At 63.6% G+C, this 41,778-nt stretch carries 35 protein-coding genes and 3 pseudogenes; 8 read left to right on the top strand and 30 right to left on the bottom strand.

The genetic code is table 11. From position 1 onward, the window contains the following. A partial coding sequence (locus D3872_RS06670; RefSeq protein WP_119810050.1) for an MFS transporter occupies positions 1-416 on the bottom strand: 416 nt, incomplete at its 3' end. A 204-nt stretch (positions 417-620) separates the two neighbouring features. On the opposite strand from D3872_RS06670, the gene D3872_RS06665 reads away from it, so the two are divergent. Beyond that, complete coding sequence (locus D3872_RS06665) at positions 621-1,733, top strand: TIGR03118 family protein (RefSeq protein ID WP_119810046.1); 1,113 nt, start codon at positions 621-623, stop codon at positions 1,731-1,733. Here D3872_RS06665 and lepB read toward each other — a convergent pair whose 3' ends face one another. From lepB to ppsA, 4 genes and pseudogenes are all read right to left on the bottom strand, one after another. Continuing rightward, positions 1,734-2,405, bottom strand: a complete 672-nt coding sequence (gene lepB, locus D3872_RS06660) for a signal peptidase I (RefSeq protein ID WP_119810045.1) — start codon at positions 2,403-2,405, stop codon at positions 1,734-1,736. It abuts the gene before it with no gap. Positions 2,406-2,530: 125 nt separating this feature from the next. Continuing rightward, positions 2,531-3,448, bottom strand: coding sequence for an SPFH domain-containing protein (locus D3872_RS06655; RefSeq protein WP_119810044.1), 918 nt, complete (start codon positions 3,446-3,448; stop codon positions 2,531-2,533). 24 nt (positions 3,449-3,472) lie between these two features. After that, positions 3,473-3,895, bottom strand: coding sequence for an NfeD family protein (locus D3872_RS06650; protein ID WP_119810043.1), 423 nt, complete (start codon positions 3,893-3,895; stop codon positions 3,473-3,475). A gap of 174 nt (positions 3,896-4,069) precedes the next feature. Beyond that, positions 4,070-6,571: pseudogene (gene ppsA, locus D3872_RS06645) on the bottom strand (phosphoenolpyruvate synthase). A 179-nt stretch (positions 6,572-6,750) separates the two neighbouring features. On the opposite strand from ppsA, the gene ppsR reads away from it, so the two are divergent. Then, positions 6,751-7,596, top strand: a complete 846-nt coding sequence (gene ppsR / locus D3872_RS06640) for a posphoenolpyruvate synthetase regulatory kinase/phosphorylase PpsR (protein WP_119810042.1) — start codon at positions 6,751-6,753, stop codon at positions 7,594-7,596. 51 nt (positions 7,597-7,647) lie between these two features. Here the strand turns inward: ppsR and D3872_RS06635 are convergent, their stop codons facing one another. The 17 genes and pseudogenes from D3872_RS06635 to rpsB all read right to left on the bottom strand — a co-directional run bounded on the left by D3872_RS06635 (position 7,648) and on the right by rpsB (position 24,314). Then, positions 7,648-8,844 (bottom strand): EAL domain-containing response regulator, encoded by a 1,197-nt coding sequence (locus D3872_RS06635; RefSeq protein ID WP_119810041.1) that lies wholly within the window; start codon positions 8,842-8,844, stop codon positions 7,648-7,650. A 55-nt stretch (positions 8,845-8,899) separates the two neighbouring features. Then, positions 8,900-9,685, bottom strand: a complete 786-nt coding sequence (locus tag D3872_RS06630) for a TrmH family RNA methyltransferase (RefSeq protein ID WP_119810040.1) — start codon at positions 9,683-9,685, stop codon at positions 8,900-8,902. Between the two features lie 132 nt (positions 9,686-9,817). Next, positions 9,818-10,237 (bottom strand): annotated as a pseudogene (locus tag D3872_RS27420) (ribonuclease HII); the annotation flags it as partial. Between the two features lie 156 nt (positions 10,238-10,393). Further along, positions 10,394-11,560, bottom strand: a complete 1,167-nt coding sequence (gene lpxB / locus D3872_RS06620; RefSeq protein WP_274381696.1) for a lipid-A-disaccharide synthase — start codon at positions 11,558-11,560, stop codon at positions 10,394-10,396. Then, the gene (lpxA, locus tag D3872_RS06615) at positions 11,544-12,332 is read right to left on the bottom strand and encodes an acyl-ACP--UDP-N-acetylglucosamine O-acyltransferase (RefSeq protein ID WP_119810038.1); all 789 of its coding nucleotides are present in this window, start codon (positions 12,330-12,332) and stop codon (positions 11,544-11,546) included. The genes lpxB and lpxA overlap by 17 nt, the downstream gene beginning before the upstream one ends. After that, positions 12,332-12,817 carry a 3-hydroxyacyl-ACP dehydratase FabZ gene (fabZ, locus tag D3872_RS06610; RefSeq protein ID WP_119810037.1) on the bottom strand — a complete coding sequence of 162 codons (486 nt, stop codon included), beginning with the start codon at positions 12,815-12,817 and terminating at the stop codon, positions 12,332-12,334. The genes lpxA and fabZ overlap by 1 nt, the downstream gene beginning before the upstream one ends. Continuing rightward, positions 12,804-13,862 carry a UDP-3-O-(3-hydroxymyristoyl)glucosamine N-acyltransferase gene (gene lpxD, locus D3872_RS06605; RefSeq protein ID WP_119810036.1) on the bottom strand — a complete coding sequence of 353 codons (1,059 nt, stop codon included), beginning with the start codon at positions 13,860-13,862 and terminating at the stop codon, positions 12,804-12,806. Before lpxD ends, fabZ begins: the two co-directional genes overlap by 14 nt. Before the next feature lie 18 nt (positions 13,863-13,880). Further along, positions 13,881-14,402, bottom strand: a complete 522-nt coding sequence (locus D3872_RS06600; protein ID WP_229459199.1) for an OmpH/Skp family outer membrane protein — start codon at positions 14,400-14,402, stop codon at positions 13,881-13,883. A gap of 31 nt (positions 14,403-14,433) precedes the next feature. Next, the gene (gene bamA / locus D3872_RS06595) at positions 14,434-16,770 is read right to left on the bottom strand and encodes an outer membrane protein assembly factor BamA (RefSeq protein ID WP_119810034.1); all 2,337 of its coding nucleotides are present in this window, start codon (positions 16,768-16,770) and stop codon (positions 14,434-14,436) included. A gap of 63 nt (positions 16,771-16,833) precedes the next feature. Next, entirely contained in the window at positions 16,834-18,174 is a 1,341-nt protein-coding gene (gene rseP, locus D3872_RS06590; RefSeq protein WP_119810033.1) for an RIP metalloprotease RseP, read from the bottom strand. Beyond that, positions 18,171-19,352, bottom strand: a complete 1,182-nt coding sequence (ispC, locus tag D3872_RS06585; protein WP_119810032.1) for a 1-deoxy-D-xylulose-5-phosphate reductoisomerase — start codon at positions 19,350-19,352, stop codon at positions 18,171-18,173. The genes rseP and ispC overlap by 4 nt, the downstream gene beginning before the upstream one ends. A gap of 10 nt (positions 19,353-19,362) precedes the next feature. Beyond that, entirely contained in the window at positions 19,363-20,193 is an 831-nt protein-coding gene (locus D3872_RS06580; RefSeq protein ID WP_119810031.1) for a phosphatidate cytidylyltransferase, read from the bottom strand. Then, positions 20,187-20,945, bottom strand: coding sequence for a polyprenyl diphosphate synthase (uppS, locus tag D3872_RS06575; RefSeq protein WP_119810030.1), 759 nt, complete (start codon positions 20,943-20,945; stop codon positions 20,187-20,189). Before uppS ends, D3872_RS06580 begins: the two co-directional genes overlap by 7 nt. A 159-nt stretch (positions 20,946-21,104) precedes the next feature. Beyond that, positions 21,105-21,665, bottom strand: a complete 561-nt coding sequence (gene frr / locus D3872_RS06570; protein ID WP_119810029.1) for a ribosome recycling factor — start codon at positions 21,663-21,665, stop codon at positions 21,105-21,107. A gap of 40 nt (positions 21,666-21,705) precedes the next feature. Beyond that, entirely contained in the window at positions 21,706-22,422 is a 717-nt protein-coding gene (gene pyrH, locus D3872_RS06565; RefSeq protein WP_119810028.1) for a UMP kinase, read from the bottom strand. Between the two features lie 129 nt (positions 22,423-22,551). Then, the gene (tsf, locus tag D3872_RS06560; RefSeq protein WP_119810027.1) at positions 22,552-23,460 is read right to left on the bottom strand and encodes a translation elongation factor Ts; all 909 of its coding nucleotides are present in this window, start codon (positions 23,458-23,460) and stop codon (positions 22,552-22,554) included. Positions 23,461-23,561: 101 nt separating this feature from the next. Next, the gene (gene rpsB / locus D3872_RS06555) at positions 23,562-24,314 is read right to left on the bottom strand and encodes a 30S ribosomal protein S2 (protein ID WP_119810026.1); all 753 of its coding nucleotides are present in this window, start codon (positions 24,312-24,314) and stop codon (positions 23,562-23,564) included. Positions 24,315-24,768: 454 nt separating this feature from the next. Between rpsB and map the strand changes: the two genes are divergently transcribed. From map to D3872_RS06535, 4 genes are read left to right on the top strand one after another with little or no spacing between them, the layout of a single operon-like run. Then, complete coding sequence (map, locus tag D3872_RS06550; protein ID WP_119810025.1) at positions 24,769-25,599, top strand: type I methionyl aminopeptidase; 831 nt, start codon at positions 24,769-24,771, stop codon at positions 25,597-25,599. A gap of 4 nt (positions 25,600-25,603) precedes the next feature. Continuing rightward, positions 25,604-28,186 carry a [protein-PII] uridylyltransferase gene (locus D3872_RS06545; protein WP_119810024.1) on the top strand — a complete coding sequence of 861 codons (2,583 nt, stop codon included), beginning with the start codon at positions 25,604-25,606 and terminating at the stop codon, positions 28,184-28,186. 27 nt (positions 28,187-28,213) lie between these two features. Then, positions 28,214-28,960, top strand: a complete 747-nt coding sequence (locus D3872_RS06540) for a pseudouridine synthase (RefSeq protein ID WP_119810023.1) — start codon at positions 28,214-28,216, stop codon at positions 28,958-28,960. Between the two features lie 28 nt (positions 28,961-28,988). After that, positions 28,989-30,605 (top strand): M28 family peptidase, encoded by a 1,617-nt coding sequence (locus D3872_RS06535; protein WP_119810049.1) that lies wholly within the window; start codon positions 28,989-28,991, stop codon positions 30,603-30,605. Between the two features lie 13 nt (positions 30,606-30,618). On the opposite strand, the gene D3872_RS06530 is transcribed toward D3872_RS06535, so the two are convergent. After that, positions 30,619-31,215: a Tar ligand binding domain-containing protein gene (locus D3872_RS06530; RefSeq protein WP_119810022.1), complete on the bottom strand. Its 597-nt coding sequence runs from the start codon at positions 31,213-31,215 to the stop codon at positions 30,619-30,621. Between the two features lie 245 nt (positions 31,216-31,460). On the opposite strand from D3872_RS06530, the gene D3872_RS06525 reads away from it, so the two are divergent. Next, the gene (locus D3872_RS06525; protein ID WP_119810021.1) at positions 31,461-32,162 is read left to right on the top strand and encodes a TVP38/TMEM64 family protein; all 702 of its coding nucleotides are present in this window, start codon (positions 31,461-31,463) and stop codon (positions 32,160-32,162) included. A gap of 70 nt (positions 32,163-32,232) precedes the next feature. Continuing rightward, positions 32,233-32,928, top strand: coding sequence for a dienelactone hydrolase family protein (locus D3872_RS06520; RefSeq protein WP_119810020.1), 696 nt, complete (start codon positions 32,233-32,235; stop codon positions 32,926-32,928). Positions 32,929-33,184: 256 nt separating this feature from the next. Here the strand turns inward: D3872_RS06520 and D3872_RS06515 are convergent, their stop codons facing one another. The 7 genes and pseudogenes from D3872_RS06515 to D3872_RS06480 form a co-directional block, all read right to left on the bottom strand. Beyond that, entirely contained in the window at positions 33,185-34,816 is a 1,632-nt protein-coding gene (locus D3872_RS06515) for a S8 family serine peptidase (protein WP_229459198.1), read from the bottom strand. Positions 34,817-35,272: 456 nt separating this feature from the next. Next, entirely contained in the window at positions 35,273-35,743 is a 471-nt protein-coding gene (locus D3872_RS06505; protein ID WP_229459197.1) for a hypothetical protein, read from the bottom strand. 3 nt (positions 35,744-35,746) lie between these two features. Beyond that, the gene (gene def / locus D3872_RS06500; protein ID WP_119810018.1) at positions 35,747-36,283 is read right to left on the bottom strand and encodes a peptide deformylase; all 537 of its coding nucleotides are present in this window, start codon (positions 36,281-36,283) and stop codon (positions 35,747-35,749) included. Further along, positions 36,280-37,173, bottom strand: coding sequence for a UTP--glucose-1-phosphate uridylyltransferase GalU (gene galU, locus D3872_RS06495; protein ID WP_119810017.1), 894 nt, complete (start codon positions 37,171-37,173; stop codon positions 36,280-36,282). The genes def and galU overlap by 4 nt, the downstream gene beginning before the upstream one ends. Positions 37,174-37,199: 26 nt before the next feature. Then, entirely contained in the window at positions 37,200-39,224 is a 2,025-nt protein-coding gene (ligA, locus tag D3872_RS06490; protein WP_119810016.1) for an NAD-dependent DNA ligase LigA, read from the bottom strand. Between the two features lie 50 nt (positions 39,225-39,274). Further along, positions 39,275-40,381: a cell division protein ZipA C-terminal FtsZ-binding domain-containing protein gene (locus D3872_RS06485; RefSeq protein ID WP_119810015.1), complete on the bottom strand. Its 1,107-nt coding sequence runs from the start codon at positions 40,379-40,381 to the stop codon at positions 39,275-39,277. Between the two features lie 221 nt (positions 40,382-40,602). Beyond that, positions 40,603-41,778, bottom strand: a pseudogene (locus D3872_RS06480) (chromosome segregation protein SMC); the annotation flags it as partial.

Here is a 41,778-nt window from a genome sequence, read left to right as displayed (position 1 = left end):
AACACCATCATGATGTGCGACATGATGCGCTGCGCATGCGACTGGTCATGCGAGAAGCGGTCCTGCACGATGGCCTGTCCGATCACCGAACCCGCGCCGGCCGCAAGGCCCTGCAGCGCGCGGAAGACCAGGAGCCAGCCAAAGGAAGGCGCAAGCGCCGCGCCCAGCGACGCCACCGTGTAGATCGACAGCGCCACCAGGATCACCGGCCGCCGCCCGAACGAATCCGACAGCGTCCCGTAGAACAGCATCATGAACGCAAACGTAAACAGGAACACGCTGAGGGTCTGCTGCACGGCCAGCGGGCCGACCGCGAACTCGCGCCCGATTGCGGGGATCGATGGAAGGTAGGTGTCGATCGCAAGCGCGCCCACCATGCCAAGTAAAGCCAGGATAACCGTCAACAGTCGCTGCATGCTGCAATGCCTTCTAAATAAGTACGGCACCGCACCTGCGCGCCAAGGGCGAGATTTTACCGCCAATCCGGAAACGTTACCGGCGACCCAACTTTACTACCGCTAAGGTCGCCGCCATTCTTTATCCGATGTCAACGCAGGCTGCCGCCACGCGCCGATTATGACTGTTGTGTCCGTCTGATCTGATCCAGCAGGAGAGTGAAAATGAACGATTTCCTCCGCCATCTGACCGGCAGCCGGCCCTTGCCGGCGCGGCCCGAACCGCCTGTCGCCCACGTGCCCTATTACTATGAAGTGCGCAAGCTGGTGGCCGATGTGGCCTCGGTTGGCGCCGAAAACCTCGCCCCCAACCTCGTCAACGCCTGGGGCGTGGCCTTCAACCCGCTCGGATTCGCGTGGGTCGCGGCGGACGGCACCGGCCGCTCAACACTGTACGATGGCGACGGCCACCCGCAGGCGCTGGTGGTCTCCATCCCCGCGCCGGCCGGATCGACGGCGCCGGGCGAACCGGCCGGCATCGTGTTCTACGGCGGCGGCGGTTTCGTCGTCAGCAACGGCAGTTCATCGGGCCCGAGCCGCTTCATCTTCGCGGGCGAAGATGGCGTCATTTCGGGCTGGGCACCGAATGTAGACTTCACCAACGCCATCCGCGTGGTCGACAACTCGGCCAAAGGCACGGTGTACAAGGGCCTGGCCATCGGCGCCGGCGGTTCGGGCGCGCTGCTGTATGCCACCGATTTCCGCAACGCCCGCGTCGACGTGTTCGACGCCACCTTCCAGCCGGCCGCCCTGCCCGGCCGCCCCTTTCACGACCCGCACCTGCCGCACGGCTACGCGCCCTTCGGCATCCAGGCCATCAACGGCGACATCTACGTCACCTACGCCAGGCAGGACCGCGACAAGGACGAGGAAGTGTCCGGCCGCGGGCTCGGGCTGGTGTCGGTGTTCAGCCCCACCGGCGCCTGCATCCGCCGCCTGATCACGCGCGGCGCGCTGAACGCACCGTGGGGACTGGCACTGGCGCCGGCCAGCTTCGGCAAGTTCGGCAACCGCCTCCTCGTGGCAAACTTCGGCGAAGGCGCCATCAACGCCTACGACATCGCCAATGGCCGCTTTGCCGGACGCCTGCGCGGCACAGACCGCGAGCCGCTGCGCATCGATGGGCTGCGGGGCCTCGCCTTCGGCAACGGCGTCAACAACCAGCCGCTGAATACCCTGTTCTTCACGGCCGGGCCGAACGGCGGGGAGCACGGCCTGTATGGCCGCATCGACGTCGCGCACAACGACCTGCAGGCCGACGTGCCGGACGCGGAGTAGTTATTCCAGGGGCTTCAGGAAACGCGAGCCGCGCGGCATCCAATTGCCCTTGATGTCTGCCGAGACCAGGATGCGCTCGGCCCGTCCCACCAGCAGGGCGCGCGGCACGAAGCCGATGTAGCGCGAGTCGGCGCTGTTGTCGCGGTTATCCCCCAACATCATGAACTGCCCTTGCGGCACCGTCACCGGCCCGAAGTTGCGGGCCGCTTCGACCTGCGGCATCACCAGGATCGGGTGCTGCCCGCTGGCGGTGGTCTCGCGCAGTTGCAGCGCAGTGGTGGTCTTTCCGGACGATCCAATCTCTTCGGACACCGCGCCAATCAGGTCGTAACCCGACTCGCGCCCGTTGATGACCAGCCGCTCGTCGCGCATCTCGACCACGTCGCCGGGCAGCGCCACGATGCGCTTGATCAGGCGGGTGCCGTCCTTGGGGGATTTGAAGGTGACGATGTCGCCGCGTGCAGGATCGCCCAGTCGAGCCACCACCACGTCGCCGAGCGGCACCTTGAGGTCGAAGGCCAGCCGGTTGACCAGCACCACGTCGCCTTCCAGCAGGTTGGGACGCATCGAACCGGACGGGATCGGGTTCCAGTCGGCGACCGCGGTGCGGAACACGCCGAACAGCAGCATGAAGAGGATGAATCCCTTGTTCGCGCGGATAAAGTTTTTCATGTTCCAGGCTCCTACTTAGTTGTTGGTATGCCTGGATTTATACGCGACGATTCTTTAGTTGAGCTTAAGACAAGCGCCCACGGAAGACTGCGCGCCGGACCGTGACGACATCGACGCGTATGGCGCTACTTCTGCGCCTTGGCGATCTGCATCGCGCTGGCAATCAGGCCGCTCATGTCGGACAAATTGGCCGGCACGATGATCGAGTTGTTGGTCTTGGCCAGTTCGCTGAAGGCATGCACATACTGCTCCGCCACCTTCAGGTTCACCGCCTCGGTGCCGCCCGGCTCGCGTATCGCCGCGGCGATACGGCGCAGCGCGTCCGCATTCGCTTCCGCCAGCGCCACGATGGCCTTCGCCTGGCCTTCGGCGTGGTTGATCGAGGCCTGCTTCTCGCCTTCGGAGCGGGCAATCGCGGCCTGGCGTTCGCCGGTCGCGATGTTGATCTGCTCCTGCTGACGGCCTTCGGAGGCCGCGATCAGGGCGCGCTTGCCGCGCTCCGCGGTGATCTGCGCCTGCATCGCGTGCAGGATCTCCTGCGGCGGCGTCAGGTCCTTGATCTCGTAGCGCAGCACCTTGACGCCCCAGTTGGCGGCCGATTCGTCGATGGCGTTGACGATGGTGGTGTTGATGTGGTCGCGCTCTTCGAAGGTCTTGTCGAGCTCCATCTTGCCGATGACCGAACGCAGCGTGGTCTGCGCCAGCTGCGTGATCGCGGACAGGTAGTTGGACGAGCCGTACGATGCGCGCATGGCGTCGGTGATCTGGAAGTACAGGATGCCGTCCACCTGCAGCTGCGTGTTGTCGCGCGTGATGCAAACCTGCGGAGGCACGTCGAGCGGGATCTCCTTCAGCGAATGCTTGTAGGCGATGCGGTCGACGAATGGAATGACGATATTCAGGCCCGGGGCCAGCGTCGCATGGTACTTGCCGAGGCGTTCCACCACCCAGGCGTGCTGCTGCGGCACCACGTTGATAGTCTTGAACACGAACACCAGCGCGACGACGAACAGTACCGTCGTCAAGATCCCCAAGAATTCCATGTAAAGTCCTTCCAGTTTTGTTTGTTATGAATTTGCCACGATCAGGCGGTTGCCCTGTATCTCCACGATTTTGAAGCTGCCCGCTTCGGCAATTGCGCCCTGGCCCAGCTCCACGTCCCACAACGCGCCGCGGTACATCACCCGCGCTTTGCCGCCCTGCCATTCGGCCACCGTCACGCGCTGGCCGATGTCGATATTCACATTGGGGTCGCGCGCCACGTTGCCGCGCGCCGGCTTGCCGAAGCGGCTGCGGTGCAGCAGGAAGGTCGCAACCAGGCCGACGGCGGCGGCCACCAGCGTCTGCACCGGCACCGACATGCCGAACAGCGCTGCGAGCGCGCCGAAACCCATGCCGATGGCAACCATCAGCACGTAAAAGGTCCCGGTGAACATTTCGAACGCGACGAGCACGCCCGCCATCACCATCCACAATACCCAGTCGTTCATCACAGCCTCCTTCGTCAACGCCAAATCAAAATGCAAAAACCCCCGTAGCCCAGTTGGGCGACGAGGGTTTCATGTTCGGTGGTATGAATTTTTATAATGTCGCTAGTCGCTTGGTTGATACCCGTAGTGTAACTAGTTTTAGCGAAGAGTCAACATCAACCACCCGCGCCGCTTTTACATCGCGGCGAGCTTCTGCCAGGTTTCGACCACCGAGTCAGGGTTCAGCGACATCGACTCGATGCCCTGCTCCATCAGCCACGCGGCGAAGTCCGGATGGTCGGAAGGACCCTGGCCGCAGATGCCGATGTACTTGCCCTGCGCGCGGCAAGCCTGGATCGCCATCGACAGCATCGCCTTCACCGCCGGGTCGCGTTCGTCGAAGTCGGCCGCCAGCAGCGCCATGCCCGAATCGCGGTCCAGGCCCAGGGTCAGCTGGGTCAGGTCGTTCGAACCGATCGAGAAACCGTCGAAGTGCTTCAGGAACTCGTTCGCTCGCGAGATACGCGTCGACGGCACTTCGCACATCATGCATCAGCCGCGCGGGCCGTTTTTCCGCCGCGCTTCAGGCCGTTCTTGGCCAGACGGTCGACCACCTTTTCGGCCTGGCCCCACGGTAGCGACGAACGGCACATGATTCGACGTTGGTCAGGAACCATGTTCGTTACGGGGCACAGCGCTCATCGCGGCGCATTCCACTCTCGAAGGCGCCCTGCGAATGTCGGCCGCCAGGTAGCGCGCGGCGCCGCGGAAGCCCAGATCGGGTTTTCCTCGTACCGGCTCGTCAGCGCGCGAAACGCGCCGATCAGCTTCTTGTACTCGTTCGACTTGAAGTGGACAGCGCCACGATGACAGGCCTTCGGCCGAAGCCGCGGCGACTGGGTGGCGATGCCCTGTGCCAGCTTGTCGACGTAGACAAAGCCTTCGCGAAGCATGGCCCGCGCGCGACCGATCCCACCGCTTTTTCAAGGTCGCCGTCGATGTTTCGGGTACTCGAGGATCGCCCTTCGGGTGCACCCGATGTTGTTGTTGATGATGAACTCGAGGCGCGCCAGTCTCCACGCCGCGCGTTCGGGGCTACGACTAGTAAGTCGAAGGCCAGCTGCGGGTTGCCGACGTTGAGCATGATCTTGGTCTTCAGGGCGGCAGTTTCGCCGCGTCGAGACTTCCGACACTTCGGTTTCGGCAGCAGGCGTCGTAGATGCGGCCGTTCGTCGCCCTCGGCGCACGATACCGTCACCAAGGGTGCCGGTCCTTCAGCATTTCGGTGGCGTCGCGCACCTACCCCCGGCACGCACCAAGTTCGGCGCGATGATCGCCGCGTGGCAGTGCGGCCGCCGCGGTTAGTTGACGATCGGGGAAGCGCGCTTCTCACGTTCCAGTTAGGGTCGGTCAAATGTGGCCACCAGCACGTCCAGGCTGCACGGTCGCATCTCGGACGGGTCCTTGAATGACGCGTACCGGGCCGGCGCGATCTTCTGGCCGATCGCGCGGCCCTCGAGGTCAGCACGGTGCCGCTGCCCATTCAGCCTTGACCAGCGCTGCTGCGCGTCCGGTCGCCTTCTGCTTGGCGACTCACGGTTTCGAGGACGCGCCTGCAGGATGTACAGCTTTTGCCCGTCGCGTCCGTCTTGCCGCCACTCGATGTCCATCGGACAGGCCGTAGTGGTTTTCGGATGATGCACGGCGTACTTCGCCAGCTCCACCACTTTCGGGTCCGTTCAGCGAGTAGCGGTTGCGCAGTTTCGCATCGGCAGTCGACGGTCTTGACCGGAGCGGCCGGCCTGGTTTCCTCGGAATTCCATCTTGATCAGCTTTGAGCCGATGTTGCGGCGGGATGACAGGCCAGCTTGCCCAGCTGCATCATCGGCTTGTGGACATAGAATTCATCCGGATCTCACCGCGCCTGCACGCACCGTCTCGCCCAGGCCCATAGCTGGAAGTTGACGAATACCACGTCCTTGAAAGCCGGGACCTCGGTATGGATGGTAAACAATCACGCGCGGCGGCGCCCGTGTCGGAGCGCACCATGCGCTGTCACGCCAGCGGACAGCGCCACTTCGGCGTGGGTGAAGCCCTTGTGCACACGGGTAGGAAGATCGCGCGGCGTTTATACAGCGACGCGAACACGTATTTTCAATCGCTTCGAGTCGTTGTCGATGCCCCCGACGCACGTTCAGGAAGGTTCTCCTGCTGGCCCGCGAAACGATGCATCGGAAAGGTCTTCCCGCCGTGGCGGAGGAGCGCACTGCGAAGCGCATCTCGGTGGACGAATCGGCCACCAGGCGGTCGTAGAAACAGCGCGGGATTTCCGCTTCGAGGCTGCGGCCGGAACGGGGTTTCGACGATCCACTGGCGGATTTCGGCGCCGGCCTGCGCCAGCGAGCGCACGTCGTCGATGTTCAGTCCTTCGAGGCGGGTGGCGATGCGGTCGCCCAGCGACGGGCCGCCATCGATACCGTGCGACAGGAAGTCGCGGAAGGCCTGCGCCGTGGTGGCAAAGCCGCCCGGCACCCGCACGCCCGCATGCGCGAGCTGCGAGATCATCTCGCCCAGCGAGGCATTCTTGCCGCCGACGGTTTCAACGTCGGTCATGCGCAAATCCTCGAACGACGCAACGTACACGCCTGATTCCGCCTTTTCGGGCTCCTTCAATACAGCATTCGACAGGTTAGTCATGGTATTACCCTTACTGATGATAGAAATCTTCGCGTGACGCAGGGCTGGCCCGGTTTTCTTGTTTTTCTTGGCGCGGTGCAGCACAATTCAATCCGTTGCAAAGCATTTTACAGCCTGCGCTCCAAATTTACAGCGCACAATCTTGAATCATGGCAGCTCCCCCCGACGCACATCAGAAAATGACACCAGACCACCGCACTCCCCTGCCCACATCGGCGCGCACCGTTTTCTTCGTTTCCGACGGTACCGGCATCACCGCCGAAACCTTTGGACACGCCGTGCTGACGCAGTTCGAGATGAAATTCCGCCAAGTGCGCCTGCCCTTCATCGACACGCTCGACAAGGCCCATGATGCAAAGCGCAAGATTAACGAAGCGGCCACCGACGGCCAGCGTCCGATCGTGTTTTCCACACTGGTGAAGACAGACCTGTCGCATGTGATCCGCCAGGCCAACGGCATGCACATGGACCTGATCCAGACCTTCGTATCGCCGCTGGAGCAGGAGCTGGGCGTCAAATCGACCCACACGGTGGGGCGTTCGCACAACATCGTCGACAGCGAGGAATACAAGAACCGCATCGAGGCCATCAACTTCTCGCTGGCGCACGACGACGGCCAGTCGCACAAGAACCTGTCGGAGGCGGACGTGATCCTGGTGGGGGTTTCGCGCTCGGGCAAGACGCCGACCAGCCTATACCTCGCGATGCAGTATGGGATCAAGGCGGCCAACTATCCGTTGATCCCGGACGACTTCGAACGCGGCAAGCTGCCGTCGTCCCTGCCTCCGTTCAGGAGCAAGATTTTCGGATTGAGCATTTCGCCGGAGCGTCTGTCGGAGATCCGCCACGAGCGGCGGGCAGGAAGCAGGTATGCATCGATCGAGAACTGCCGCTATGAGGTGAACGAAGCGGAATTGATGATGAAGCGTGAGGGAATAAGGTGGCTGTCATCGACCACCAAGTCGATCGAGGAAATCGCGACCACGATCCTCCAGGAGATCAAACCCGATCGCAGGGACTACTAACTTAAAAACCGTCGTTCCCGCCTTCGGGAACGACGGTATTGGCGTTAGTGGTCAGAAGAAATGCCGCCAATCCTCCAGCCACTCCGGAAACGCCGAGGCCTCCATCGGCGGCGCGATGTGATATCCCTGCGCGTAAGTACACCCCAGCCCCTGCAGGAAATCCCAATCCTGCCTGGTCTCCACGCCCACCGCCACCGACATCCGGTCCAAGCTGCGCGCCAAACCAAGGCATGAACTGAGTACTGTCCCCAGCGCCCGTTTCTTGGAAGCCCCATCCACAAAGCTGCGGTCGATCTTCAGCTCCGAGAATGGTACCCGCGCAAGCAGCTGCAGGTTGGATCGACCCGTGCCGTAATCGTCGATAGCGAGCCCAAACCCCATCATGCGCAGCCTAACCAGCCGTTCCAGGAAAGTCGGATCGGTGGTCAGCACCGACGACTCGGGCATCTCGAACGTAACGTAATGCGGCAGCACCCGGTGCCGCTCAAGGCACGCGCTGATCTGCTGTATGAACGCCTGGTGCGCGAGGGTCTCCGGCGCCAGGTTGATCGAAATCGCCATCGGAATTCCCTTGTCCTGAAATTCGCGGCAGCATTCGACCGATCTCTCGATCATGGTCCAATCGAGGAAGTCGATGCGGTTGTGCTGCTCCAGCGCGTCGATGAAGGCCGCGGGCTCCAGCACGCCGTGCTCCGGATGGCGCCAGCGCGCGAAAGTCTCCAGTCCCTTCACCCGCCCGGTGGCCAGCTCGATCTTCGGCTGGAAAAACGGCTCGAACTGGCGCGCCTGCAGGCCCAGGCCAATTTCGGCGAAGGTGAAGGTCGGGCCCTTCGTGCGCTCGGACGGTTGCGGCGGAGGCGCATAATTTTCCAGCAGCGACTGCAAACGTGCGATGGTGGCCGGCTTCGATATCGTACCCAGCAGCTCCAGGCCGTAGGCCTGCGCCATGGTCTCGATCGAGAACATCAGGTTGCTCGGGTGGACGCCGGTGACGATCAGGCGCGCGCGGCAGTTCATGCCCGCCAGCGTGCGGATCAGCTCCAGGCCGTCCATCCCGGGCAGCGCGAGATCGATCACGGCCACATCGACCGCCGGCGCGAACGCTTCGGTAAAGCTGCGCAGCGCGGTGTGGCCGTCCGGCGCCTCGCTCACCTGGCTGGCGCCCAGCTTGCCGAGCATGTCGACAAGGGCAAGCCGCTGGTCCTGGTCAGCGTCGGCTACCAAAAAATGCAGATGGGCGATGTCCACTCTTTACTCCACTATTGCTCTAGACCAAGAGGTTACCCGCAGACGCGGCTGTCGTCTACGATTGAATTTGCCGGACCTGCTCAAAGAAGCATACCGCGGCGCATGCCGCAACATTAAGCGACTCGACCTGGCCCAGGTGGGGGATCACGACGGTTTGCGTTGCCATGTTCATAAGATCGTCGGCGACGCCCTGCCCTTCATGGCCGAACACCCAGGCCACCGGCTTGCGCAGGTCGGCATCGTACACGCGCTGTTCGGCATAGCCGCTGGTGGCCAGCACGGCGATCTTCGATGTTTTCACCAGCGCAGCCAGGTCGACGTTTTCATAGATCTCGACCACGAAGTGGGCGCCCATCGCCGCGCGCAGCACCTTGGGCGACCAGCAGAAGGCCGTGCCGCTGCTGCAGAACACTTGGGTGATGCCCGCCGCCGCCGCACTGCGCAGGATCGAGCCGACGTTGCCGGGGTCCTGCACGTTGTCCAGTAAAACCGCGTTGACCGCCAGCGCCGCCGGCAGTTCGCGCGCCGGGGTATCGATCAGGAACATCAGGCCGACGCCGTGCTCCACCTGGCTGACCGCGTTGTACAGCGCATCCGGCAGGGCCGTCACGTGCGCGTGCTGGTTTTCGCAGCGCATGACGATGTCGGCTACTTCAGGATTGGCCAGCGCGCTTTCGCTGACGATGCACTGCACCGGCGCGCCGCGCAGGTCGAGGTAAGCCTGGCTGAGGTGGACGCCGTCGAGCAGCGTGCGGCCCGACTTGCGGCGCGCCTGCGAACTGGTCGCAAGCTTGCTCAGCTCCTTGAACAGCGGGTTGTCGCGCGAAGTAATGGTCTTCATGCCTCAGTCTTCTTCTTCATCTTCCGTCGCGAAGTCGAACGGGATCGTCTCGAGCAGCTCGCCTTGCAGCGCCATGCGTACCGGCGCAAACGAGCGGCGGTGCACCGGGCACGGGCCGTGCTCGCGCAGGCGCGCCATGTGCAGCGCGGTGCTGTAGCCCTTGTGCTGGTCGAAGCCGTATTGCGGATACTGCTGGTGCAGCGTTACCAGCGCGGCGTCGCGCGCGGTCTTGGCCAGGATCGACGCGGCCGAGATGGCATGCACCTTGTCGTCGCCTTCGACGATCGGGTGGCAGCGGATGGCCATCACCGGGCTGCGGTTGCCGTCGATGAGGGCGATGGTCGGCACGGTCGCCAGCGCCTCGACCGCGCGGCGCATCGCCAGCATGGTCGCCTGCAGGATGTTGATGGCGTCGATTTCCTCGTGCGAGCATTCGGCGATCGCCCACGCCAGCGCGTATTGCTTGATCAGCGGCGCCAGCTCTTCGCGGCGCTCGGCCGTCAGCTTCTTGGAGTCGCGCAGCCATCGATCGGTTGGAGTCGCGCAGGCCATCGATCGGTCGGTCGGGATGCAGGATCACCGCCGCGGCGAACACGGGGCCGGCCAGCGGGCCGCGGCCGGCCTCGTCCACGCCGCAGACGATGTCCTCGGGCGTGAACGGCAAGGCGTTCTTCTTGAGCCCGGGGTAAAAGTTGACTTTCTTCTTTCTCATGATGCTTTCGACGATTCTATTACACGCATGACTGCGTCGGCGCTCTCTTGCGAACTGTTGCGCAGCAGGCTGTGGTGCATGTCGGTGAAGCGCTGGACCAGGCGCAGCCGGCCCGGCGCATCGTCGAGCTGCTTCCATACCGCGTCGGCCAGCGCCTGCGGCGTCACCGCGTTCTGCAGCAGCTCGGGCACCAGGAATTCGCGCGCCAGGATGTTCGGCAGGCCGATCCACGGCTGGTAGGCCATGTGCCGCATGATTTCCCACGACGCGCGCATCACCTTGTAGGCGATGACCATCGGTTTCTTGAACAGCGCCACTTCCAGCGTCGCCGTGCCGGAAGCGACCAGCACCGCGTCGGCGGCAGCGATGGCGGCGTGCGACTGGCCATCGACCAGGTCGATGGCGACGTCCGACAGGCCAGCCTCCTTGACCAGCTGCGTGAAGTAAGCGCGCTGGCGCTCGCCCGCCATCGGCGCGACAAAGCGCAGCGACGGATCGCGCTGCGACAGCAGCTTGACCGCGCCGATGAAAGGCGCGGCCAGGTATTTCAGTTCGCCCATGCGGCTGCCCGGCATCACCGTCACCACGCGCGCCTCGGGCGGAAGGCCCAGCGTGCGGCGCGCGGCCAGCGTATCGGGCTGCAGCGGGATCGTTTCAGCCAGCGGGTGGCCCACGTAGGTCACCGGCACGCCGGCCTGCCTGTAGATCTCTTCCTCGAACGGGAAGATCACCAGCATGTGCGACACCGCCTTCTTGATCTTCTTGATGCGGCCGCCCCGCCAGGCCCAGATCTGCGGGCTGATGAAGTGCACGGTCGGGATGCCCGCTTCGCGCAGCTGCATCTCAAGCCCAAGGTTGAAGCCGGGGTAGTCGGCGCCGATGAACACGTTCGGGCGCTCGGCGATCAGCCGGTCGCGCAGCGCGTTCTGGATGCCCTTGATTTCGCGGTAGCGCGGGATAATCTCGAACAGGCCGCGCACGGTCAGCGTATCCATCGGGATGTCCGATACAAAGCCGTATTCGGCCATGCGCGGGCCGCCGATGCCGTGGAAGCGCGCGTCGGGAAGCTGCGGACGCAGTCCGGCCAGGAGCCGCGCCGCGAGCATGTCGCCGGAGACCTCGCCGGCGACGAGGGCTACCGAAATATCAGCGGACGATGCCACGGGTCGCGCTGCCCAGGAAGTCCAGCATCGCGCCGATGTGTTGCGCCGCATCCGGCGCGTCGGCCTGCTGCTGCGCGAGCGCCGCCTTGGCCTCGTCCAGCGTCAGGTTGTTGCGGTAGATTGACTTGTACGCCGCGCGGATCGCATCGATCTGCGGACGGGTAAAGCCGCGGCGCTTCAGGCCTTCGATGTTGACGCCGCGCGCGCCGGCCGGATTGCCCGACACCAGCACGAACGGCGGCACGTCCTGCGTCAGGCTGGTGTACATGCCGACAAAGGCGTGCGCGCCGATCTTGCAGAACTGGTGGACGCCGGCGTAGCCGGACAGGATGGCCCAGTCGCCCACTTCCACGTGGCCCGCCAGCTGCGCGTTGTTCGAGAAGATCGTGTTGCTGCCGACCTGGCAGTCGTGCGCCAGGTGCACGTAGGCCGATATCCAATTGTCGTTACCAAGCCGGGTGACGCCCTTGTCCTGGGTGGTGCCCAGGTTGAAGGTGCAGAACTCGCGCACGGTGTTGCGGTGGCCGACTTCAAGCCGGGTCGGTTCGCCCGCCCACTTCTTGTCCTGCGGCGCGGCGCCGATCGACGAGAACTGGAAGAACTTGTTGTCTTCGCCGATCGTCGTGTGGCCTTCGATGACCACATGCGGGCCGACCACGGTGCGCGCACCGATCTGCACGTTGGGGCCGATGATCGAGTACGCGCCGACTTCGACGGTGCTGTCGAGCTGCGCCTTCGGGTCGACGATGGCGGTTGGGTGAATCATGCTCATTACTGCCCCGCTGGCTTGCTCGCGTCGTCGGTGGCGCGAATGGTGCACATCAGTTCAGCCTCGAGCGCCACGGCGCCGTCGACGCTGCCCACTGCCTTGTATTTCCAGATGCCGCGCGAGACGCGCAGGATCTCGACGTCCATCTTCAGCTGGTCGCCAGGGCCCACCGGCCGCTTGAAGCGCGCATTGTCGATGCCCACGAAATAAACCACCGAGTTCTCGTCCGGCTTGACGCCCATGGTCAGGAAGGACAGCAGCGCGGCGGTCTGCGCCAGCGCTTCGATCATCAGCACGCCCGGCATGACCGGCTTGTGCGGGAAATGGCCGTTGAAGAATTCTTCGTTGACGGTGACGTTCTTGATCGCGGTGATCGACTTGTTCGCTTCCCAGGTCAGCACGCGGTCGACCAGCAGCAGCGGATAGCGGTGCGGCAGCAAGGCCTTGATCTGGCAGATGTCGAGGGTCTTGTTTTCAGGATTGGTCATGTTGTTCCGAGATGGTTTTTAGTTGTTTTTCGAGGGCGCGGATCTTGTCGCGCATCGTATCCAGGTTGCGGACGATCACCGCGGTTTTTTCCCAGTCCGCGTTCTTGGCCAGCGGGTAGAAGCCGGTGTACTGGCCCGGCTCCGAAATCGAGCGCGATACCATGCTGGCCGACGAGATGTGCACGTGGTCGGCGATCGTAATGTGACCAAGCACCATGGCTGCGCCGCCGAAGGTGCAGTACTTGCCGATCTTCGCGCTGCCAGCCACGCCGACGCAGCCGGCCATCGCCGTGTGCGCGCCGATGTGGCAGTTGTGGCCGATCTGGATCTGGTTGTCCAGCTTGACGCCGTCTTCGATGATGGTATCGGCCAGCGCACCGCGGTCGATGGTGGTGTTGGCGCCGATGTCGACGTCGTCGCCGATCACCACGCGGCCGGTCTGTGGAATCTTGATGTACACGCCACCCTCGTTGGCGAAGCCGAATCCATCGGTGCCGATCACGGCGCCCGAGTGGATGATGCCGCGCTTGCCGATGCGGCAGCCTGCATGGAAGGTCACGTTGGCGAACAGCTTCGTGTCCGCGCCGATGAAGGCGCCGCGGCCGACAAAGCAGCCGGCGCCGATGACGGCGCCCGCTTCGATCACGGCGCCCTCTTCCACCGTAGCCTTGGGCCCGATGTGCGCGCTGGGGTCGACCGTCGCGCCCGGGTCCACGAAGGCGGCCGGATGCACGCCGGCGGCGGGCACGAATGCCGTCAGCGACTCGAAGTACTGGGCCGCGCGCGCAAAATAGGCGTACGGATTCTTCGTGACGATGCGCGCGCCAGTGTAAGTGGCGGCTACCGTCTCGCTGTCGTTGGGGGAGAGGATCAGGGCCGCGGCCCCGCTGTGCGCGGCCTGTGCGCGCAGTTTGCTATTGCTTAGGAAGCTGATGTGCGAAGCGCCCGCATCGGCCAGCGGCGCGATGCCCGTGACTTCGATATTCGGGTCACCCGCCAGCTCACCTCCCAAGCGTTCGACCAATTCACCCAGTCGAGTGCCCATCTGGTATTCCTGTTTCTGTTATTTGTCGAGTTGCTTCAGGATCTTGTCGGTGATGTCGATGCGCGGGTTGTGCCAGCCGGCTTCGTACAGTACGACGTCGAGGTTCTCCTGCGCGGCGATCCCTTCGATGATCTTGAAGGCTTTCTGCGCGATGTTGGCGCGCTCTTCGTTCTTGCGCTGCATGAGGTCCTCGCGGAACTCGCGCTGCTTGCGCTGCACGTCCTTCTCCATGTCGATCAGCTCACGCGTACGGCGCGTGCGGTCGATGTCCGACAGCTTTGGCGCATCCTGCTCGAACTTCTCGGTCATCGCGCGCACGTTGGAGATCTGCTCGTTGATCGATTTGTCGCGCTTGGAAAACTCGGATTCGATCTTCGCGTCGGCAGCCTTGGCCAGCTTCGACTCGGTCATCAGGCGTTCGGTCGCGACGTAGGCGACGCGGCTGCCCGCCAACTGCGCCTGCGCGTGCACCGCCGGCGCCGCGACCAGCGCGAGCAGCAGCAGATGCTTCGACATTGAGGTAAAGGCAGTTTTCAACATGTTCTCCGCAATCTTGATTTAAACGACGCTATCAGAAACCGGTCCCCATCTGGAACTGGAATCGCTCGAGACGATCGCCTGGTTTTGCGTTCAAAGGCTTAGCATAACTCAACTTGAGCGGACCGACCGGCGAAATCCAGCTGATACCCAGGCCAGTCGAGAAGCGCAGCTCGTTGGCGCGAATCGCCTGGCCTTCCTGGTAGATCTGGCCGGCGTCGAGGAAGCCGAACCAGCGCAGGCTGCGGTCAGGACCGCCGCCGGGGAAAGGCATCTGCAGTTCGGCATTGCCGATCACGCGTACCGCGCCGCCCAGCGCATCGAAGGTGTTCGGGTCGACGATACCCAGCGAAGAGCTGACGTAGCCGCGTACCGAGCCGATGCCGCCGGCGTAGAAGTTCTTAAATACCGGGAACTTGTTACCGCGCAGGCCGTGGCCGTAATCGAGTTCGCCCTTCAGCGCCAGGGTGATCATGCGGGTCAGCGGCTTGTACCACTGCTGCTCGTAGACGGCGCGGTAGTACTTGGCGTCGCCGAACAGGTCGACCTCGAGGTTGGCGCGCTGGTAGCGGCCGACGGTCGGGGTGATCGCGCTGTCGCGGCTGTCGCGGCCCCACGCCGCCGTCAGCGGCAAGGCGTTGGTGGTCGCGGTGCCGACGCCGCTAGGCACGCCGCCGAAGTCGCGCACGTATTCCTTGAAGCGGGTCGGGCTGGTGACGTCGGTTTCGATCGCGGTGCGTTCCAGGCCGGCGCCGAAGTAGACGGTATCGTATTCCGAGAACGGCACGCCGAACGACAGGCGGCCGCCGGTCTGCTTGACCGTGTAGCTGCCGATGTTCAGTGCGGGCGGGCGCATCGTGCGCAGGTACAGTTCGAACGAGCGCGATACGCCGTCGTCGGTAAAGTACGGGTTGGTGTGCGAGAACGCGATCGTGCGCAGGTAGCGGCTGGTGTTCAGTTCGAGGCCGACGGTGTTGCCCGAGCCTGCGAAGTTGGCCTGCTGGATCGACGCGGTGAAGGTGAACTTCTCGGCCTGCGAGAACGCGCCGCCGATCATGAAGTTACCGGTCGGCTTTTCGACCACGGTCAGGTTGACGTCGACCTGGTCGGAGGTACCCTGCGCTTCCGGCGTGTCGACGGTGACTTCCTTGAAGTAGCCGAGGCGGTCGACGCGGTCGCGCGACATCTTGATCTTGTTCGCGTCGTACCACGAGCCTTCGAACTGGCGGAATTCGCGGCGGATGACTTCATCGCGGGTAACGGTGTTGCCGGCGATGTTCATATGACGTACATACGCGCGCTTGCCCGGGTCGACGAAGAAGGTGAAGGCCACTTCGCGCTTCTCGCGGTCGATCTGCGGGTCGGCGTTGACGTTCGCGAAGGCATAACCGAAGGTGCCCATGCGGTCCGAGATCATCTTGTTGCTGGCGGTGAGCAGCTCGCCCGAATACGACTCGCCTTTTTTCAGCTGGATCAGCTGCCTGATTTCGTCGTCGCGGCCGAACATCTCGCCTGCCACCTTGACGTCCGAGACGGTGTACTTCTCGCCTTCGGTGATGTTGATGGTCAGGTAGATATCCTTCTTGTCCGGCGTGATCGACACCTGGGTCGATTCGACATTGGCTTCGAGGTAGCCGCGGTTCAGGTAGAACGACTTGATCGCTTCGATGTCGCCGGTCAGCTTGGTCTTCGAATACTGGTCGGCCTTGCTGTACCAGGTGAACCAGCCGCTGGTGTTCAGCTGCAGCAGCTGGCGCAGTTCCTTGTCCGAGAAGGTCTTGTTGCCGACGATGTTGATCTGCTTGATGCGCGCGACCTCGCCTTCGTCGATGTTGAACATGACGGTGACGCGGTTACGCTCGATCGGGGTAACGGTGGTGGTGATCTTGACGCCGTACAGGCCGTGCGACAGGTACTGGCGCTTGAGCTCCTGCTCGGCGCGGTCGACCGATGCCTTGTCGAAGATCTTCGCTTCGCCGACGCCGATTTCCTTCAGCGCCTTGAGCAGCATGTCCTTTTCGAATTCCTTGGCGCCGGTGAAGTCCACCGTGGCGATGGCCGGGCGTTCTTCGACCAGCACGACCAGTACGCCGTTTTCCTCTTCCAGGCGCACGTCCTTGAAGAACCCTGTGGCATACAGCGCCTTGATGGCGGCGATGCTCTTGTCGTCGTCGAAGGTCTCGCCGACGCGGACAGGAAGATAGCTGAAAACTGTACCGGCTTCGGTGCGCTGAATCCCTTCGACACGAATGTCCTTGACCACGAACGGGTTGACGGCAAATGCAGGTGCGGCGCACAGCGCGAAGACTGCGGCGCCGATCAGGCTAAGGCGAAAGGAGGGCAAGGCGAAACGGTCAGTTTGTAATTTCATCGGCTAAATTAATGGGTCGATCAATAGGCACAATACATATGTCGGGACTGCAGGTGCGACGCTTTACAGCAGCCGCGCTACGTCATTGAAGACGGCTAAGACCATCAGCATCACCAGCATGGCCACGCCGAGGCGCTGCGCATATGCACCGATCCGCTCCGGCAAAGGGCGCCCGGTCAAAACTTCCAGCGAATAATACAGCAAAAGGCCCCCATCCAGAACCGGAATTGGTAACAGATTCATCACTCCAAGACTGATGCTGATGGAGGCGACGAAGATCAGGAAGCTCACCGCGCCAATGCGGGCGGTCTGTCCCGCGTAGTCGGCAATCGTGATCGGGCCGGTGACGTTCTTCAGCGAGACTTCGCCGGTGATCATCTTGCCGATCATCTTGACCGTCAGCGCGCTGGTTTCCCAGGTCTTGCGCATGGCCTTGGACACCGAGTCCAGCGGACCGGATGCCACCTTCACCATGTCCGGCGCCAGCGCCACTTCGGCCTTGATGCGGCCGTGACCCGTTGCGGCGTCGCGCTCCGGCGTGACCTTCACGCTGACTTCGCGCCCGCCGCGCATGACCTTCACGTCCAGCGTGCGCTGGCCGGCGGCGCGCACCGCCTCGATAAATACAATGCCATCGGAGGTCGGCTTGCCGTCGACCGATGTCACCAGGTCGCCGCTTTGCAGGCCGGCGCGTTCGGCGGCGCCGCCCGGCATGATCTTGCCCAGCACCGGCAGCGGCCGCGCCACCATGATGCCGACCGCGCCAAGCAGGTCGGCGTCGGCGTCCATGCCTTCGAAGCTTGACGCCGGCAGCACCAGGTCGAGGCTGCCCACCGACTGGCGCTCTACTTCCAGGCGCACGTCGCGTTTGTCGATGGCGGACGAAACGATTTCCCAGTTCAGGTCCGACCAGCCGGCGACCGCCTTGCCGTTGACGGCCGTGACCTGGTCTCCTCCGCGCAGGCCGGCCTGCCATGCGGCCGTGGTCTCGGGCATCGGGCGGATGCGGGTGGTCGGCTCCGCGATGCCGTACATGAACAGGCCGGCGAACAGGACGATGGCGAGGATGAAGTTGGCGAACGGACCGGCGGCCACGATGGCGATGCGGCGCCAGACGTTCTGGCGGGTGAATTCGCGCTGTTCGTCTTCAGGCGTGAGCGATGGCGCGTCCGGATCGCGGCTGTCGAGCATCTTGACGTAGCCGCCCAGCGGCAGCACCGAGATCGCCCATTCGGTCTGGTCGCGGCCGAAACGGCGCGACCACACCACCTTGCCCATGCCGACCGAGAAGCGCAGCACCTTCACGCCGCACAGGCGGGCGGCAAAGTAATGTCCGAGTTCATGGAAGATGATCAGCGGTCCCAGCGCAAGCAGGAATGCCAGCACTGTCGTAATCAGGTTCATTGCCTTGTGCCTGCGACGATTGCTTCGGCCGCACCGCGGGCGCGCGCATCCTGGGCCATCACGGCCTCGATGCTGCTGGCCGCGCCGTGGTCGTTCTCATGCATGACGCGCGCGATCACGCGGTCGATGTCGCGGAAACCGATGCGGTGTTCGAGGAAGGCCTGCACCGCCACTTCGTTGGCGGCGTTCAGCAGCGCGGGCGCGGTGCCGCCGGCTTCGAGCGCCTCGAAGGCCAGCGCCAGGCACGGGAAGCGCTTGTAGTCGGGCTTTTCGAACTGCAGCGTGCCGATGGCGGTGAGGTCCAACTGCCCTACTCCCGATTCGATCCGCTCCGGGAAGGCCAGCGCGTGCGCGATCGGGGTGCGCATGTCTGGGTGGCCCAGTTCCGCGATGACCGAACCGTCGACGTAGGACACCATCGAGTGGATCACGCTTTGCGGGTGGATCACGACTTCGATCTGGCTGGCGGGCGCGCCGAACAGCCAGTGCGCCTCGATCACTTCGAGGCCCTTGTTCATCATGGTCGCCGAGTCGACCGATATCTTGCGGCCCATGACCCAGTTCGGATGCTTGCAGGCCTGCTCGGGCGTGACGGCGTCGAGGGTCTCGACGGCGCGCGCCAGGAACGGCCCGCCGGATGCGGTCAGCAGGATCTTGGCCACGCCGGCGCCCTTCGGCGAACGGGCGTACGACTGCGGCAGCGACTGGAAGATCGCATTGTGTTCGCTGTCGATCGGCAGCAGGGTCGCCCTGCTTTCGTGGACGGCGTCCATGAACAGCTGGCCGGACATCACCAGCGCTTCCTTGTTCGCCAGCAGGATCTTCTTGCCGGCGCGGGCGGCGGCCAAGGTAGGCGCCAGGCCGGCGGCGCCGACGATGGCGGCCATCACGGTGTCGGTGTCGGCGCTTGCGGCCACCGCGCAAAGGGCGGCTTCGCCGAATTCGACTTCGGTGCGCAGGCCTTTGGCGCGCAGCAGCGCGGACAGCTGGTCGGCGGCGGCGGCGGTGCCGACCACGGCGCGCGCGGGACGGAACTGTTCGCACTGGGCGGCCAGTTCGTCGACGCGGCTGTGCGCCGTCAGCGCGTACACCTTGTATTTATCGGGATGGCGGGCCAGCACGTCGAGGGTGGAAACGCCGATCGACCCGGTCGCGCCCAGGATGGTTATACGTTGCATACTGCGTCTTTCAGAGCCAGGCGTGAATCAGCGCCGCGAACGGCAGCACCGGCACCAGGGCATCGATACGGTCCAGCACCCCGCCGTGGCCGGGCAGCAGCTTGCTGCTGTCCTTGACGCCGGCGCGGCGCTTGAGCATGGATTCGAACAGGTCGCCGACGATGCTGGCGGCGACGATCACGGCCAGGATGGCCATGGTGGCCAGCCAGCCCTTGGATGCATGCAGCTTGACCACGAAGGTGTCGGCCACCATCGGGTCGCCCGACAGGATCAGCGCGGCGCCGAACAGCAGGACGGCGATGCCGCCGCCGATGGCGCCTTCCCACGATTTGCCCGGCGAGATCGACGGCGCCAGCTTGCGCTTGCCGAAGGCCTTGCCCGAGAAGTAGGCGCCGATGTCGGCCACCCAGACCAGCGCCATCACGGACAGCAGGTAGACAGCCGACACGCTGAAGAACATGGCGATGGCGGCGAAGCAGCCGACGATGGCCAGGCCGTAGACGGTGCCCAGCAGCGTGTTGCGCAGGCCGATCGGCGGCGGCAGGCCGTGGCCCAGCGCCGGCACGAAGCGCACCAGCCAGATAGCCACCGACAGCGCAAACCAGAACTGCAGCGAGGAGTTGGCGCGCATCATGAAGGTGTAGGCAAATGCCGCCACCCAGAACAGCGCGATGACGACGGCCTGCTTGCGCGAGGAGCCGAACAGCTGGAAGGCTTCCATGATGGTCGCGCCCAGGAACAGCAGCAGCACGGCCGCGAATGCCGGATAGTAGCCGCCGAACAGGACGGCCAGCAGCACGGCCAGCAGCACGACGGCGGTGATGATCCGGGTTTTCAGCATGGCTCGGCCTCTCCCGCTACCTGGTCGCCGGTGCGGCCGAAGCGGCGTTCGCGCGACTGATAGGATTCGATGGCGCTATCCAGCGCGGCGACGTTGAAGTCGGGCCAGTAGGTGTCGGTGAAGTACAGCTCCGAATAGGCGAGCTGCCAGAGCAGGAAGTTGGAGATGCGTTCCTCGCCGCCGGTGCGGATGAACAGGTCGGGCTCGGGCGCGTAGGCCATGGCCAGGTGCTCGGCCAGCTGCTCTTCGGTGAATTCGGTGGCGCCCGGGTGGGCCGCGACCATCTTGCCGGTGGCCTGCATGATGTCCCAGCGGCCGCCGTAGTTGGCGCACACGGTGACGGTCAGGCGGGTGTTGTTGGCGGTGCGGCGTTCGGCCGCGGCGATCATTTCCTGCAGCTTGGCGTCGAAGCGCGACAGGTCGCCCACGACTTTCAGGCGGATGTTATTCGCGTGCATCTTGGACACTTCGCGCTCCAGCGCGGTCACGAACAGGCGCATCAGCAGCGACACTTCTTCTTCGGGACGGCGCCAGTTCTCGGACGAGAAGGCGAACAGGGTCAGGTACTCGATGCCGCGCAGCGCGCAGGCTTCCACGATGTTGCGGACGGCTTCGACGCCCTTGACGTGGCCGGCGACGCGCGGCATGAAACGTTTGGTCGCCCAGCGGCCGTTGCCATCCATGATGATGGCAACGTGGCGCGGCACTTTGGCCACTTCCGGGACGGCTGTCGTCGAACTCTTGAAAATCATAGATCCTGACTATAAAAACGTAGGGCGGATAAGCCCCTTGGGGCGCATCCGCCGTGCATGCTTTGATGGCGGCTCGTCCAATTCGGCGGATGCGCTACGCTTATCCGCCCTACGGGTTTTTTTATCCCGCGTGTTGTCAGAACCGCCAAACCCGCAATATTATACCGTCAGGACTTCTTTCTCTTTTTCGGCGACCAGCTTGTCGATGTCGACCACGAACTTGTCGGTCAGCTTCTGGACTTCGTCCGATGCGCGGCGCTCGTCGTCTTCCGAGATGGCCTTGTCCTTGACCAGCTTCTTCAGCGATTCGTTGGCGTCGCGGCGGATGTTGCGCACTGCGATCTTGGCGTCTTCGGCTTCGCCCTTGCACAGCTTGACCATCTCCTTGCGGCGCTCTTCGGTCAGCGCAGGCGTCGGCACGCGGATCATGTCGCCCTGCGACGATGGGTTCAGGCCCAGGTCGGAGTCGCGGATCGCCTTTTCGATGGTGCTCAGCATCTTCTTTTCGAACGGGGCCACGCCGATGGTGCGGGCGTCGATCAGGGTCAGGTTGGCGACCTGGGTCAGCGCGGTCGGCGAACCGTAGTATTCGACCGTGATGTGGTCGAGGATGCCGGTGTGGGCGCGGCCGGTGCGGACCTTGGCCAGGTCGGCCCTGAGGGTCTCGATCGACTTGTTCATGCGGTCTTGCGCGCTTTTCTTAACGTCAGCGATAGTCATATGCTGCTCTCCTGTGTTCGATGATGATTGTTTGTACTGCTTAAACGTGTACCAGTGTGCCTTCGTCTTCGCCCATGACGACGCGCATCAGCGCGCCCGGCTTGACGATCGAGAACACCTTGATCGGCAGCTTCTGGTCGCGGCACAGCGCGAAGGCGGTGGCGTCCATCACCTGCAGGTGCTTGGCGATCGCTTCGTCGAAGTTGATCGACTCGTAGCGGGTCGCGTTGGGGTCTTTCTTCGGATCGGCAGTATAGACGCCGTCGACCTTGGTTGCCTTGAGCACGATCTCGGCGCCGATTTCCGAGCCGCGCAACGCCGCTGCGGTGTCGGTGGTGAAGAACGGGTTGCCGGTGCCGGCCGCGAACACGACGACCTTGCCTTCTTCGAGGTACTGCAGCGCCTTCGGGCGCACGTATGGCTCGACCACCTGCTCGATGCCGATCGCCGACATCACGCGCGCGGTGATGCCCACATGGCGCATCGCGTCGGCCAGCGCCAGTGCGTTCATGACGGTGGCCAGCATGCCCATGTAGTCGGCGGTGGCGCGGTCCATGCCCTGCGCGCCAGGCGCAACGCCGCGGAAGATGTTGCCGCCGCCGATGACCACGGCCAGTTCCACGCCCGCCTTCGCCACTTCCGCAATGTCGGCGACCATGCGCTCGATCGTGCCGCGGTTGATGCCGTACGGATCGTCGCCCATCAGTGCTTCGCCAGACAGTTTCAGTAGGACGCGTTTGTAGGCTGGTTTTGACATGTGTGGGCTCCTAAAAATGACTGTATTGTTCTGGTCCGGCCGGGGCAGCTTGCTCCGCGCCGCCGGCCTCACCAATCCGTGCGGAAAGGTGGCACTTAAAAAAACGGGCCTTCCGGCCCGCTTTTTATCTTACTGCTTGGAAGCAGCCATTTGCGCAGCAACTTCTGCTGCGAAATCGTCCTGCTTCTTCTCGATACCTTCGCCAACAACATACATCGTGAATGCTTTCACGGTGGTGTTCTTTTCTTTCAGCATCTGTTCGATCGACTGCTTGTCGTTCTTAACGAACGCCTGGTTCAGCAGCGATACTTCTTTCAGGAACTTCTGCACCGAGCCTTCGAGGCGCTTGGCCAGGATTTCCGGCGACTGGGCTGGCTTGCCTGCGGCAGCGGCGGCGTCCGCGTCTTCCTGTGCTTTCAGTGCAGCAACCGAACGCTCTTTCTCGATCAGTTCAGCTGGAACCTGGTCAGCCGACAGCGACACTGGCTTCATTGCAGCGATGTGCATTGCCACGTCCTTGCCGACCTGCTCGTCCGCGCCGTCGAACTCTACCATGACGCCGATACGGGTACCGTGCAGGTACGAAGCCAGCTTGCCGGTGGTTTCGAAACGCTGGAAGCGGCGGATCGACATGTTTTCGCCGATTTTACCGATCAGTGCCGAACGCACTTCGTCCAGGGTCTTGCCGTCCAGCGGCAGTGCCAGCAGGGCAGCGACGTCGGCCGGGTTGTGCTCGGCTACCAGCTTGGCTGCGTTTGCTGCCAGTGCCAGGAAGTCGTCGTTCTTTGCAACGAAGTCGGTTTCGCTGTTTACTTCCACCAGCGCGCCAACGTTGCCGGAGATATAAGATGCTACCACGCCTTCAGCGGTGATACGCGCCGACGCTTTCGATGCCTTGCCGCCCAGCTTGACGCGCAGGATCTCTTCCGCACGACCCATGTCGCCTTCGGCTTCGGTCAGTGCTTTTTTGCATTCCATCATTGGCGCATCGGTCTTGGCGCGCAGTTCGCCAACCATTGCTGCAGTAATCGCTGCCATAAGATTTCTCCTAAGATATGTTTCGTATTCTGTTTAAAAAAAGGGGGAGCACATGCCACCCCTTTTTTCGCTCGTCGCCAGCAGGTTGCCCTGCCGCCGGCTTATGCTTGCTCGGAAACTTCGACGAAGTCGTCGCCCGAAGCTGCCTTGACCATGTCGGCAACTTCGTTGGTGGCGTTGGCACGGCCTTCCAGGATCGCATCTGCCACGCCGCGTGCGTACAGGGTGATCGCTTTGGAGGAGTCGTCGTTGCCTGGGATGACGTGGGTTACGCCTTCCGGGGAGTGGTTGGTGTCGACCACGCCGATGACCGGGATGCCCAGCTTGCCGGCTTCGGTGATCGCGCCTTTGTGGTAGCCGACGTCGACGACGAAGATTGCGTCAGGAACGCCGCCCATATCCTTGATGCCGCCGATGGCCTTCTGCAGCTTGACCATTTCGCGCTGGAACATCAGGTTTTCTTTTTTCGACAGTTTTTCAGCCGAGCCGTCTTCGATGGCTGCTTCCATATCCTTCAGGCGCTTGATCGAGGTCTTGATCGTCTTGAAGTTGGTCAGCATGCCGCCCAGCCAGCGCTGGTCGACGAAAGGTACGCCAGCACGTGCTGCTTCAGCCGCGATGATGTCGCGAGCCTGGCGCTTGGTGCCGACCATCAGGATCGTGCCGCGGTTGGCGGAGATCTGCTTGATGGTTTTCATCGCTTCCTGATACATACCCATCGTCTTTTCGAGGTTGATGATATGGATCTTGTTGCGGTGACCGAAGATGAACGGAGCCATCTTTGGGTTCCAAAAACGGGTTTGGTGACCGAAGTGGACACCGGCTTCCAGCATTTCACGCATTGTTACGGACATATAATTCTCCAGGGTTGGGTCTGGAATCCGGTCAGTCACCTCGAGGGCACCCTTTGCGACCGGATTCGCGATTTAAACAAGTATTTTGACAACATTGCTCGAAACCGAATTCAAGCAACCCGAGATTCTATCCGGTTTTGGAGGGATGTTCAAGGGGAGCGTGAGCTTGACGGACGGGCGAATGCCGGACGCAGGACGGATAAGCGGAGAGGTGCAGCAGAGGTTTCGAATCGCATGCGATTCGCCTGCGCAACGGCATCCGCTTGCAAGCGGATGCTCCTGACGCGACAGCATCCGCCGCCGCGGCTCCGCGGGTGCGGGCTTCCAGCCCTTACCCGCCCTACGGCAAATGTCACGACAGTCGCATTACTACCTCGGCGCCGCCGGCAAAGCCGTGCATCACTTATAATACGGACATTCCCGAATCATCCGCTTTTTGTCGATTGCGACCACTATGTCCACCATTTCCATCAAAACCACCGAAGAAATCGAAGGCATGCGCGTAGCAGGCCGCCTGGCCTCCGAGGTGCTCGATTACATCACCCCCTTCGTCAAGGTGGGCGTCACCACCGGCGAACTTGACCGCCTGTGCCACGAATACATGGTCAACGTACAGGGCTCGATCCCGGCGCCGCTGAACTACTGCCCGCCCGGCTACACCCCCTACCCGAAAGCCATCTGCACCTCGGTCAACGACGTGATCTGCCACGGCATCCCGGGCGACAAGGTGCTCAAGAACGGCGACGTGGTCAACCTCGACATCACCGTCATCAAGGACGGCTTCCACGGCGACAACAGCCGCATGTTCTTCATCGGCGAACCGTCGATCCTGGCCAAGCGCCTGTCGGACGTGACCTACGAGTGCATGTGGCTCGGCATCTCGAAGGTGAAGCCGGGCGCCCACCTGGGCGACATTGGCCACGTGATCCAGCAGCACGCCGAGAAGAACGGCTACAGCGTGGTACGCGAATTCTGCGGCCACGGCATCGGGCGCGTGTTCCACGAAGAGCCGCAGGTGCTGCACTACGGCCGTCCCGGCACGCTGGAAAAGCTCGAAGCGGGCATGATCTTCACGATCGAGCCGATGATCAACGCCGGTCGCCGCGACATCCGCGAAATGGGCGACGGCTGGACCATCAAAACCAAGGACCGCAGCCTGTCGGCGCAGTGGGAACACACCATCCTGGTCACCGAGACAGGCTATGAAGTGCTGACCCAGTCGGCCGGCACCCCTCCTCCACCGGCCATCGTCGGCACGCAGGCGCAAGCTGCCGTAGCGGCGTAACGCGATGCCAACGGCGGCGCAAACCAGCGCAACGCGCGACCTGCTCAAGCAAAGGCTGAAGGCGGAGCGCGCGGCGCTGATCGCCGCCTTCCGCGCTGACGGCAAGCCCGAAAAGCTGCTGCGCAGCCTGCGCCAGAGCGTCGACGCCGTCCTCACCGAAGCCTGGAACCAGGCCGGCCTGCCGCCCGAGGCGGCGCTGGTCGGCGTCGGCGGCTACGGCCGCGGCGAGCTGTTTCCCTTCTCCGACGTCGACCTCCTGATCCTGCTGGCCGAACCGGCCAACGCCGTCACCACCGCGAAGCTCGAAGCCCTGGTGCAGCTGCTGTGGGACCTCGGCCTCGAAATCGGCCACAGCATCCGCACCGTGGACGAATGCATGGACGAGTCGAAGGCCGACATCACCGTCCAAACCAGCCTGCTGGAAGCGCGCCTGGTCGCCGGCGGCGCCGAGGTATTCGACCAGCTGCGGCGGCGCTACCTTGAAGCGATGGACCCGCAAGCCTTCTTCCAGGCCAAGATCGCCGAAATGCGGCTGCGCCACGCCAAATACGAAGACACCGCCTTCAGCCTGGAGCCGAACTGCAAGGAGAGCCCGGGCGGCCTGCGCGACCTTCAGGCGATCCTGTGGGTGGCCAAGGCCGCTGGCCTGGCCAACTCCTGGGGCCAGCTCGCCACGCGCGGACTGGTCACCCAGACCGAGGCGCGCCAGCTGATGGAGAAGGAGCGCGCGTTCAAGGACATCCGCATCCGCCTGCACCTGCAGGCCAACCGGCGCGAGGACCGCCTGCTGTTCGACCTGCAGACGCCGATCGCCGAAACCTTCGGCCTCAGGACCACCGGCGAAGGCGCGCACGTACGCCGTGCCAGCGAATACCTGATGCAGCGCTACTACTGGGCGGCCAAGACGGTCACCCAGCTCAATACCATCCTGCTGCAGAACATCGAGGCCCAGCTGTTCCCGCAGGACGTGGAGCCGATCGCGATCAACGAGCGCTTCAACGACCTGGGCGGTTTCATCGACATCGCACGGGACGACACCTTCGAAGCCACGCCGTCGTCCATCCTCGAGATGTTCGTGCTGATGACGGAGCGCCCGCAGATCAAGGGCATCTCGGCACGCACCATGCGCGCCCTGTGGCACGCGCGCGCTGTCATCGGCGACAAGTTCCGCGCCGACCCGGTCAACCGCGCCAACTTCCTGCACATCCTGCAGGCGCCGGTGGGCCTGGTGCACGCGCTGCGCCGCCTTAACGACACCGGCATCCTGGGACGCTACCTGCCAAGCTTCCGGCCCATCGTCGGCCAGATGCAGCACGACCTGTTCCATGTCTACACGGTGGACCAGCACATCATGATGGTGGTGCGGAACATGCGCCGCTTCACGATGACCGAGCACGCCCACGAGTACCCGTTCTGCAGCCAGCTGATCGCCAACTTCCCGCGCTCATGGCTGCTGTACGTGGGGGCCCTGTTCCACGACATCGCCAAGGGCCGCGGCGGCGACCATTCGATACTCGGCGTGGCCGACGCCAGGCAGTTCTGCGAACAGCACGGCCTGTCGCCCGAGGACACCGAACTGGTGGCCTTCCTGGTCGAACAACACCTGGTGATGTCGAACACCGCGCAAAAGCAGGACATGTCCGACCCCGACGTGATCCAGGCTTTTGCCAACCTGGTGAAGGACGAACGCCACCTGACCGCGCTCTATTTGCTGACGGTGGCCGACATCCGCGGCACCAGCCCCAAGGTATGGAACGCCTGGAAGGCAAAGCTGCTGGAAGACCTGTACCGGATCACCCTGCGCGTGCTGGGCGGCGAGCCGCCGTCGGCCGACCGCGAGCTGAAGAACCGCCAGGACGACGCCAGGGCCACGCTGCGCCTGTTCGGCCTGGCGCCGGACGCGCACGAAGCGCTGTGGGCCAAGCTGGACATGGCCTACTTCCTGCGCCACGACGCCTCCGACATCGCATGGCAAACGCGCGCGCTATACGACCGCATCGACAGCGACAAGCCGGTGGTCAAATGCCGCCTCGCGCCGATCGGCGAAGGCCTGCAGGTCACGGTGTACATGAAGGACCAGCCCGATCTGTTCGCGCGCATCTGCAGCTACTTCGACCGCAAGAACTTCAGCATTCTCGACGCCAAGATCCACACCACCCGGCACGGCTACGCGCTCGACACCTTCCTCGTCACCGAGCAGATCTTCGCCAAGAATTACCGCGACATCCTTAACCTGATCGAGCATGAGATCTGCGAACTGCTGACGACCCAAGGCCCGCTGCCGCCGCCGACGCGCGGACGTCTGTCGCGCCTGTCGCGCACCTTCCCGATAGCGCCGACGGTGGACCTGCGTCCCGATGAACGCGGCCAGTACTACCTGTTGTCGATCGCCGCCAACGACCGCACCGGCCTGCTGTACTCCATCGCCAACGTGCTGACGCGCTACCGCATCAACGTCCACACCGCGAAGATCATGACGCTGGGCGAACGGGTCGAAGACGTGTTCCTGGTCGACGGCGCGGTGCTGAACAACGCGCGCAACCAGATCCAGCTCGAGACCGACCTGCTCGACGCCCTCAAAGTCTAATCAAGCTACAAGCAAAGCAAGCACACAATGACTGAATTAGTACGCCTTTCAAAACGCATGTCCGAACTCGGGCTGTCGTCGCGCCGCGAAGCCGACGAATGGATCGCCCGCGGCTGGGTGCGGGTCGACGGCCAGGTGGTATCGGAACTTGGCAGCAAAGTGCTGCCGCACCAGAAGATTACGGTGGAACGCCAGGCCGCGGCCGAACAATCCAAGCGCGTGACCATCCTGATCAACAAGCCGATGGGCTACGTCAGCGGCCAGGCAGAGGACGGCTACACGCCGGCGGTGGCGTTGATCAAGCCTGAGAACCGCTGGGAAGAAGACCCTTCGCCCGAACAGTTCCATCCTACCCAGCTGCGCAGCCTCGTGCCGGCGGGCCGCCTCGACATCGACTCGGTCGGCCTGCTGATCCTGACGCAGGACGGCCGCGTGGCCAAGACCCTGATCGGCGAGAATACCAGCATCGAGAAGGAATACCTGGTGCGGGTCGAGTACACCAAGGAAGGCAAGCTGCCCGAGGCGGACCTGAAGAAGCTCTGCTTCGGCCTCTGGATGGACGGCAAACCGCTGCTGCCAGCGAAGGTCCGCTGGCAGAATGACGACCAGCTCAGTTTCACGCTGAAGGAAGGCCGCAAGCGCCAGATCCGCCGCATGTGCGACATGGTGGGACTGAAGGTGGTGGGCCTGAAGCGGGTCCGCATCGGCAAGGTCAAGCTGGGCGACCTGCCGACCGGAAAATGGCGCTACCTGCGCCCTGACGAACAGTTTTGATGTTGAAGTGATTTGAATCGGAGATATGATGCGTAAGTTGACTACCCTCACCGCTGTAAGCCTTGTCCTTGCAAGCCACGCCGCATTCGCTGCGCAACCTGTCGTCAAGGAAGCGCCGCTGCGCGCACACCTCGCCTTCCTCGCCGACGACCTGCTCGAAGGACGCGGCACCGGCCAGCGCGGCGGCGAACTCGCCGTGCGCTACATCGAAACCCAGGCCGCCATCATCGGCCTGAAACCCGCGGTGGGCAAGGGTTACCGCCAGCCGGTCAACATCGTCGGCAGCCGCACGCTGCCCAGCAGCTCGGTAACCTTCGAAGTGGGCGGCAAGACGATGGCGCCGGTGCTGGGCAAGGACATCGTGTACGGCAACGCCAACGACGCGGCGCAGACGCGCTTCGAAGCGCCGGTTGTGTTTGTCGGCTACGGCATCGACTCCCCTGACGACAAGTGGAACGACTACGAGGGCATGGACGTCAAGGGCAAGGTCATCGTCATGATGGTCAACGACCCGAAGCCAACGGCACAGGAGCCTAACCGCTTCGGCGGCAAGTCGCTGACCTGGTACGGCCGCTGGATCTACAAGTTCGAGGAAGCGGTGCGCAAGGGCGCGGCCGGCGTGCTGCTGATCCACACCACCGAGTCGGCATCGTATCCATGGAGCGTGCCTGCGAACGGCTTTGGCCGCGAGCAGTTCCACCTCGCCGGCAAGGGCAATGCGATGCAGGGCTGGCTGACCGAAGACATGGCGCGCAGCCTGTTTGCGGCCGCGGGCCAGGACCTCGACGCACTGCGTGCGAAAGCGGAAGTGCGCGGCTTCAAGCCAGTAGCGCTGGATATCAAGGCGCGTGTGGCACTGGACAGCGCGCACCGCAAGATCGAAGAATTCAACGTCGCCGGCATCGTGCCCGGCACCGATCCGAAACTGAAGGACCAGGCGGTGATCTACTCGTCGCACTGGGACCATCTCGGCAAGGTCGAAACGCCTGGCCAGCCTGACCACATCTGGAACGGCGCGATCGACAACGCCTCCGGCAGCGCCGCATTGCTGGCGATGGCGCAGGCGGCAGTTGCCAAGCCTGCGAAGCGCACCCAGATCTTCCTGTGGACGGCGGCCGAGGAGCAAGGCCTGATCGGCGCGACCGGCTACACACGGAATCCGATCTGGCCGCTGGCGAAGACCGCGGCCGACCTGAACCTCGACAGCCTGAACTTCGTGGGCCGCACGCGCGACATCGGCGTGGCAGGCTCGGAGCGCAGCAGCCTGTATGAAAGCGCGGGCAAGGTCGCAAAGGCGATGGGCCTGCGCCTGGCGCCGAGCGTGCCGGATCTGGGAGGCGCCTACTTCCGCGCCGACCACTTCAGCTTCGCCCGTGCCGGCATCCCTGCATTCAACGTGGGGTCGGCCGTGTTCTCCGGTGACGGCTCGTTCGACTTCGAGCATGACCATTCGGTGTCGGCCGCCAAGATGGTCGGCTTCACCAAGCACTACCACCAGGTCAGCGACGAGTACAACCCGGCCTGGGACCTGTCGGGCATGGTGCAGCAGGCGCAGTTCACGCTGAACCTGGGGTATGAGGTGGCGAACGCGCCGCAGATGCCGACCTGGAAAAAAGGCGAGGCGTTTGGGCAGGTGAAGCGCTAATCCATGGCGGTGCTTAATACTGACTAAGGCACCGGGATGTGCATGTTCTGCACATCCGGCGAAGTCCCCCGCGCTGCGGGCGCACAAGCTTGTCGTGGAAGGATAGTCGCAGGGCTGGGGAAATGGCGGCGTAGTACGCGAGCGCTTCCGCCGCATCGCGTGCCCCGTGCACGATACTGGTTGCCTGAGCGACATCGGACGTGCGCAGCGCGGCGATCGCCGGCTTGACGCCCTCGGCAAGAAAGCGGGTGCGATTGTCGTGCGTATCAGCAACGATCTGTTTCTCCTCCGGGGTCATATAGGTGTCCCGGTACGCCGTCCAAACCACGTCTGCGTCCGCCATGTCTTTTTCGATGCCATCCATCCGATTTCCGAACGATGACGGGTCCCCGGTCGGGGCCTTTGCCAGGACCAGCTGATGCCGGTTCGCGAGGCGTACCACGCGGTCGAGCTGGCCGACGGCCAGCAGGCGGTCTTCATAGACCGTTTTCAGCGAGGCATTGACCGAGTTTAGGCCGAGCAATCCTCCTACGCCGATCAGCACGGCCGCAAGCAGCAGGAAGGCGACAATAACCACCAGCCGCGTTCTAATCATTACGTTCTTCAACATTTGGTTCTCCAAGGGCGTACGACAGCGTTGTCGCTCATGTTTGCTTTCCGATCATCTCGTGACACAACTTTATCGTGAGACAGCCGGGATGGATATTGTCCTTTGGTGCCACAAAGCATGATTAAATGCTCTCGCGCATGGCAGCCCTGGCGATTCAGTTCATGTCTTCCAATTCACGCGCCGGGCCTCGGCGCGTCAGGGTAAGCTGTCGCCATTGATTGAAACTCTCAACTTCCGGCGCCGGCATGACCAAGTTTCGGCTGATCGCCCTGGCATTGATAGCGGCGGCGGCCCTTGCCTTGTTCGTTTTTGGGCTGTGGCCGTATCTCACGCTTGAATCCCTGAACGCGCGCCAGCAGTCGTTCCAGGCCTACTACGCCGCCCATCCAGGCCAGGCGATCGTTATCTACTTTGCGATTTGCGTCGCGGTCGCGGCACTTTCGGTGCCCGGTGCGACCATCGTGATACTCGCCGGCGGCGCAATGTTCGGGCTGTTCCTCGGCACCCTGATCGTTTCGTTTGCGACGACGATCGGGGCGACGCTTGCCTTCCTTGCTTCGCGCCACCTGCTGCGCGACTGGGTGCGTAAACGTTTCGGGAAAGGGCTGGCCGCAGTCGATGCCGGCGTCGCCAGTGACGGCGCGTATTACCTGCTCACGCTGCGCCTGGGTCCGATGTTTCCCTTTATCCTCGTGAACCTGCTGATGGGACTGACCGCCATGCGCACCTGGACCTATTACTGGGTCAGCCAACTGGGCATGCTGCCCATCACCCTGGCCTTTGTGAATGCGGGGACCCAGCTTGGCCGGATCGAGGCGATGTCGGACCTTGTATCCCCGGCCGTGCTTGCCTCCCTCGCGCTGCTCGCCGTCGTTCCTCTGGCGGGAAAGAAAGTCATGGACTGGATCAGGGCACGAAGGCTGCGTACGCTCAAACCGCCTACGTAAAAGCGCCGCCCCCGCGCCGGGTATGCCAAAATAGCAAGCGCCCCTCAACTCATCCGATTTGGAGACAGCAATGAACGAACACATCACCATCGACACCCCCGACGGCAGTTTCGGCGCCTACGTGGCGAAGCCAGCGGCAGCTTCGGCTCCGGCCATCGTCGTGATCCAGGAGATCTTCGGCATCAATGCCGACTTGCGCGCGACTTGCGACGAGCTGGCGAAGCAAGGCTTCATCGCGATCTGCCCTGACCTGTTCTGGCGCATGCAGCCGGGCGTCGACCTGACCGACCAGAGCGAAGCGGAGTGGAAGAAGGCGGTGGCGTTCTACCAGAAGTTCGACGTCGACAAGGGCGTCGATGATATCGGCGCGGCCCTGAAGGTAGCGCGCGGGTATGCTGGCGCGAACGGCAAGGTCGGCGTGATGGGCTTTTGCCTGGGTGGCTTGATGACCTTCCTGACCGCTGCGCGCAAGGATCCGGATGCGGCGGTGGCCTATTACGGCGGGCGGACCGACCAGTTCGTGGACGAATTCAAGTCCGTTACATGCCCGCTCATGATGCACCTGGGAGAAGCGGACGAATACATTCCGGCGCCGTCGCGCGAGAAGATCGTCGAGGCGGCAGAAGGCAAGGAGAACGTGCAGGTGTTGACGTATCCGGGCCAGAACCACGCGTTCGCGCGGCACAAGGGGGTCCATTACAACCGGGAAGCGGCCGAGTTGGCTAACAAGCGGACCTACGAATTCTTCAAGAAGAACCTGGGCTAAGTGGGTGCAATGGCGGCTCAAGGCAGGACGTAGGTCGGATAAGCGCACCGCGCGGTGAAGCACGGTTTCGAATCGCATGCGATTCGCCTGCGAAACGGCATCCGCTTGCAAGCGGATGCTCCCAGGGCGATAGCATCCGACGAACGCCCCCGCCAGCCCACTGCCTCAGGCCGGAATCAGCGCCGGCTGACGCGGCACGTGCAATGAAAAAAGGACGCCGCGGCGTCCTTTTTCATTGACTCAGACAGGTGCCGAATCAGTTCTTGCAGTGGTTGGCAGCCAGGTAGTCATACGCTGCCTTGGCGCGTACCAGGCCAAAACCGTACTTGACGTCACGCCCTGGGGTGCCCAGATCTTCAGCCGTCGCGCCAAGTGCGGTGCGGATTTGATCCGCGCTGCACATTGGGAAGTAGCTCCAGACCAGTCCCGCTACAGCGGCGACGTGTGGCGTTGCCATCGAGGTTCCGTTGAACCCGGCATAATGATCGCCCCGCACGGTTAGCGTCGCGCTCTGGCCCAGTTGCGCCTTCATCGCCGCGCCTTCCGCTGCCGATGCGGTCATCGACGGGATCGTCGAGCCGGGCGCGCCCAGCGTACCGGCAAAGCTGCCGCCGCCCAGGCTGTTGTACACGATTGCGCCAACACCACCGCTGGCCTCGCAGTTCGCCACCTTGGCACCGAACGAAATGGCGCCGCGCTCGATCAGGCAGACCTTGCCCGCGACTGCCGCGTTAACCGAGGTGCCCAGGCCAAAGTCCGCCAGCGGTGCGGTGCGGGTTGCGCGCGCGGAGAACGTCATCGGGCCAGGGGCGTAGGTAGTCGCGCCGACCTTGAGTTCGGACGCGGTTGCCGTGTTCATCGGCACGGTCGACAGGACGTTCACGCCCGGCGCGGACAGCTCCACCTTCGCGTTGTAGTTCGAGAAGGTCGCCCACTGCTTGTTGCTGTCGAGCGCGCCGACCGACACCACGCTCGCATAGCCTGCCGGCCAGCGCATTGCCGGCGTACCTGCATTGCTTGCCGCGGCGATCGACAGGATACCTTTGGCCGCCAGCGCGTCGAAGGCTGCCTGTTCCGTCATGCTTGGCGCAGGGCCACTCAGCGACATGCTGATGATGTTCGCGCCAGCCGCGGCGCACTTGTTGGCGGCGTCTGCAAGTTCCGACGAATAAGCCCAGCCGGCGGCGCCGAACACCTTCACGATATGCAGTCTCAACTGACTGGCAGGGAGGACGCCAACCACGCCGACGCCGTTGTTGTTCTGCGCAGCGATGGTACCGGCGACGTGCGTGCCGTGGCTGTTCTCATCGGTATTCCACCAGCCAGTGCCCGAATCGTATTCACCGGTAACGGTGCCGTTATTGTTCAGGTCTTCGTGTGCGCGGTCATAGCCCGAGTCGATGATACAGATCGTGCGGTTGCCGGAACGCGATGCGCCATTCGGCAGCTGGTCGGCCTGGACCATGCTGATGCCGTAGGGGACGCGCTGACCGAGGAAATACTCTTTACCCGAGGAAGGGTTCGCCGCCGGGCTCATGTCGATGCCGCCGTCGCCTGCCGCGGCAACCTGCATTTCCATTTCAGGAATGAAGCGCACTGCATCCGCTTCTACATAGGCGATGTTCGGGTCCGTGCGCAGGGCCTCTGCTGCGGCGGCGCTCAGTTCGACCGACATTGCATTCATGCCGCCAATCTTGCGTTTGACGTTGCCGCGCTCACGAATCACCGCAGCGTTCGCTTTATCGGCGGCGCCGGCCTTGAAGCCGACGATAAAACGCGGGGAAGGCGCTGCGCTGGCGCTGCCGGCTGCCATGATGCCTGCGGCTGCGAGTGCGCAGATAAGTGCGACATTGCGCGGGGTGGATACCTTGTGGATATTTGTCTTCATTTGTCTCGTTCCAATTTGTAATTGATATGGCGTCGCGGGTCGCGAACCTATGGCCCGGGGGATGGTCGGGTCATCAATACGCGCAGTTGATGCTATTGGAGCAATAAAATAAAGTCAACAAAAGTTATGAAATTCCAATGTTTTCCAGATATTTTTCGGTGCTGGAAATTCGCCCCCGGTTCGGCCTCCGCCACCGCTGACAACCAGGATTTTGCAGGATGACCGCCAAAGACTGCAAAAGCCGCACAATTGCGCAACCGAACCAGCAAGAAGCCCGATCTCACTTTCTCCTCCGGTCAAGCCAAAATCTGAGGTGCGATGTTGTAAAAACGTCGTGCCCCGCCCTGGCCGCCGACCAGGCGAACAGGCGCACGTACGAGTTCTTCAAGAAGAACTTGGGGTAATTGGATTTTTGGCGGGGGTTCGGCGGATGCGCGCCACCGATAGCCCGCTGCCTCAGAACATCTTGAAGTTCAGCTGCAGCGAAATCCCGCCGTGCAAGCGTTCCTTGTACGTCGGGATGACGGCAAGGTTCGCACCGAACCGGCCATATTCCCAGGTCGCCGCGGGTATCAGCGCCGGAAACCAGCCACCGCCGCGCATGTACGGGTACCCATCGAAGGCCGCCAAAACAGCGCCAAGCTTGACGCCACCGACAGTCCACGGCTGGTAGAACAGCCCGGCGTACCTTGAGTGCTGCCGGTCGCTGTTATAGAACCGGCCAGCCGTCACCGCCATCTCGTCATTGATGTGATACTCGATCCCGACGCCGGGATTGCTGTCGTTGAGGTTCTTCTTGCTATCGAAGTGGTAGGTTGCAAAGCCCGTCGAAAGCCATAGCTCATTGCTGCCGCCTGCCGCTCCGTCTTGTGCCTGGGCCAGGCCGCTCAGCATCAGTGCCATCGCAATGGCGGTCATTTTCTTCATGCGTCAGTCATCGTGGTTTGGGTCAAGCTCGGGGAACATCACTTCGGTATAGCCGAACTGCGAGAAATCCTCGATTCGCATCGGGTACAAGATCCCCATCAGGTGATCGACCTCGTGCTGCACCACGCGCGCATGGAAACCATCGACGTCGCGGTTGATCGGGTTGCCGAACTGGTCGACACCTTCGTAGCGCAGCTTGCTGAAGCGCGGCACCAGGCCACGCAGGCCGGGCACCGACAGGCAGCCTTCGAAGGCATGGTCCTTCTCGTCCGACAGCGGCGTGAGCACGGGGTTGATCAGCACCGTCTCAGGAACTTGCGGCGCATCGGGATAGCGCACGTTCTGCTTGAAGCCGTAGATCACCAGCTGCAGGTTGACGCCGATCTGCGGCGCCGCCAGACCCGCGCCGTTCGCCGCGTGCATGGTGTCGAACATGTCGGCGACCAGCGCCCGCATTTCCGGCGTGTCGAACTCGCGTACCGGCTCGGCCACGCGCAACAGGCGCGGATCGCCCATCTTGAGGATGTCACGGACTGTCATTGTGCGTCCCGCCCTTCGTACAAGTCGTTCAGGAACTGGCGCAGGCCTTCACCGGTTTCCGGATGCTTGAGCCCCATCGCGGTCATGGCCTTCAGGTAGCCCAGCTTGGAACCACAATCATACCGCTGCCCGGCATAATGGTAGGCCAGCACTCGCTCGGCCGCCATCAACGCCGCGATACCGTCGGTCAGCTGGATTTCGCCGCCCGTACCGCTGCCCAGGTTCTCCAGGTATTCGAAGATACGGCCGGTCAGGACGTAACGTCCCACTACGGCCAGTGTCGACGGCGCCACGTCAGGCTGCGGCTTTTCGACAATGCCCGACACCAGTTCAACGCCGGGGCGGTAGGCCGCCGCGCTGACGATGCCGTACTGCTTTGTGTGCTCGCGCGGAACGTCCTGCACCGCCAGGATGCTGCACTTCTCGTAGTCGTACAGATCCGTCATCTGCGCCAGCACCGGCATGTGGCCGGCGCCGGTGTCCATGAAATCGTCCGCCAGCAGCACCGCAAACGGCTCGTCGCCGACCACGGGCCGCGCGCACAGCACCGCATGTCCCAGCCCCAGCGGCTCCGACTGGCGGATGTAGATGCAGGTGATGTTCCTGGGGATGACCTTGCGCACCATGTCGAGCAGCGCGGCCTTGCCGGCCGCTTCCAGTTCCGCTTCCAGCTCGTAGGCCTTGTCGAAGTGGTCCTCGATCGCGCGCTTGTTACGGCCCGTGATGAAGATCATCTCGGTGATGCCAGCAGCGACGGCTTCTTCCACCGCGTACTGGATCAGCGGCTTGTCGACAATCGGCAGCATTTCCTTCGGCTGGGCCTTGGTGGCGGGGAGGAAGCGGCTGCCAAGGCCAGCAACTGGAAAGACTGCTTTTCTGATTCGCTGCATGTAGAGGTGTCCTGGTCTTCGCTTGGTTATTGGTTTGCCGCGCCGTTCACTTCATCGAGCAGTGCCAGCAGCGCGGCTTCGTCCAGCAGCGCAATGCCCAGCTCCTGCGCCTTGGCGAGCTTGCTGCCGGCGTCGGAACCGGCCACCACGTACGAGGTCTTCTTCGATACCGAGCCGGACACCTTGCCGCCCGCCGCTTCGATCATCGCCGCCGCTTCGTCGCGGCTCATGGTCGGCAGCGTGCCGGTCAAAACGAAGGTCTTGCCGGACAGCGGCATGGTGCCTGCGGCCATCGCGTGGCCGCCCTCCTTCCAGGCCAGCCCGGCGGCGCGCAATTGCGCCACCAGCTCGCGGTTCTCCTCGTCCGACAGGAAGGCGCCAATCGAGCGCGCCACAACCGGGCCGACGTCGGGCACATCCAGCAGCTGGATCCCGCTCTCCCAGGTGGCAGCATGCAGCAGTGCGTCGATGCTGCCGAAATGCTGGGCCAGCGCCTTGGCGGTCGATTCGCCCACGTGGCGGATGCCAAGCGAGTAGATGAAGCGCGCCAGCGTAGTCTGCTTCGATTTCTCCAGCGCGTCCAGCACGTTCTGCGCGGACTTGGCGGCCATCCGCTCCAGCGCGCACAGCTTGTCCATGTCGAGGCGGTACAGGTCGGCGGCGGTCTTCACCACGCCCTTGTCCACCAGTTGTTCGATCAGCTGGTCGCCCAGGCCTTCGACGTCGAGCGCGCGGCGCGACACGAAGTGCATCAGGCCGCCCTTGCGCTGCGCGCTGCAATGGGTCCAGCCGCCGGAGCAGCGCGCCACCGCCTCGTCCTCCGGCCTGACGATGGGCGAGCCGCACACCGGGCACGCGGCCGGCATGACGAACTCGCGCGCGTCAAGCGGCCGGCGTTCCGGCACGTGCGCCACCACTTCGGGAATCACATCCCCGGCGCGGCGCACGATGACGGTGTCGCCGATGCGGATGTCCTTGCGGCGTACTTCGTCTTCGTTGTGCAGGGTGGCGTTGGTGACCGTGACGCCGCCGACGAACACCGGCACCAGCCGCGCCACCGGCGTAATCGCGCCGGTGCGTCCCACCTGCACCTCGATGTCCTGCACCTGGGTCAGCGCTTCCTCGGCCGGGAACTTGTGGGCCAGCGCAAAGCGCGGCGCGCGCGAGACGAAGCCCAGCTGCTGCTGGTCCTCGACGCTGTTGACCTTGTACACGACGCCGTCGATTTCATACGGCAGCGCGTTGCGGCGCGCACCGACACCGCGGTAGAACCCCAGCAGGCCTTCGGCGCCGGTGACGACGGCGCGTTCGGCGCATACCGGCAAGCCAAGCGCCTGGTACCAGTCCAGCAGTTTCGAATGGGAGTCGGGCATGGCCGCGCCTTCCAGCGCGCCGATACCGTAGGCAAAGAAGCGCAGCGTGCGCTGAGAGGTGATGCGCGAGTCGAGCTGGCGCAGGCTGCCCGCCGCCGCATTGCGCGGGTTGGCGAATTCCTTCTGGCCGGCGTCGCGCTGGCGCGCATTGAGTTTGGCGAAGTCCGCCTTGTACATCAGCACTTCGCCGCGCACTTCGAGCACCGACGGCACCTTGTCGCCGTGCAGTCGGAGCGGAATCGCGCGGATGGTGCGGATATTGGCGGTGACGTCTTCGCCGGTGGCGCCGTCGCCGCGCGTGGCGGCCTGCACGAACAGGCCGTCCTCGAAGCGCAGGCTGATGGCCAGCCCGTCGAACTTGAGTTCGGCCGCATACTCGGCCTGCACCGCGCCCAGGCCTTCGCGCGCGCGGCGGTCGAAGTTCTCGACATCCTCGTCGGAAAAGCCGTTGTTCAGCGACAGCATCGGCACCGTGTGCGTCACCTGCCTGAACTCGGGGATCGGGGCTGCGCCCACGCGGTAGGTCGGCGAATCGACCGACACCGCTTCGGGATGCGCCGCTTCCAGTTCCTGCAGTTCGCGGAACAGCTTGTCGTACTCGGCGTCGGGGATCGTCGGCGCGTCCTGTACGTGATAGGCGAAGATATGGCGGTTCAGTTCACTGGCCAGCCACTTCATTCGCTCCAGGTGGTCGCTCGCTGCTACTTTCGTCACGGTGCCCCTTGCGCTCAGCTGAACAGGCGCATCGCGCGCGGCGAACCGGCCGGGATGTCGGCCGCTTCCATCTCCTGGTAAAACTCCAGCACCTGGCCGTTGATCTCGCCCAGTGCGGCGTCGGTCAGCGGCTGGTCGTAGTCGTCGACGATGGTGGCGTCCAGGCGCTCGACCAGCTGTTTGGCGCAGGCGACCATGGCGCCGAAGCCGTCGCGCACGGGCGCCACGCATGGCACGTCGAGCAGCAGGGTCAGGCGCGAGGTGGTGTCGGCGCCCAGCGTCACGTTGGTCGACAGCGTGAACAGGATACCGCCCTCGCCGTCCGGCATGGCGAAGCGGCCGTCGGGGCGCACGTCGAAGCCCTGCTTTTCCAGCGCGCCGATCAGGGTGGCGATGGCCCACGGGGCGCCGTTGCACATAAGGTTCACGCCCAATTGCGCGTCATGGCCCGATACGAAGCGGTGCAAGGTGCGCGATTCGCCCATGACTTCGATCATGTCCGGGATTTCCGGCTCGGCGCCGATGTCGTCGGCCAGGGCGCGCAGGCGCGTGACCAGTTCGGAGTATTCGAGTTCGTTCAGCGCGGTGGTGCGGCTGGCCATCTGCACGCCGGCCTGCAGCTTGGTGTACACGCCGCCGTGGGTGATCGGTTCCCAGTCGCCGTTGACGTGCAGGCCGATGAAGTGCACCGGCTTGTTGCCGACGTGGCGCAGGGTTTGCAGCACCGGCAGGATCTTGTCGCCACGGACGGCGATCTCCAGCGCCAGCGGGATCAGGCAGTCGATCAGCGGGTCGACCAGGGTGTTGGCCAGTTCGGCCGCCGGGGTCAGGCCATCGGCGCCGACCGGCATGGCGGCTGGTCCGGCCGGCGCAAGGTCATCGTGCGCAGCGCCGCCAGCGCCCGCGGCGTCGATACCGACGCCAGGAATCGGGTTCAGGCCAAGGTCGAAGCTCGGTTCCTGGCGCGGCTCGCCGGAACGCATCAGGACGTCGTCGTGGTCGGATGCGAAGGCCCGTTCCACGGTCCTCTTCGCCTTGTACTCCTGCCATTTGTTATAGGTGAATACACCAGCGACGAAAACGCCGGCGGCGCCAAGCAAGCTAATTTGTAGATCGGTCATGCTGCATGTGCCTTTGTAGCGAGATTCGCGGCAGCGTCAACGCCATCTGCCGTGCAAAAAATTCTGTTCATGTGCGTGTCCTTTTCCGGGTTTCCCGCGAGGGTAACATGCCGGCTCCCGCCATGGCGGCACAGGAAGCATGGGAGCGGCCACCTTCAGAAGGACTATTATGATACCAACATCATTGGCCTTGCGCCATGCCGCGGCAGCCGGGCGCCGGCTTATGCGGGAGCCAGTTCGGGGAACTCGGCGCCGACCGATTCCATGTCCACCGCCACGATGCGCGAGACGCCCTGCTCCTGCATCGTCACGCCGATCAGCTGGTGGGCCATCTCCATCGCGATCTTGTTGTGCGAGATGAACAGGAACTGGGTATGGTCGGACATGCGCTTGACCATGCGGCAGAAGCGCTCGGTGTTGGCGTCGTCCAGCGGCGCGTCCACCTCGTCCAGCAGGCAGAACGGCGCCGGGTTCAGGCGGAACATCGAGAACACCAGCGCGGTCGCCGTCAGCGCTTTTTCGCCGCCCGACAGCAGGTGGATGGTGGCGTTCTTCTTGCCCGGCGGCTGGGCCATGACCTGCACGCCCGAGTCGAGGATTTCGTCCCCGGTCATCACCAGCTTGGCGTTGCCGCCGCCGAACAGGATCGGGAACAGCTCCGAGAAATGCTGGTTGACCCGGTCGAAGGTGTCCTGCAGCAGGTCGCGCGTCTCCTTATCGATCTTGTGGATCGCGTCTTCCAGGGTGGTGATCGCCGCGACCAGGTCGGCGTTCTGCGAGTCGAGGAAGTTCTTGCGTTCGGAGGCCTGCGCCAGTTCGTCCAGCGCCGCCAGGTTGACCGCGCCCAGCGCCGCGATGGCGTTGGTCAGGCGAGTCACCTCGCCCTGCAGGTAGGACGGCTTCATGTCCGGGTGGAGCTTTTCGGACAGCGCGGCTTCGTCGGCCTGGGTGGCGGCCAGCGCTTCGGCGAACTGCTCCTGGTTGAGGCGAGCGGCCTGCTCCTTCAGTTGCATCTCGGTGATCTTGTCGCGCTGCGGCTGCAGGCTGCGTTCGGCCTGCATGCGCGAGTCTTCCGCATGGCGCAATTGCTGGGTGATCTGGTCCAGTTCATGGCGCGCATCGGCCAGCGCGCGCTCCTGGCTGGTGCGGCGGTCCAGCAGGTCCTGCAGGCCATCGCTGGCGGCGCCCGATTCGAGCGACTCCAGCTCCTGCTGGCCCACCTCGATGCTTTCGCCGACCTGCGAGGCCTGCTGGGTGGCGGTGGCGATGTTGCGGCGCAGTTCCTCGATCTTGCTGCGCTGTGACTTCTCGGCGAACTGCGCTTCCTGCGCCGCGCGTTCCATCTCGCGCAGCTGCTGGCGCGCGTCCGCCAGCGCCTGTTCCTTTTCGAGAAAGAC

The organism is Massilia cavernae, assembly GCF_003590855.1.
Lineage (GTDB): Bacteria > Pseudomonadota > Gammaproteobacteria > Burkholderiales > Burkholderiaceae_D > Telluria_A > Telluria_A cavernae.
Note: the sequence above shows the minus strand (reverse complement) of the source record. Positions and strands in the feature narration are given on the sequence as shown.

Excerpts from the sequence above, each read along its gene's own strand:
- D3872_RS06665 (WP_119810046.1), top strand. The coding sequence starts at position 621 with ATGAACGATTTCCTCCGCCATCTGACCGGCAGCCGGCCCTTGCCGGCG.
- ligA (WP_119810016.1), bottom strand. The coding sequence starts at position 39,224 with ATGAAGTGGCTGGCCAGTGAACTGAACCGCCATATCTTCGCCTATCAC.
- ispC (WP_119810032.1), bottom strand. The coding sequence starts at position 19,352 with ATGCAACGTATAACCATCCTGGGCGCGACCGGGTCGATCGGCGTTTCC.
- frr (WP_119810029.1), bottom strand. The coding sequence starts at position 21,665 with ATGACTATCGCTGACGTTAAGAAAAGCGCGCAAGACCGCATGAACAAG.
- bamA (WP_119810034.1), bottom strand. The coding sequence starts at position 16,770 with ATGAAATTACAAACTGACCGTTTCGCCTTGCCCTCCTTTCGCCTTAGC.
- lpxD (WP_119810036.1), bottom strand. The coding sequence starts at position 13,862 with ATGGGCACTCGACTGGGTGAATTGGTCGAACGCTTGGGAGGTGAGCTG.
- D3872_RS06540 (WP_119810023.1), top strand. The coding sequence starts at position 28,214 with ATGACTGAATTAGTACGCCTTTCAAAACGCATGTCCGAACTCGGGCTG.
- D3872_RS06520 (WP_119810020.1), top strand. The coding sequence starts at position 32,233 with ATGAACGAACACATCACCATCGACACCCCCGACGGCAGTTTCGGCGCC.
- D3872_RS06630 (WP_119810040.1), bottom strand. The coding sequence starts at position 9,685 with ATGAAGACCATTACTTCGCGCGACAACCCGCTGTTCAAGGAGCTGAGC.
- def (WP_119810018.1), bottom strand. The coding sequence starts at position 36,283 with ATGACAGTCCGTGACATCCTCAAGATGGGCGATCCGCGCCTGTTGCGC.
- D3872_RS06655 (WP_119810044.1), bottom strand. The coding sequence starts at position 3,448 with ATGGAATTCTTGGGGATCTTGACGACGGTACTGTTCGTCGTCGCGCTG.
- D3872_RS06535 (WP_119810049.1), top strand. The coding sequence starts at position 28,989 with ATGCGTAAGTTGACTACCCTCACCGCTGTAAGCCTTGTCCTTGCAAGC.
- uppS (WP_119810030.1), bottom strand. The coding sequence starts at position 20,945 with ATGATTTTCAAGAGTTCGACGACAGCCGTCCCGGAAGTGGCCAAAGTG.
- rseP (WP_119810033.1), bottom strand. The coding sequence starts at position 18,174 with ATGAACCTGATTACGACAGTGCTGGCATTCCTGCTTGCGCTGGGACCG.
- D3872_RS06525 (WP_119810021.1), top strand. The coding sequence starts at position 31,461 with ATGACCAAGTTTCGGCTGATCGCCCTGGCATTGATAGCGGCGGCGGCC.
- D3872_RS06580 (WP_119810031.1), bottom strand. The coding sequence starts at position 20,193 with ATGCTGAAAACCCGGATCATCACCGCCGTCGTGCTGCTGGCCGTGCTG.
- D3872_RS06530 (WP_119810022.1), bottom strand. The coding sequence starts at position 31,215 with ATGTTGAAGAACGTAATGATTAGAACGCGGCTGGTGGTTATTGTCGCC.
- fabZ (WP_119810037.1), bottom strand. The coding sequence starts at position 12,817 with ATGACCAATCCTGAAAACAAGACCCTCGACATCTGCCAGATCAAGGCC.
- tsf (WP_119810027.1), bottom strand. The coding sequence starts at position 23,460 with ATGGCAGCGATTACTGCAGCAATGGTTGGCGAACTGCGCGCCAAGACC.
- D3872_RS06485 (WP_119810015.1), bottom strand. The coding sequence starts at position 40,381 with ATGACCGATCTACAAATTAGCTTGCTTGGCGCCGCCGGCGTTTTCGTC.
- D3872_RS06545 (WP_119810024.1), top strand. The coding sequence starts at position 25,604 with ATGCCAACGGCGGCGCAAACCAGCGCAACGCGCGACCTGCTCAAGCAA.
- lpxA (WP_119810038.1), bottom strand. The coding sequence starts at position 12,332 with ATGAGCATGATTCACCCAACCGCCATCGTCGACCCGAAGGCGCAGCTC.
- map (WP_119810025.1), top strand. The coding sequence starts at position 24,769 with ATGTCCACCATTTCCATCAAAACCACCGAAGAAATCGAAGGCATGCGC.
- D3872_RS06650 (WP_119810043.1), bottom strand. The coding sequence starts at position 3,895 with ATGAACGACTGGGTATTGTGGATGGTGATGGCGGGCGTGCTCGTCGCG.
- D3872_RS06515 (WP_229459198.1), bottom strand. The coding sequence starts at position 34,816 with ATGAAGACAAATATCCACAAGGTATCCACCCCGCGCAATGTCGCACTT.
- ppsR (WP_119810042.1), top strand. The coding sequence starts at position 6,751 with ATGACACCAGACCACCGCACTCCCCTGCCCACATCGGCGCGCACCGTT.
- galU (WP_119810017.1), bottom strand. The coding sequence starts at position 37,173 with ATGCAGCGAATCAGAAAAGCAGTCTTTCCAGTTGCTGGCCTTGGCAGC.
- D3872_RS06600 (WP_229459199.1), bottom strand. The coding sequence starts at position 14,402 with ATGTTGAAAACTGCCTTTACCTCAATGTCGAAGCATCTGCTGCTGCTC.
- pyrH (WP_119810028.1), bottom strand. The coding sequence starts at position 22,422 with ATGTCAAAACCAGCCTACAAACGCGTCCTACTGAAACTGTCTGGCGAA.
- D3872_RS06505 (WP_229459197.1), bottom strand. The coding sequence starts at position 35,743 with ATGAAGAAAATGACCGCCATTGCGATGGCACTGATGCTGAGCGGCCTG.
- rpsB (WP_119810026.1), bottom strand. The coding sequence starts at position 24,314 with ATGTCCGTAACAATGCGTGAAATGCTGGAAGCCGGTGTCCACTTCGGT.
- lepB (WP_119810045.1), bottom strand. The coding sequence starts at position 2,405 with ATGAAAAACTTTATCCGCGCGAACAAGGGATTCATCCTCTTCATGCTG.